The sequence below is a fragment of the Pseudoalteromonas holothuriae genome, from assembly GCF_945859825.1.
Classification (GTDB): Bacteria; Pseudomonadota; Gammaproteobacteria; order Enterobacterales; family Alteromonadaceae; genus Pseudoalteromonas; species Pseudoalteromonas holothuriae.
Genome location: NZ_CAMAPC010000015.1, coordinates 1 through 57,671 on the forward strand (window position 1 = coordinate 1; position 57,671 = coordinate 57,671).

Here is a 57,671-nt window from a genome sequence, read left to right on the forward strand (position 1 = left end):
GTTAACCCTTTGCACGATAAGTCCCTCTGCGATTGTTAAAATAACTCATTGCACCTTGCGCAAATGGAATGTAAGCGCTGCGCGCTTTGTCATTAGACATTTGCACTATATGCACCTTGCGTAAAAAGAGCGTATTCGCGTCGCTCATGTCGCTAACCTTTTACACTTATTCCACCTTGCGCAAATGGAATGTAAGCGCTACGCGCTTTGTCATTAGACATTTGCACGATAAAACACTTCTCGCTTTTCATCGTTTAAATTAATATTCTTAAATTAAATTTTATGTAGGGGATATATATGCCAGAATTAATCCATTGGTTTGATTTATTGGGGGTAATGGTTTTTGCGATTTCAGGAACATTGATTGCGCATAGCAAACACATGGATGGTTTTGGTGTGGTGGTTTTAGCTACGGTGACAGGAATTGGTGGTGGTACATTGCGAGACATTATTTTGGATGTTCCAGTTTTTTGGTTAAATGATACACATTATTTTATGGCAATATTTGGCGCTATTTTTATTTGCGTTCTATTTTTAAATAGTCAAAGAACGATACCAAAGCAAATGCTGCAGGTAGCTGATGCCTTTGGGTTGGCATTTTTTGCTGTTATGGGTGTTAAAAAGGCCTTGGATATGGGTATGCCAGATACGACAGCGATTATTATGGGAGTTTTAACAGGGTGTTTTGGAGGGTTAATACGTGATGTGTTAGCTAGAGAAATTCCACTCCTTTTAAAAGGCGAGCTTTATGCAATTACTTGTATTGCTGGAGGTATTGTTTATACACAAATGATGCATTGGTCATTTTCGTTAGAAGTAACGATGCTGTCTGCTATGGCGGTTACACTATCTCTTCGGCTATTGGCTATGCGTTTTAACTTTGTACTACATATTTTTAAATATTCTGCATAGTTATAGGCGTTCAATTGATAATATGAACTTTGTTAGCACTTTTTGATATGTTTATAGCAAAATTAGTACTTTGTTATAGAGTAGTTTTGCTTTCTTTATAAGGTAGTAATTAACTACGCCAGTTGGTATAAAATTAGGACAGGGATATGTCACTTGCAAAAATATATACACGGGCCCAAGTTGGGATCAGCGCGCCACAGGTATGTGTTGAGGTACACCTTAGCAATGGTTTACCTGCTTTTCATATTGTGGGGTTGCCAGAAACTTCAGTGAAAGAGGCGAAAGAGAGAGTTCGCTCAGCCTTAACCAATTCTCGTTTTTTGTTTCCAGAGCAACGTATAACCGTAAATTTGTCTCCTGCAGACTTACCCAAAGAAGGCGGTCGATATGATTTAGCAATCGCAGTCGGGATCCTTGTAGCATCTGGGCAACTAGTAAGTAAAGAGCTGATGCATTACGAATTCTATGGTGAGTTGGCGCTGAGCGGTGAAATATTAGGAGTTCAGGCCATTTTACCTAGTGTATTGGCTGCACAAAATGTAAAGAGATGCTGTTATCTGCCAATAGAAAATGATGCATTAGCTAGTTTAGCGCCGAATGTTAATAGAAAAGCAGTGGTATCGCTTGAAGCGCTTTGGTTGGATATGCAAGGTCAGCAATCTTTGCCGTTAAACTTACAATATCAACAAGCGACTCCTACAATGTCAAACGATATTGATATGGATGAGGTGAAGGGCCAGGCAAGCGCAAAAAGAGTACTTGAGATTGCAGCAGCTGGCGGTCATAACTTGCTTTTTCTTGGCCCTCCAGGTACTGGGAAATCTATGCTGGCGCAGAGAATGCCTACCATAATGCCAGAGCTTTGTGCCGAAGCTGCGCTAGAGACTGCGTCTGTTTATTCATTAGTGGGCAAGCGAATTGACACTGATAATTGGCGCAAGCGTCCATTTAGAAATCCGCATCATACTTGCTCAGCTGTAGCTTTAGTAGGAGGTTCTTCAAAACCCAAACCGGGAGAAATTTCTTTAGCGCATAATGGTGTATTGTTTTTAGATGAGTTACCTGAATTTGAAAGGAAAGTACTTGATTCGTTAAGAGAGCCTATGGAAACAGGCCTCGTGACTATATCGCGTGCAGCTCAGCAAGTCGACTTTCCTGCACGCTTTCAATTGATAGCGGCACTTAATCCAAGCCCAACTGGGAGCTATGATGATAAACGAGCTACATCAGAACAAATTTTAAGATATTTATCAAAAATATCAGGGCCATTTATAGATCGCATAGATTTACAAATTGAACTACCGCGCTTATCAACGGCACAATTGCAAAGTGAACAGGCTGAAGAAACAAGCGAAGCGATTAGGCTGCGTGTTGAAAAGGCCTGCTCTATTGCATTAAAGCGACAGAATAAAAATAACGCGATGTTGAGTAACCGTGAGCTTGCACACTACTGTCATTTAGCGGAGAAAGAAAAGCAGTACTTGGCCAAAGCGGTTGATAAATTACAATTGTCTCCACGTTCTTATCACCGAATTTTAAAAGTTGCACGTACCATAGCTGATTTAAACAGCGAACCAAATATTACTTTAAACGCATTAAAGGAAGCGTTAAGTTATCGAGCATTTGAGAGGTTACTCAGTCAGCTAACGCGCTATTAGGCTGAAAGCATATAGCCTTTACCACGAACCGTTACAATTCGTTTTTGATCTTTTTCATCACCTAACTTTTTACGGAGCCGGCCAACCAGTACATCTACTGTTCTATCGTTGGGGCTCCAATCTGGTTGGCCAATATCCTCTGATATTTTTTCTCTTGATGTGGCTTTACCTGCGTTCGCTATTAAGCAGATAAGAACTTTATGTTCAGCCTCTGTTAAACGTGACTCTTCACCATGTTGATTTATTAGCGTCCGATTATCTGGGTGTAGTTTAAAATCAGCATATTCAATAAACTCTTCAGATTCATCTTCCTCTTCAGAGTTTTGTGAAATACGTTTGTAGAGTGCGCGTACTCTAAGTTCAAGCTCAAGCAAATCTACAGGTTTACAAACATAATCATCCGCGCCTTGGGCTAGCCCTGCAATGCGATCAGCCTGTGAATCGCGACTAGAAAGCATGATCACACCTATATCTGTTAGTGTATTAATTTCTTTGGCCAGCTCTAATCCATCAGTGGCAGGCAATACAATATCAATGATTGCTAAAGAGATCGGCTTGTCCGTACGGCCAGCTTGATGAATATGCGAGAGTGCATTGGCACCGGTATTATCAACTTTTATTGTAAATTCTGTCTGTGCGAAATGGCTTAAAATACGTTTCGCTAATAGCGCATCGTCTTCCACTAATAATACTTGAATACTCATAATGTCGTTATCTATTCAATAATTACGTTTATATTAGCACTGTAAAATCATGACTGAGAAGCTTAAGGTGATTTTTTTGCAATAAAAAGCGTTAAAAACATGCAATTGAGAAAAATTATAGTTATTTAAGGAATGTTTCAGGGAGCTTTTCCCGAATAAGTATGCGAGCTTTCAAATTGATGAGTTTATAAATATGAAAGTGGCGGTGGCCACTTTCACAATACTTAATTACTTTTGATAAATGTGTTGCCACCATTGAGGTTGATTCTTTAGGTGCATATCAAAATAGGCGAGCATGGTGTCCCACCACTGAAACCTGCGGTCTCGGGCCAAAATTTGATGGTTTGCGCCTTTGTATTCTATTAACTCTACATCCTTACCTAAAAGTTTCAATGCAGTATACATATTATGACTTTCACCTGGTGGTACGTTGGTATCAGCATCGCCATGTATTAGTAGTAGTGGCGTTTGTACCTTGTCTGCGTGAAATACCGGACTATGCTGAGAATACAGAGTTGGGTTATTCCAAGGGAAGCTGTTTTTCGATGCTTCGCCTGAGTAGCTGAAGCCCCACCAACCCTGCCCCCAGTAAGAGGTAATATTTGAAATACCTGCATGGGCGATAGAGGCACTAAATATATCTGTTTTTGTTGCCAATAGCATAGTCATAAAGCCACCATATGATGCCCCTAAATTACCCATACGCTTCGGGTCAACAAATGAATAGGCTTGAGTGAATGCCTTGGTACCATCGATGATATCTTGCGCCGTATATTCTCCCCAAGCATTAACATGCTTTGCCGAAAATGCTTGACCAAAGCCTGTGGCGCCAGTTGGTTGTAACACATATACAACGTAACCATTTGCAGCCCAGAGGTTAAAAGGGTAACGACCAGTAAAAGCCCTAGATACGGGTGATGTACCTCCATAGTAATAAACAAGTGCAGGATATTTTTTAGTTTTGTCTAAGTTGTGCGGCAGATATACTCTGCCTGTTATCTCAACGCCGGAGCGATTAGTAAAGTTGAACTCTTCTAAGCTAGCTATGCTTGTGTGCTGGTATGCTAATTCTTTGGAGTTCCACAATTGCTTGGCATTATTATTTTTTAAAGAAATACGCTTTAGCTGTTGTGGCGCAGAAGCCAGTGTACCTTTTACCAAGATGTCAGCATGATTTGTGTGTGTTATAGCAAAGTCTTCAACAACGTCTAAGTTTGTTTTAATGTGCTTAAAACGAGACTTACTTTCATCAAATAAATATAACTGCTTAGTATCCTTATCAGACACATATAAGATCACGTCATCGCTCTTCAGTACGGTCATGTTACCGATAGCTGGATCGAATGTTTTACTCAATGCCTTAGCATTTTTTCCTTGACGGTCTAACCAATAAAGTTGTCCATCATAGTTGTTGGCAAGTGTGCCTTTAGGCAATACTCTTCCTAGGCCGTTTGCAAAATCTGGTCCTGCTATTACATAGAGTCCATCACTGGTGTATTGTGCTTGATTAAAGGTTCGATAAGCGCCAATGGGTATTTTTTTACCATCGTTGATGTTAATTTCAATGAGCTCTGTGAGCCTATGAGGGGGGGCTTGGTAGTCTTGTGGATTACGACTCACTAAAATAGTGTTTCTTTGCGCATCATGATCTTGAAGATAGTGACTTAAATTACCTTCAGTAAGTCCGTTAATCAGCCCTGAGCGAATATCGAGTAAGTATATTTGACTGTTGGTACGTGCATACGACCACCTATCTTCTAAACCTTGGTAGTGCTTAACAAGTGATTTTGAATCTGATGGCCTTTTAGACCAAGAAAAAATTAACGTATCGTCGTTAAAATATTCAAACCCGCTGGCACCTTCAAGCGCTGATGTAATAGGGTTAGTTGTTAAATTTTCAAGATTGAGTACTTTGAGCTGCTGCTCTTGCATGTAAGCGAGTTGTTTAGAGTCGCTGCGCCATGTAATACTATCAGCAGTAACGCCATCGAAACGATAGATAATCTTGTTATTTCTATCTTTAAGCACCGTCTCTGTTATTGGTGTGTTCCCACTATTATCTGAATAGTGTCGCTCAGTGGTAATATAAAAGCGACCATTAGGTGACAAACCAATAGCGCTTATTGTTGGCGCATCAAATAATTGCTTTGCCGAGAGCGAAAACGGCTTATTGTTATGTAACGCGATACTATCGTGCTCAGAATTGGGCGTGTAGTCAATCTTTACCACATGCCAGTTATCTACTTGTTCAGCCACGATGATTAATTGATGGTCACCTGTAGTGGCATGAATATCATAGCTTTCTTTTCCAGAGAGAAGTTCTCCATTGAGAAATACCTGCGCCTTTTTAATGCCATTGAGACTTAACTTACCTTGTATAAAACGATTCGCTGCGAAGTTAAATTTGAGTACTTGGATACCAGCCATAGTCAACGTATCAACATCAGCCATGCGTTGCCATTTTAAATCATTTCCAAAAATCGTTAGTGCTTTTGTTTGCTTTTGTAAGCTGGGCAATAGCGATTCGATTATTTTACTCTGATATGCGGTATTATTAGGCTTGATACTGTTATAAGTTGGAATTGGACCAATGAACTGGATTTTCTTTTCATCTAAAGGTGCTGCATTCAGTTGCATTGCGAGTGTTGAAAAGAGTAAAGTGGCTGCGGTGCGTGAAATCATGTCTGAGCCTATTGTAGGTAAATATTTTGACCCAATATAGCATATATATTGGTCACGTCAGCAAAGTTGCGATTAGTGTCGATTCATTATTAAGTAAGGAGTTTAGGTTGTTTTTATTGGTTACGTATATGGTGTTAGCCATTGGTATTTCATTTTTATGTTCAGTGATGGAAGCGGTGTTGCTCAGTATTACACCCAGCTATGTTGCTGTTCTAAAAAAAGACAAACCTAAACTAGCTAAACGAGTTCAGCAATTGAAAGGTAGTGTGGATAAACCGTTAGCGGCTATTTTAACATTGAATACAGTCGCACACACTGCTGGTGCAGCGGGTGTAGGCGCGCAAGCCGCAGTGGTATTTTCTGATACAGCGGTAGGAATTGCCTCTGCAATCATGACTCTACTGGTGTTAGTATTATCAGAGATTATCCCAAAAACACTAGGTGCAACCTATTGGAGAGCACTCACTCCTGTCGTAGCTGGCGCTTTAGTATGGTTGGTGAGGATACTGAAACCATTTGTCTTACTCTCTGATATGCTTACGCGTTTAATGGGGAAAAAGGAAAGCGAAGCTCACTATATTCGTCAAGAGATAGAAGCGATGGCTGAGATAGGTTCTGAAGCAGGGGCATTGCAGCAAGAAGAAACGGAAACCATAAGAAGTTTGCTACGCTTTCGTCATGCAAAGCTAGAACACGTTATGACGCCTCGTACAGTGTTATTTAAAGTGCATAAAGATTTAACAGTAAACGCATATTTATCAGAGCATGGATCTGTTGCTTTTTCGAGAATATTAGTTTTCGATAAAAACAGTGATGATATTGTCGGTTTTGTACATAAAAACGATATTATGTTGGCTTATCACAGGCTAGGTGAAGATTATAAAATAGGTAAGCTAGTAAGGTCGTTGTACACCGTACCAGAGACACTTGATGCGCCGTCACTATTTCAAACTTTACTAGAGAAGCGTATTCATATAGCGTTAGTTATTGATGAATATGGAGATATTCAAGGGATCGTAACGCTGGAGGATATGCTTGAGTCGTTGATGGGAATGGATATTATTGATGAACGCGAACAATCAACTAATATGCAGCAGGCGGCCAAGCGAAAATGGCGCGAGCGCGTTGATGCGCATAGCCACCTAATCGAAACAGATAAAGAAGATAACTAGGAATTTGAGTTCATCATACGAAGCCAAGAGTGGATCCAGCGAATGAATTCAGTCTTGGCTTTTGGTTTACTTATCAAAAAGCCTTGCATTAATAAGTTATGTTTATACCTATCTAAGTATTGTAACTCTTCAATGCGCTCAATGCCCTCAGCAACAATGCCAATTTGCTCACTTTGCGCAATGTCTATTAGGCTATCTACAATCACTTGAGAAAAACGATCTGAATCGATATGAGTTATTAATGAGCGGTCTATTTTTATTTCGGTAAATGGCAGTGTTTTTAACTGCTGAATATTGGTAAACCCAGTACCAAAATCGTCTAATGAAATAGAAAAACCACGCATTCTTAGTCGATTGAGTGTTTCAAGTTGCACACTACTGTTCAATGGTGAATGCTCAGTTATTTCTAAAATAACATCTTCTGGTTTTAAGCGACTTAGCTCTAAGATTAATGCTAACTTATTTGGACAATTAATATCATCAAGCTGAACGGGTGAAAGGTTAAACGCGAGAGTTACGTTATTGGGTAGCTCCGTTCTTATCTCTTTAAATTCTTCTGTTGCTTTTTCAAATAGTTGAAAGGTAATTAAATTTATCAGGTCTAAATCTTCGGCTAATGTAATGAATTGCTCAGGCAAGATAGTATGAGTATGCTCAGGGGTTATGATTCTGGCTAACACTTCTACACTGTCGATAGATTTATTTGCACGATTTACTTTTGGTTGATAGTAAGGAGTGACCTGGCGATGGCTGATCGCATGAAGCAACTCAGACTGTGTAATAGGCGCAATATGGCGTTTTTCGGGTGCAATAAAAGACTCTAATTTTTTAAGTAACCTAGCAACTTCTTTTAGTTGTACAGGTTTAGAAATATTCCCAATTAGATGGGCATTTGACTGGCGAGCTAAGTTTGCAGCAAGGTCGATAATCTTGGTATCCATATCAGAGATGATGACAACGCCACCTGGGTATTTCATTTCACCCAGTTGGCGAATAAACTCCATACCATCCATTTCAGGCATATTCAAGTCAGTGAATATTGCGTCATAACGACGTGGGGCTTGCGCTACTTTCTCCATTGCTACTATGGCGCTAGTACACGTGGTAATGTTGTTAATTCCTAACTCAGTTAGCATTGCTTGCATGACCATGAGAATCGCCTGAGAGTCGTCAACGACCATCACTTGCCTTGTTGCTGTAGTCATATCCAAATCCTTTAATTCACACACACTTCATCCAAGTCTAGTACACAGATATAAAATGTGTAGACGACAAAATCGGTAAATGTATCGTTTGTCAGTATGATTATTAGCTGGGATAATATAAAAAAAGCTAACGTTTAAGATCATGACGAGAATTGAGTTTACTGTTTTAAAGCAAACATTTTCCGTGCTGTTGCACGGTGAGCAGCTAGTACAAGTGTTTTGTGAGCAACAGGCCTTGCCCATTGATAAGCAGTCACCAGAAATTGTTCAGTGTGCTTATGAACAGGGTATTTTGCAGTTTGATGTAACACAATTGAAGCAGCAGCAATTAGGCGTGTCAGTCGATGGTGCAACTTGGCAATGGTTAGCACTGCCAGCACCACATAGTGAAAATAAAAAAAGTCTTATTGGACTTGCCGCCTTGGGCTTTAAAGTTTTTAAAAGTGCGAAAGTCATAAAAGCAGCATTGGCAGGAGCATCGGTTGCGGGATATGCCTGGTTATTCTCTTGGCCTTTTGCATTAATGCTAGTGGCATGTTTGGTAATACATGAATATGGTCATGTTCGTGCTATGCAGTATTTTAATATTAAAACGAAAGGTATTTATCTTATTCCGTTTGTGGGTGGCCTTGCTGTTAGTGATGACAAAATCACGACTCGTTGGCAAGACGTTGTGATATCTCTAATGGGCCCTGCGTTTGGCTTGATCACCTCTGTTTTGGGCGTGGTGTTGTATTATGCTACGAATATGGAGATTTTTGCCGGAGTAGCTGTGTTGAGCGCATTGCTTAACTTATTTAACTTATTGCCTATTTTGCCGTTAGATGGCGGACACGTTTTGAAAAGTATTAGTTTTTCGATGAAGTCTTGGGTGGGTTTAACTGTTTGTATGGCAGGTGTTTTATTTGGCTTGTGGATAAGCTACATATTCGGTTTAATGTTGCTGGTATTCTTTTTATTTATTGGTAGCTTTGAAATACTATTTGAATGGCGTGCTCGACATGCTTCCCATTTGTTACCGTTAGATAAGTATGGACAAGTGTTTTCAGCGGTAATGTATATATTGGTTGCTGCTGGGCATATCGCTGTAATGATGCACTTTGCAGACTCAGAAAACGTAATTTTGAGTCTGCCTATGAAATTACTTTCTAGCTAAAGAGCGTGCAGCTATGCCCAAGTGAGCATAGCTGCAATGACAATGCCACTGAAAATTAGCTGAATCAAACAAAATCCCATAATGTCTCTGGCTTTTAAGCCTGCGATAGCAAGCACGGGCAGGGCCCAAAAAGGTTGAACTAGGTTGGTCCACGCATCACCCCAAGCTACCGCCATTGCCACGCGTGCTATATCGGCATCTAACATTTGTGCTGCTGGTATCACAATGGGGGCTTGCACCGCCCATTGACCCCCCCCTGATGGCACAAATATATTAACTAAACCAGCACTAAGAAAGCTCCAAAATGGTAGTGTTTCAGCATTACTTATTGAGACAAATGCAGAGGAAATTTGTTGCGCTAGTCCTGATTCAACCATAACAGCCATAATACCTGCATAAAAAGGAAACTGGATCACAATACCGGCCCCACCGGCAATGGCACTATGTAAACTTGCCAGTAAGCGCGCAGGGGTTTGATGTAGCAAAATAGCTAAAAATAAGAAGATAGTAATCACGCTATTTAAATTCAATGTGCCACTGGCAAACACGAAGTAATGGAATAAGTATGTACAGCCCAAAAGACCTACAAGGACGCCCAACAGTTTACTGTGTTCAAGTTTTTGGGCTGGAGTCAAAGTGCCCTTACTTTTGGATATTTGCCCTGTTTGTTCTGTTAACTTGGTTTTTTCTATGAGCACTTGCTGCTCTTTTGGTGGCAGCAGGAGTGCATTTAAAAGAGGTAACAGTAGTAATAACAAAGCTAAAATGAGCAAATTAAAAGGCGAAAATAATGTACTTTGCGTCGTGATAATACCAATATCTGAGTGTGAGAAATGGCCTTCACTAGCAATAGTTAGAGGTACTGAACCAGATAGGCCACCATGCCAAACAATAAATCCTGAGTAGGCACTGGCAACCAAAACTCTATAATCTACTAAAACATGCTTTGCCAGCGCTTTGGCAAAGAGCGCGCCCACAACTAACCCAAAACCCCAGTTTATCCAGCTTGCGAGCATGGCGACAACGGTGACCATGATGATAGCAATAACCGGGGTTTTGGCTTGTTTGGCTAATTTGTCCAATGCTGCTATACACAAAGGAGCACTGGCAAGCATATATCCGGCAAGTAAAATTAGCAGCATTTGCATGGCAAAGCTAAGTAGTTGCCAAAACCCTTGACCCCAAACTTGTACGGTTTGCATTGGTGATAATGGGGTGACGATACTGGCTAAAGCGAGTACGATAATAGTTAACAACAGTACAAAGATGTATGGATCGGGCAAATAACGCTCTACGAAATTACTGAGTGGGCGAGTAACACGGTATAACATAGGTCATCCTAGTCTTATTTTTGTTCAATGATAACTAACATTTACACCAAAAGTTAGCCTTTTAGGCTAACTTTATAATTAGATAGGAAGGCTGCTTTTTTATTAGTTGTTGATTTTTAATAAAATTAAAATTGGCATAGTAAGTGTATTGAATTAGTCAGAAATATAATTTATAGATTTAGTAAATAACAAGAGAGGATGCCATGGCAGAACAAGGTTCAGGCGGTAACGTAATTGCGGCCATTTGTAATATATTTTTTCCTGGTTTAGGCCAGTTGGTACAAGGGCGCATTTTAGCGGCGTTGATTTTTGCAATCGTTGTGTTTGGTGGCTATGCCTTATGGTTTTTAGTTGTACCTCCAGTCATTGGTGCAGTGGTACATTTGTGGGCAATTATTGATGCGGCTAAATATACTCATTATTCAAGTTACGAGCGCCGTTAACCATGCGGCTAGCGTAAATATACTTAATACGGTTGATAACACAACACTACTTGCCAACACTGCCTGTTGGCATTTTAGTTGGCGAGCGACTAGGTAGGCGTTTACGCCCAATGGTGACGCACTCATTAAGGTCAGCACTGCAACGTGTTTTGGAGGAAGTTGCATTGCCCACTTGGCCATGACAAATACAGTTAATGGTAATAAAACCAATTTAGTTAAACTGATAAATAAGGCACTTTGCCATGCTTGTTTTATTGAATAACTATTTAAACTTGCCCCTAAAACAAATAAAGCCCCAGCGATTGCTGGTTCAGATAGCAAAGTTAGGGCTGTTTGAATGGTATCTGAAATAGGCATACTTAGGTAATTACATACTAAGCCTAAACTAATACTCATAACGATTGGATTCAATAGTAAGGGCTTAATGGTATCTATAAAACGACTTTGAAAGTTGCTCGCAAATATAAAAGTACAGCTAAATAATAAGGCACTATGAAAGGTAATAATCATAAATACCATGGCGCCATATTCGGCACCAAGGCTTGAAATAATGACTGGCAAACCAACTAATATGGTGTTTGAGTAAGTACTTGCTAATGCCATTGCAGCACTATCCGCTAGGCTTTTATTCATAAGTAGTTTTAAGGCGCCACAACTTATTAAATACACCGCGAATACAGGTAGGTAAAAACTCAACATAACCGAACCCGATAATGCTTGGGTAAGATCAGCCTGATACATGTTGATAAAAAGAAACACAGGTATTGCTAAGTTAAATATGAACTGCCTTAATCCATCTAATGCTGAGGCACTAAAGATGTTTAGCTTGATACAGGCATAACCACTAAATACAACGAATATGATTGGAAAAAGAATACTAAAAGCGGTCATTATTTGACTCATTAATAATAAAGAAAGTACATTATCTTAGTTTGCGTAGTATGTCTCAAGGTTAGCAGCGTATAATGAGCAATAAACGAAACTAGGTTGAGTGGTATTTTGGAGTATCAATTTATTCGCGACCCAATCACAGGGTTTAAAGTTAGGGTGAGTGATGAGCATGCGTTGGTCGGACGTTGGCTTAATGAAGAGCTTGCATATGACGATGTATTATCGCTTATCAATTTAGCAAAGGCATTGCCTCAAAATAAACAAACATTAGTGATCGAAGGCACAGAAGTCCGCCTAACGCTCTCTTGTGAAGAGGCGTTATTCGAAGCTCATGCATTGTTTCATCAAGCAGATGATATCAGTCATTATGCCGATGACGCGCTTGAACTTGACGAGCATGGTTTAGTCAGTGGTTGCGGCTTTGAGGATTTTATGGACTTATTACAAGCGTGGTACCAGTTCATCAATCGTATTTAATTTAGGTACCACGATTTTATTTGTTAGCTCGTAGGGGCTCCGTATATTTGTTCAGCTTGGTTGAATAACACCCAAGATGTTAGGATGTACTTATCATTAGAAACCGGTTTATTGCCTCGGTGGGTATGGGTAAAGTAGCCTGGGGCGATAACCATAGAGCCTTTCTTTGGTGCTATTTTTTTCTGTTGATAATAAAACTCGGTTTCACCGCCTTCGCTCACATCGTTAAGATAAAACATAAATAGCAGCACTCGGTGTAGGGCGTTATTGTGATCGTGTTGTGGGTAGACTTCACTGTGCCAATAAGGGTATCCACCTTTGTTTATTTCATACTTTTGCGCTTGAATGTTACCAAGTCGAAACAGCTGCTGAATTAGTACAGGTAATTGCGGCTTACCAACCTCTGCAAAGTTCTCAAAGGTGACATCAACAGGCTGTCCGGTTTTTGGGTGATATACTTTGAGGCCAAATGCACCAATGATCATAAATAAGTGCTCTTCAATGTATTTATACACATGCTCGGCGGTAACTTGTTGTATATGCTGAAGAGGCTGAGCATACTCTTGGTGGGAGTTTAAATACAGATCTTGGCTCACTTTTTTGGTAAGGTCGACACCGCCTGAGGTTGTCCCTTGTTTTAAATGTGGACTTTGTTCAAAAAGGTCTATGAATTGATCGCAAAACTCAGCGCTTAGCGCGTTGTCATAAACGCGTATAAAATCTGTCATTCTTTTACCTACAGTTATTGGAATTATTATGTTGTCTGAAAAATTGATGCCGCGATTTAGCGAAACCGATGTACTTGGTCATATAAACAATACCGTACTCCCCGTGTGGTTTGAAGCGGCAAGAGTGCCTATTTTTAAAATATTCACCCCAGATCTTAATCCACATCAATGGAAATTGATTGTCGCAAAGGTTGAGGTACTCTTCAAAGGCGAATTATTTTATGGCCAAGAAGTGGAAATTAAAACCGCCATTGAGCACATCGGTAATAGCTCTTTTGTGATAGTACAGCAAGCATGGCAACATGGAGAGTGCTGTGCTGAAGGAAAAACCGTTATGGTGCGCTATGATTTTGCAGCTAAGCGCTCTAGGTCTTTGTCAGAGGAGGAGCGCGAGCCGTTATCTGGTTTTATGGTTTCTTCTGAGGCTTAAATTGATGGCCGATAGCGGCTGAGATGCAAGGCTTAACTTGGTAAGTATAGTGTGTATTTTCAGTCGCATTGTGCCTTATAATTTCAAGTATTTCATAGTCATTAAGCTCTATAATTCGACTGCCCTTGGTATGATCACAGCGAGAATATAAATCGGCTTCGTGATCAAAAATAAAATGACTTAAAATGTTGGTAATCTTTTGTTCATAGGCAGTAGCGCGTTGACTCAAAGCATCATTTTTTGCGTCTAATTCAGACAATGTCCTCGCTAGTTCTGGATTTTCTTTCAACGCCGAGGTTTTCTCTTGTGCTTTAGGGTCTTGTATATTAACAATTAAGTCTGTCTCAAGACCATTGGTTATATTAGTTACGGTTTTACTTACTTCCTTTAAAGCACCTGTATAGGTAGATAATAAGGCCAACTGTACAAGTAAAAATAGACCTGCACCAAAGCGAATGAGTCCCGTGATAATTGCAAAGCGATAATTAGGTGCATGCCATATTGTGTGTAAACCAAAAGGACGAAGCAGCAGCAGAATAAAGATGTAGATGGGAATAGTGAATTGAATAATAAGCAATACGACTAAGCTGGTTATAAAAAACCATACTGGTACAGAGAGGAGCACAGCAAAATTATGTGTGTAGGGCAGGTGTTCAGCACTGACACCTGCAATATTGTTAACTTCGCCTGACGCTTGAACTAAAGAGTAATTTGCAACAAAACCGTAAAACAGCAAAATAACAGCCTTACCGGGCAAGCTATCCCAAATCTGTGTGAATTTCGGCCAAAATTCGCTGATCATTGCAACAAGTACCAAAGTCGTTATAGCCGTTATCAAAGTGGTGCTTGGTGTATCACTTTTAAGGTAAAGTATGCTGCAGAGTATAGCGAGAAAGTAGCAGCGTTGAGCTAAGTTGAGCGATGACCAGAATACGATTAATTGCTGATGGTAGTGTTTTAGCTTATCTTTGAGAGAGAAATAATGAGGTAGCTGTAACATAAATTATTGTTATTGTGGAAAAGGAATGTAGTTAAACTACATTCCTTTGCTAATTAAAGTAAAGGTTTTAGGTAAGTTCCTGTATGCGATTGTTCACATAAAGCTACTTCTTCAGGCGTACCCGCAATCAAAATTTGCCCGCCTCCGGCACCACCTTCAGGCCCTAAATCTACAATCCAATCAGCCGTTTTGATCACATCTAAGTTATGCTCAATAACTACGACCGTATTGCCGTGGTCGCGCAGCCTATGCAGTACCACGAGTAGTTGCTGAATATCGTGAAAGTGAAGACCTGTCGTTGGTTCATCTAAAATATAGAGTGTTTTGCCAGTATCTCGTTTCGATAGTTCTCGCGCTAATTTAACACGTTGCGCTTCACCACCAGAGAGTGTGGTCGCAGCTTGCCCTAAACGAATATAAGATAAACCAACATCCATCAACGTTGTTAGCTTGCGATTGATCGCAGGGATTTTATCGAAAAACTGTTGTGCATCTTCCACTGTCATTTCTAACACTTCGTGAATATTTTTGCCTTTATACAGTACCTCTAATGTTTCACGATTATATCGTTTACCGGTACATACATCGCAAGGAACATAAACGTCAGGCAAAAAGTGCATTTCAACCTTGATCACACCGTCACCTTGGCAAGCTTCACAGCGGCCACCTTTTACGTTAAAACTAAAACGACCGACCTTATAGCCGCGAGAACGAGCCTCTTGCGTGCCAGCAAACAGTTCACGAATAGCGGTGAAAATACCGGTGTATGTGGCTGGGTTAGAACGAGGCGTTCGGCCTATTGGGCTTTGATCTATATCGATCACTTTATCAAAATGATCCAGCCCTGAGATTGATTTATGTGCTGCTGGTTCTGCGGTGGTTGCGCCATTGAGTGCAGTATGGGCAAGTTTAAACAGGGTATCGTTGATCAAAGTTGATTTACCAGAACCTGAAACCCCTGTAATACAAGTCATTAGCCCAAATGGAATACGCAAGTCAACATTTTTTAGGTTGTTACCTGACGCGCCAAAAAGCTCTAGCCACTTATCGTTGGTTGGATGGCGCTGCTTTGGTACATCAATCGCTTTAACACCACTGAGATATTGCCCGGTGAGAGAGTCTGGGTTATTTACAATGTCATCTCTGCTACCTTGTGCGACGACATAACCACCATGTACACCTGCTCCAGGGCCAATGTCGATAATATGATCAGCAGCTCGAATGGCATCTTCATCGTGTTCAACCACGATAACGGTGTTACCTAAATCGCGTAAATGCGTTAAAGTGCTTAATAATCTGTCGTTGTCTCGTTGATGTAAGCCTATTGAGGGCTCATCAAGTACGTACATTACCCCTACTAAGCCTGCGCCAATTTGACTGGCTAAACGGATCCGCTGAGCTTCTCCACCAGATAAAGTATCAGCACTGCGATCAAGAGATAGGTAGTTTAAACCGACATTAATCAAAAAAGACAAACGGTCACGTATTTCTTTGAGTATTTTATCAGCAATTTGCGCCTTTTGACCCTCTAATGTGAGTGTTTCAAAGAGGTGCATTGTTTCACCAATACTCATGGTGGTCACTTCAGGTAAAGTTGTTTGACCAATAAATACGTTACGCGCTTCTTCGCGAAGGCGAGAACCATGGCAGCTTGGGCATGCTTGACTGGTTTGGTATTTACTCAGCTCTTCGCGTACTGAACTAGACTCAGTTTCGCGATAGCGGCGATTCATGTTGTTTAACACGCCTTCAAACTCATGATTACGCGTAATAAGATCTCCGCGGTCATTACGATAATTAAAGGCAATTTTAGTGTTGCCTGAGCCTTGTAAAATTACGCTCTTTGCATCTTCACTGAGCGCTTGAAAAGGAACCTCTAAATCGAACTTATAATGTTCTGCAACGGCTTGCAGCATTTGAAAATAATAAAAGCTGCGTTTATCCCAGCCTTTAATTGCACCACCACTTAGGCTAAGTTCTGGATTTTGAACCACTCTGTGTGGATCAAAATATTGGCGGACACCTAAACCATCGCAACTTTGACACGCACCAGCAGGGTTATTAAAAGAAAACAATCGAGGCTCTAATTCGGTCATAGCATAGCCACAGGTTGGGCAGGCAAAATTAGCCGAAAATATCATTTCTTCAGCGCCTGCATCGTCCATATTGGCAACTACAGCGATACCTGAAGACAACTCAAGTGCAGTTTCAAAAGATTCAGCGAGACGTTGTTGTAAACCCTCTTTTACTTTGAAACGATCAACAACCACTTCAATAGTATGCTTTTTATGTAGCTCTAGTGTAGGCGGATCGGATAAATCACATACTTCACCGTCGATGCGAGCACGTATATAACCTTGGCTAGATAGCTGTTCTAACAATTTAACATGTTCACCTTTGCGGTTTTTGACCACCGGTGCTAGCAACATCAGTTTACTACCCTGTGGCTGCTCAAGTACTGAGTCTACCATCTGGCTGACTGTCTGAGCGGCTAAGGGTAAATCATGCGTTGGACAGCGAGGTTCACCCACTCGGGCAAAAAGTAAACGCAAATAATCATAAATTTCGGTAATAGTACCGACCGTTGAACGCGGGTTATGAGATGTTGATTTTTGCTCAATAGATATGGCAGGAGATAGACCTTCAATATGGTCAACGTCTGGCTTCTCCATTAAAGAAAGGAATTGCCGAGCATAGGCAGATAAGGATTCAACATAGCGCCTTTGGCCTTCCGCATAGAGCGTGTCAAATGCCAATGAAGATTTTCCGGACCCAGATAACCCAGTGATAACGATGAGTTTATCTCGCGGAATAGTGAGCGAAATATCTTTTAAATTGTGCGTACGAGCGCCCCTGACTTCTATTTTATCCATTTTGACCTAATTACAGAGTTGAGTGGCAACAATTGTTAGCGCAACAGTATCGCATACTTTGCCAAAAATTAACTTATCTTTACTAAACGAACTAAACTTGGTGTTAGGATCAACTTGAGAGTCGTTACTTTGTTAGTTATAACCCGGCCACTTTTTATTGTGCTGTTATGGTGTTTTTTTAATATGGCAATAGCTAAAGCGCATAATTGTGAGCTTATTGTACGCTTTGAAAATTATTCAGCACAATCTCAACAAGATGCGCAATTACGGTGGCATGGTTTGGACGTGGACTTTGCTAAGGCGTTGTTAGATGATGCCGGGTGTGGTTATCGATTCATAAGTATTCCTTGGGGACGAGCATTAAAAATGCTGGAGTTGGGGGAGATAGATCTTATGCTCAGTGTGTCTAAAACAGCGCAGAGAATGCGATTCGCTTATTTTATAGGCCCCCAACGTCAAGAAAACATTATATTTGCCACGAATGCGAAAACGCCTTATTACGTAAAGTCAATTGAAGCGTTATTTTCTTTGCCAAAACCCGTTGCAATTCAAAGGGGGGCTTATTATGGTGCAAAGTTTGAAGCGCGTATGAAGCAGGAAGTTGACTCTGAAAGTCAGTTTCTTTATGTGCCTGATAATCAACATAAGTTAAATTTATTGCGCCATGGGCGTATTTCTGGCTTCTTAGAAGAAAAGTACAATATTATTTACCAAACACAGCACAATCCTGATTTTGTTGAAATTGAAATAGCGCCGCTGATTGTTAATCAAGAGCCAGTTTACATTGCATTAAGTAAGCAAAGCGTCAGTCAGTCTACTATTGAACAGTTAAAGAATGCTTTTGAGCGTTTAGAACATGCAGGAAAGTTCGATCAAATCTTAAAAAAGTATCAGTTAGACTGAATTTTTTTGATAGACTGTTGCGCGCTTAACTGAGCTGAATAAACGGGTAATATGTCAAATCAATCTTTAAACCTTCTTGAGAAACGTGCTGCGTTATCGCTTGCCAGCGTATTTGCTTTTCGCATGCTTGGGCTTTTTATGCTTATGCCTGTATTGGCCATTTATGGTCAATCACTTGAGCATGTATCGCCAATGTGGATTGGGCTGGCAATTGGGGCTTACGGTTTGACACAGGCCCTACTGCAAATTCCCATGGGGTGGTTATCAGACAAGTTTGGTCGTAAGCCAATCATTGTGGTGGGTTTGCTTATTTTTGCATTTGGTTCAGTGATAGCCGCATTAGCCGATTCTATTTATTGGGTGACGGTTGGTCGAGCATTACAAGGGATGGGTGCCATTGCCAGCGCATTGCTTGCACTGGCTGCTGATTTAAGCCGTGATGAACAGCGGCCCAAAGTAATGGCCGTCATTGGCATGTGTATTGGCTTAAGTTTTGCCTTTGCTATGTTGTTAGGCCCAATGGTTGCGGCCTCATTTGGTATTTCAGGTGTATTTTGGTTGACGGCAATACTTGCACTGTGTGGTATCGGGATCATTCTTTTTGTCGTGCCCAGTGCAGTTAATAAAGCCCCTAAAGGCGATACAATTGCTACGCTTAGCGACATTCGAAAACTGAGCCGCCATCCCCAATTATTACGCTTAGATTTAGGGGTGATGTTATTACATTTGTCGCTAACAACTTTATTTGTGGTATTACCAGGGCAGCTCATTGCCGACGGCTTAAGTGCTGATGTACATTGGAAACTATATATTCCGGTATTATTATTAGCCTTTGTATTGATGGCACCGCTTATGATTATTGCTATTCGTAAGCAAAAAGAGAAACAAACCTTTTTAGCTGCTATCGGCTTACTGATAATAAGTTCATTTAGCTTACTGCTATGGGCTAACTCAGTTATAGGGATTGCGGTTTGTATGCTATTGTATTTTATTGCCTTTAATTTTTTAGAGGCCACTATGCCTGCGTTAGTCTCTCGGATTGCGCCCGCATCACAAAAAGGTTCTGCGATGGGTGTTTTTTCATCGGGGCAATTTTTTGGCGCATTTTTAGGTGGGATATTAGGTGGTTACATTGCACAGTACAGTGAAGTTAATGCAGTGTTTGCGGCGGTGGCCTGTGTTGGGGTAATATGGTTGTTTATTGCATGGCGAATGCAGATCCCACCAAAAAGTAAAATTATTAGTTTAATTACTGAGCTGTCTGACCCACAGCAAGCGGAGGTAGTGGCTGACAAGCTTGTTGCGCTACCGGGTGTGATCGAAGCGATAGTCGTTAGTGAAGAAAATCGCAGCTATCTTAAGATAGATGATAAACAGTTTGATTTAAACCAAGCTAAGCAAGTACTTGGCTTGCATTAATAGTGTGAGGAGAGGGTGCCATGGCACGCGGTGTTAACAAAGTAATTTTAGTAGGTAATCTAGGACAAGATCCTGAAGTGCGCTATATGCCAAATGGCAATGGTGTTGCAAACATCAGTATTGCCACTACAGATAGCTGGAAAGATAAAAACACAGGCCAGTTACAAGAACGCACCGAGTGGCACCGAGTGGTGTTATTTGGCAAATTAGCTGAAGTGGCGGGTGAGTATCTACGTAAAGGCTCACAGGTTTATATTGAAGGCCGTTTGCAGACACGTAAATGGACTGATCAAAGTGGTCAAGAGAAGTATACGACTGAGATTGTTGTCGATATGGGCGGCCAAATGCAAATGCTAGGCGGCCGTGGCGAGCAACAAGGTGGTGGTCAGTATCAAGGTGGTGGTCAGCAACAAAATAACTATGCTCAACAGCAAGGCCAGCAGCAGTACGCAAACCAAGCTCCACAGCAGCAAAGTAGCTCAAACCAAGGTGGTTTTGCACCTAGTCAGCAGCCTGCACAGCAAAGCGCACCACAGCAGCAAGGCAGCTATTCGCCACAGCAGCAGAGTAGTTCAAATCAAGGTGGTTTTGCCCCGCAGCAATCAGGGCAGCAAAGTGCACCTCAACAGCAAGGTGGTTTTGCACCTAAGCCTGCTCAATCGGGTGGCGCGTCAAACCCAATGGAACCGCCAATTGATTTTGATGATGATATTCCGTTCTAGACAAAGACAAAAGTAGAAATGTTGAAAAATAACCTTGAAAGCCGCTAATAAGTGGCTTTTTTTGTGTGGAGGAGCGAGTAATCCTTACAAACTTGCATACTTTGAAAATGCTTAAACCTACCTGAATCAATCCGCCGATACAACCTCGCTTCTGCGCTGTTATCAGCCTTCTTTTACGAATAACCCCAAGTAGAATGATCTTCTATGCTGTTGGCAGTATACATTTCAAGCTTAGTACTTTTCTCTTCAAGTTATTTTAGCAGCTTAATGTCTGAAGTTTCCATATCACTATGCATTGCTTTTAAGTTATAAAGCCATTTGGTTAATTAACTCAAGTTGTAAGTTTTTTGGTATGGTATTTGATTACGCTATAGTGATACCCCGCCGCTTTAATTGCCACACTACATTGCCCTATAACTTGAGTTTTAGCCACACGTGTACAACACTTAAGCAATGTTGTTAGAGCCAAATGGCAAAGGTGTGACTCAAGGTGCAGTTTAAGTTCAAGCCAAACCACTGGTATATGGTCGCAGTGGCGCTGGTTGTGGTGCTCATTTTAAATATGCTGTTGTTGCATTTACTGCATTTACAGATACACCAGCGTGGCGAAGCGGTTGTGCAAAGGGTGGCAAAACTACCGGAGGACTTAAGGACGCAAAAGAATATTACCGCAATTGCACAGCAATACAAATTTGAATATATTCCTAACGGGCAAGCTATGCCTGATGACGCAACGCGTTTTTCATCGACAGGTTTATCTTTAGCCCTATCACACCCACAGCCTTATAAAAAGCATGCTTATATTGTTATATTTTTTAATATTTTATTTGTTGGTTTATTAGCATTTTTTTACCGTTGGTGGCAGGTATATCGAGTCAGGCCAAAACGCTTTTTGCCCGATAATAGTGTTAATATGGAAGAAAGCTCTGCCCTAAGCGCTGTGGACCCCAGATCTGTAGATAATAGTTTGTTTAAGGTTTTTTTGTTGATCCGTTGGACTATGAAGTTAGACAATACACTGGATGAAAAAAACCACTTTGCTGTGGCCATACATAAGCAGCTACCTAATACCATGAAGTGCTCAGTAAAATACCTGAACTCTGGCGCATTAGCGGTCACATTTGAGCAAGTTGCTTGGGGGGATGTCATTGAGCTTGGCAAAAAGCTTCATGAGATTATGTTTCGTATTTTGCGCTCATTACGTGCTGATCTTTCACGTAGTCAAGTTAAAGTAGGGGGGTGCTTCTATCAATATGAAGCTGAGCAAGCAAATGTTTATCAGTTAGCTCGGGCTGCATTAGAGATTGCCAATAATAATGTATGGCAGCATACCCATATGATGCCTCTTGATAAAACACACGCAAATGCAATGCAAAGCAGCGAAGATGACTTTATTCGATGTATTGACAATGGGCAGTTTGTATTATTCTTTCAACCATTATTTGGTTTTGAACAGCAAGATATTATCCAAAGCGAAGTTTTGCTGAGGGTGCGTCATGCTCAGTTAGGGTTAATTGCCGCCAAGCAGTTTATTCCTCAGCTGCATAGTAGAAATAACTTGGAAACTTTAGATAAAAAGATTATTCAACAAGCTATCACTATCTTGACAAAAGAGCCTCAAAAATCGAATGTGAGTATCAATATTCATATTGAGAATTGGTTGGACATTGATTTTATCCATTGGCTTACAGCTGTCGTACGAGAGGCCAGTGAAGATAAAAAACTCATGTTTGAATTGTCAGCAGATGAGTTTTATAAATATCATCAACAAATTAACGCACAACAGCTCTTTTTTACAGGGGTGAATATTGCGTTGATCATTGACCATGTTGAATCACCATTAATGGTCAACACTTTACGTGAAAACCAATTAATATCAGGCATAAAGTTAGGTTACGGCTTGGTCCATAAAGTACAGCACAGTTCGCAACAGCAAAAAACAATAAAGCAAATCGTATATCAAGCAAAGCGTTTAAATATTCCGGTTTATGCTGTCGGTGTAGAAACACAACTTGAACTTGATTGCTTGAAATCACTGGGTGTTCATGGCGCACAAGGGTACTATTTTGCAGAGTTGCTACAGCAGCTTGAGTTAGTTCGTTATTAATTGCCGATAACGTAAGCCATCTAAACCTTGCAACCCTCCTGTATGTATGGCTGTGATATGGCTACCAGGAGCGAAAAAATCTTGTTCTAATAATTGCCATAAAGCATAAAACAGCTTGCCCGTGTAAATAGGCTCTAAAGGGAGTTTACAATCTTTTTTCATCATTTTGCAGAACTGCCAAAGCGCAGTTGAAAATTTGCCATATCCACCATCATGAAAATCACACATGAGTTGCCAGTTTGATTTTTGTTTAGCTTTTGGTGCCAAACGAATAATTTCGTCAATTAAATATTCAGCTTGCTTTAACACTGCAATGCCAATAACAGAGGTCGTTCCTGAGCTGGCATTGATTAAACCTGCAAGCGTCCCGCCGCTGCCTGTCGCGCACATGACGTAGTCACTTTTTGGTAAGCTATTTGCCAATTCTTGAACACCGACTAATGCCTGTTGATTGCTCCCCCCTTCTGGAATTATGTGACAATGTGCAAAGCGTTGTTGTAACTCCATTAGGTAATCATCATTATGTCGCAATCGATAAGTTGCCCTATCAACCATATGTATTTTGACTCCACAGGCACGTGCCATGCGAATTGTTGGATTATGGATATCTAGATGCGGCCCTCTGACTATAGCATGGCCTTCTAATGCAAATAATTTACACGCCATACTGGCTGCATATAAATGATTCGAAAAAGGCCCTGAAAAGGTTACAAATGCTGACTTGTTTTGCTGTTTCATGGCAATGAGGTTGTATTTTAGCTTTCGCCATTTGTTACCTGCAATATGAGGGTGCAATAGGTCATCTCTTTTGACTTTTAGTATCACTTGCTTTTGTGCTAGCAGTGGGTGTTCAATTATCTGTATCGGAGACTCTGGAAAGTCAAATTTTTTAAAACTCATCCTATTTTCTGATTTATGTGAGTATAGAAGATTAATTCTAACAGCTATCTGTGAAAATATGTCTAGATTACTAGCAAGGTTGTAGTTAATAGTTGTAAACTCAGATATTAATGGCACAAAGCTTGTGTTTTGCTTTGTAAGTACATAGCATAAAGAACTAACTATAAAAAACAACAAAGACCAAATAATTGCCGCGTTTTTGGGAATGGAATATATGCGAATAGCTCCTTTATCTTTTTTTGTCTCTGCCACATTAATGGCTGCCTGTGCGACATTCAACGTAACGGCGCAAGACACAGTCACGGTGAATGCCATTGAATCAGAACTTTCGGTTAAACAAACTGAATTAGATAACTACACGCAGATATTAGACAAACACCTTAGTGAAGAAACGCGTTTACAAGCGCAATTAGATTTATTGAGAACACGTTCTTCAGACTTGGATAAAGAGAAAAATCAAGCTCTCGATGCGATGAATGATTTATATCGCCGTTTAATAGATGACCCGTCTCTTGATATTTCTAAAGCGCAAACGCGTTATAAAGAATCAGTTGTTGATCATAAGAAAAACAAAGATGATATTACGATGCAGCTTGCGGCGATAGCTTCACATCGTAAAGATATAGAACAAATTCGTGTTACTAAGCATACTTTGGTTAACACATTAGAAAGTTTAAAAGATCAACTAAGTACTGCGCGCGTGGAGCGTTTGCGTAACGAGTTTACACGAGAGGGTACGTTAGAGGTTGATCATACTATTAACTGTAAACGCACTGAAACCTTGGCTGCATGTGAGCAGCGAGGCCAACAAATGGCATTACAAAAATCCACCAAGCGCTTTGTTGATCAGTTGTTTGCAAATTTAACAGAGCAGCGTCTTGTTGAACCAAAGCGAAACTTAGCTGGTGCTCAAGTACAAGTATTAAACAGCCATGTTGTTAGTAGTGCTTTTAGCGGGCAGGGCAATTACAGTGTTAACCTGAGTGTGAGCATGCGAGGCGATGTGAATAATAGTCGATTATGCAGCTTAATCAGCGTTGATAATCGTTTTTGTGCAGAGTACGGTACACCTATGGCTGGAAGCGTGGGTGCTTATCAAGCCAATTACCCCACGGTGTATAGTGACAGTCAATTAAGTTTTTCTGAACAAGCAGCAACATCAAATAATGTGCAAGTCGGCAGAATTAATCCTCCTGCAGCTATTGAAGTAATACACTCAAGTTCATCGAATCAGCCAGCGAAGAAAACCCCAGTAATGGTTCCCGTAACACTGCGCTCTAATGTGCATGACGACGAAGTTTTTATCAACGGGGTTAGTTATGGTTCAACTAAGTTATCAGTGAACATCCCATCTGGCACATATGATATTGAAGTTCGTAAACTCGGCTACAAGCCATATAAGAAACGTGTGACTATTCGCAAAGCACAAACAATCAATGCTAGGCTTGTAAAAAAGCCTGAGTCGATTGCTGTACCGACACCCAAAAGAGAGCAAAGCAACACAAAAGCATCACCAACTATTGTATCTCAGACCCCAAAAAATCAAATTGTGATTGTACCAGCAGGTACATTTAAAATGGGTGATTTAGTTGGTAACGGGCTAGCAAATGAGCGTCCAGTTATTGAGAAGGTGCTTAGTAACTCCTATGGTATGCAAAGCACAGAAGTCACGGTTGGTGAGTTTCGCCGGTTTATTGAAAATACGAGTTATCAAACTGCAGCTGAAAAAGGTCGTGGCTGCGCATACTATAAAGATGGTGAACCAGTTTGGGATCTAGATTATAGCTGGAAAGCTCCAGGCTATGAGCAAGCTGAAAGCTTCCCTGTTGTTTGTGTGTCTTATGATGATGCCAAAGCTTATGCAAACTGGCTATCCGCAGAACAAGGTGAGCAATTTCGTTTACCCAATGAAGTTGAGTGGGAATACGCGGCACGAGCGGGCACAACGTCTGAATACCCTTGGGGTAATGAAATCGGTAAAAGCCTAGCGAACTGTGGTTGGTGTGGTAGTGCATGGTCAAATAAAAGCGCATCGCCCGTTGGAGAGTTTTCTCCAAACCATTACGGGCTCTATGACACCGTAGGCAATGTTTGGGAATGGACTCAAAAACGTGCTTCTCAAAGCGGTGTAACAGTACGTGGTGGCGCTTGGAATTTTGCACCAAGTTTAGCTCGTGTGTCTACTCGTTTAGAGTTAGCAACCGACTTTCGAGCAAATTATATCGGCTTTCGTTTAGTACGAGAGCGATAGAACAATATAACGATGGGTGATGCATTGCATCACTTAATTTAAGGTATTTCTTTAAGGTTACCCAGCCTCATGTTTAAAAAATTACGCGGATTATTTTCCAACGACCTATCAATTGACTTAGGTACAGCTAACACTCTTATTTATGTGAAAGAAGAGGGCATTGTTTTAAATGAACCTTCGGTTGTTGCTATTAGACAAGAACGAGCAGGCGGTCCTAAAAGTGTCGCTTCTGTAGGTACGGCAGCAAAACAAATGTTGGGTCGTACCCCTGGCAATATTAAAGCAATAAGACCGATGAAAGATGGTGTGATTGCTGACTTTTATGTAACAGAGAAAATGTTACAACACTTTATTAAACAAGTGCATAATAATAACTTTATGCGACCTAGTCCGCGTGTATTAATTTGTGTGCCTTGTGGTGCAACTCAAGTTGAAAAACGTGCAATAAGAGAGTCCGCAATGGGGGCTGGTGCACGCGAAGTTTACTTAATTGAAGAGCCTATGGCTGCTGCGATTGGTGCAGGATTACCTGTTTCTGAAGCAACGGGCTCAATGGTCGTTGATATTGGTGGTGGTACCACTGAAGTCGCTATTATTTCTTTAAATGGTGTAGTTTACTCGTCATCAGTACGTATTGGCGGTGATAAGTTTGACGAAGCAATAATCAATTATGTGCGCCGTAATTTCGGTAGCTTAATTGGAGAAGCGACTGCTGAGCACATTAAACATGAAATTGGATCCGCATTTAAAAGTGATGAGCCCATTTCGATTGAAGTGCGAGGTCGCAACTTGGCCGAAGGTGTTCCACGCTCGTTTACACTTAATTCCCATGAAATACTAGAAGCTTTACAAGAGCCATTAATGGGGATTGTAAGTGCGGTTATGGTTGCATTGGAGCAGTCACCACCTGAACTGGCGTCAGATATTTCTGCTCATGGTATGGTACTAACGGGTGGTGGTGCGCTATTAAAGGATATAGATAGACTGCTTATGGAAGAAACCGGTATTCCAGTCGTGGTTGCAGATGACCCGCTAACTTGTGTTGCTCGTGGTGGCGGTAAAGCGTTAGAGATGATAGACATGCACGGCGGCGATGTATTTAGTTACGATTAATGAACCTTTTATTTGGCCGCACGATCTCTTTGCAGCTGCGACTCACCGTCGCAGTGATGCTGAGTATTATACTTATTGTTGGTGATCGTTTTACACACGGTGGCACTTTGATAAGGACTAGTTTGCACACCGCTGTTAGTCCTTTGTTGTATTTAGCGAGTATGCCTTATGAAGCATTTAATAGTGGCGCGAGAAGTTTGCAAACTCGCGAACAGTTAAGTGAAGAAAATAGTGCACTTAAACATCAACAGTTATTACAAAGTGAGCAGTTACAGCAACTACAGTTTTTGCAAAGTGAAAACCAAAAACTAAGAGCTCTTTTGAGTGCCTCTGCAAGAGAGAAAAAGACTCGAAAAATAGCACAAGTTTTATCTGTTCATTCTAATCCTTATAGTCATCAAGTTGTAGTTAATCGAGGTACGATCGATGGCGTAACCGAAAGTCAACCTGTTATAGATGAAATGGGCTTAGTTGGGCAGTTGACTCAAGTAGGCACAACTACCTCTCGGGTGTTGTTGATGACAGATATAACACATGCGACTCCAGTGAGAATTTTACGTAATGACGTACGAACTGTGGTTGAAGGTATTGGTAAAATTAATAAGCTAAAACTATCACATGTGCCCCATAGCTTGGATGTTCGTATTGGTGATGTGTTGGTGACATCAGGGCTGGGAGGTGTTTTTCCTGAAGGTTACCCAGTTGCTGTGGTTACTGAGTTGCACCGTGATGAAGGCCTGCCCTTTGCACAAGTATATGCAGAGCCAATTGCGCAACTGGATCGTATTCGTTTATTGTTGATCTTAGGGCGAACCGTACAAGAGAGCTTAGACAATGATTAAGCGCTACTATTTTCTCATTGCTTTTAGTGTTTTTTTAGCCTTAGTAATGGCTTTAATGCCATTGCCCATCTCTGCGGAGCCTTTTCGCCCTGACTGGGTGTTGTTGGTACTAATGTATTGGTCTTTGGCCGTACCACATCGAGTCAATATTGGTTGGGCATGGGTTGCTGGTTTATTAATGGACTTAGCAATTGGTGCACCACTTGGCGTTAATTCATTAACCTACTCAATTTGTATTTACATCACGGTAAGTAATTTTCAAAAAATACGAAATTTTTCAATCTGGCAGCAAGCTATTTTGATAGGGTTATTCTTAACTTTATATCATTTACTGTTGTTTTGGTTAAATCACTTTTTACTCGACGTGTATTTTAGCCCTCATTACTTGTGGCCAGCTTTGACTGGTATGTTATGTTGGCCGTGGATCTTTTTATTATTACGTAAATACCGTCGCCAATTTAGGATACGTTAATGGCCCCACATTTGTATTTGGCGTCAGCTTCCCCTCGGCGCAAACAACTCCTCAGTCAACTTGGATATGAGTTTATTCAATTTGCTGTAGATGCAGACGAAACGCAATTGGATAATGAACCACCGCTGGAGTATGTTGAGCGTTTAGCACGGTTGAAAGCGCAATCAGCAGTCGCCAAAGGCTATACTGATAAACCGGTACTGGGCAGTGATACGGTGGTGGTCATTGATGGTATTGCTTTAGGTAAACCAATAGACCAACAAGATTTTATGCGAACTATGGCACGTTTATCTGGACGTACTCATCAAGTTTATACTGCAATAGCGATGGCTGATCCAGCTAAAACTTTAAGCACCGTAGTATGCACCGATGTCACCTTTAAAACGCTGACAGAGCAAGAAATGCAGCAATACTGGCACACTGGTGAGCCATTAGATAAAGCTGGTGGTTATGGTATTCAAGGGGTAGGTGGTAAGTTTGTTACTCAACTATCAGGTAGCTACTTTGCAGTAATGGGTTTACCCTTATATGAAACCGAACAATTAATCCAAAAATTTACCGAAGGCTATTATGAGCAGTGAATTACTAATTAATGTGACACCAAGTGAAAGTCGGGTAGCACTGATTGAAAATGGTGTGCTGCAAGAAGTGCAAGTAGAGCGTATTGGTAATCTTGGTATTGTTGGTAATATTTATTTAGGCAAAGTGAGTCGTGTTTTACCTGGTATGCAGGCAGCTTTTGTTGATATTGGCTTAGATAAGGCCGCATTTTTGCATGCCTCAGATATTGTTAATAGTGCTTCTTTTGAAGAAGGTGTGGACGAGCAACCAGTAAAAAAAGTACAAGATATCAGAGAGCTAGTTAAGCAGGGCCAGTATATTATGGTGCAAGTGGTCAAAGACCCTCTTGGCACTAAAGGTGCGCGCTTAACAACAGATATCACGATTCCTTCTCGTTATTTAGTTTTTATGCCCGATGCTACGCACGTAGGGGTAAGTCAACGGATTGAAACTGAACAGGAACGAGCACGACTTAAAGAAATTGTTTCACAATATAATGATGAAAATGGTGGTTTTATTGTTCGCACTGCAGCGGAAGGTGCCATTGAGGCTGAATTACAGCATGACGCTGAATTTTTAAAAAAATTGTGGCAAAAAATAGTTAGTCGCCGCAAAAAAACCAGTAAAGCAGCTATTTTACATGAGGATCTAACGCTTGCGTTTCGCACACTCAGAGATTATGTCGGTGAAGATATGGAGCGCATTCGAGTCGACTCTAAGCTGACTTATCAAGAGCTGAAATCTTTTACTGAAGAATTTGTGCCTCTACTGGGAAGGACGTTGGAGTATTATCCTGGTGAACGACCTATATTTGATTTGTTTGATGTCGAGACTGAAATACAAAAAGCACTACATAGAAAAGTTGAATTAAAATCAGGTGGTTATTTAATCATAGATCAAACTGAGGCAATGACCACAGTAGATGTTAATACAGGTGCCTTTGTTGGGCATCGTAATCTTGAAGAGACAATTTTTAATACCAATGTAGAGGCAACCTCTGCGATAGCACGACAATTACGGTTACGCAATCTAGGTGGTATCATCATTATTGATTTTATCGACATGATTTCGGATGAACATAAACGCCGCGTGCTACATTCATTAGAAACAGCACTGGCCAAAGACAGGGCTAAAGCTAACATTAATGGCTTATCGGCATTGGGTTTGGTAGAAATGACGCGTAAACGTACAAGAGAAAGCCTAGAGCATATCTTGTGTGGGGTATGTCCTGCTTGTGCAGGAAGAGGCTCATTAAAAACGGTAGAAACCGTTTGCTATGAAATTTTACGAGAGATCGTGAGGGTGAATCGCGCATATGATGCAGATAAGTTCATGGTCTATGCATCACCTGCAGTGAGTGAAGCTTTAATCAATGATGAATATCATAATCTTGCAGAATTGGAACTCTTTATCGGAAAACAGGTCAGTATTCAAACAGAGAGCTTATATAGCCAAGAACAGTTTGACGTCGTAATGATGTAAGGTGACGTAACGTCCAATGCAAGTTAAAACTTTTTGTTTCTTTTGTATTCGTAAAGTGTGGCAGGTGTTCGCAATTACCCTTGTAACACTTGCTGTGCTTGTTTCCGTTGTTAAGTATAGCTTGCCGTATGCAAATGATTATCGTGAAAATATTGAAGATATTATTCATCAACAATTTGGTGTTAGCTTAAGTTTAGGTGCTATTAGTGCTAGCTGGGAAAGTAATGGCCCAGCTTTGGTGCTAGAAAATCTAACCTTTGTTGATAACGAAAGCTCACCTATTGCGCTGTCAATCACCCGCACGAGTTTACAACTCAATGTACTTGAGTCATTTAAAAACTGGCAGATCCGCTCAAATTACTTTGTATTGGATGGCTTTTCTGCACAAGTCGATTTAACAGAGTTTGACCGAGTAAATGATTCTGATAACACTGTCTTTGAACAGCAATCCCTTATTGAAAGCCTATTTTTAGGTGATACTGGTCACTTTTCAATTCAGTCTAGCCAACTAAATTTGCGTACTCAAAGTGGTTTTGTACATACTTTATTATTAAATGATATTACTTGGCAAAATAGTCCAAACAGTCATAAAGGTGAAGGTGAAGTTGCAATTCCAGGGTTACAACAAGGGCGATTCTCTGCGCGCTTGGCGTTAACAGGGAACTCTTTAAGAGACTTAGCTGGACAGGTGTATTTAGAGGCGAAAAATGTTGATATCGCTGAATGGTTAACAGAGCAAGTACCAACTCAGGAAAAACATATAACAACTGAGTTAAATGGCGAACTTTGGCTAATGCTTGATGCTGGAAAAGTACAGGTACTTACGTTGAATACGCTACCTAGCAAAGTGCAATGGTCAGAGGCTGATTCAGCACACGAACTCATACTTGAGCAAGGGCAGTTGCAGCTGCAGCCAGCGAAACAGCAATGGCAGCTGCGCAGTTCAGAGCTGCTATTTAGTTTTGATGGAAAATCTTTTATTCCCGCCAAACTTGAGGGAACATTTGCAGAAAATAATAAACGAATTTGGTTTGAAGATATTAGTGTTGGACTGGTAGCGCAGTTAGCACAATTGATGCAAATTGACGGTATTGAAGCGCTAGCCAATGTTAATGCGACAGGTGTACTAGAGGGACGAGTAAGTTGGCAACCGCAAGCAACTCCTGAAGTTTGGTTAAGTATGAACAATTTAAGCTGGTCTTCGTTCAATGGAATTCCAGGTATAAATGATGCCAGAATTGAATTGATGTGGAGCAATGGTGACGCGACATTAAGCTTTTTTAATGAGCATTCGCAATTAGCCACACCAGATATGTTCAGAAAGCCACTTGCTTATGAGCAGATTAATGCTGAGTTACAAATTTATCAGCATGATGATGTATGGCACATTAGCAGTGATTCTTTATGGTTCAATAGCCCCAACTTAACCGCTGCCGCAGAAATGCACTTAACCTTAAATGAGACTGCGCAATTAGATTTATATGCAGAAGTGTTCGGTGGTGATGCGCAAACTGCAGGTGATTATTACCCCCAGTCTGTTATGTCTGAAAGTTTAATTGAGTATCTTAATCGTGGCATTATTGCCGGTCAGCACATGAGTAGCCAAGTATTATTGTCAGGCTCGTTAGCAGAGTTTCCTTTTGAGCAAGGAAATGGGCACTTTGAGGTGCTTTCACGTATTAACCAAGCAGATTTCTTATTTGCACCTGATTGGCCAGCAATAACCAATGCTGATGTTACACTACACTTTGCTAATGAACGGATGGATATTTTTGCTAACAGCGGCAAACTTATTAATCAGCAATTAACTAGTCCAGTGGTGGTTAGCTTACCAAACCTCAATCATGCCGATAACCTCTACGTGGCAATTGATCACATGACGGACGCACAAACCTTGTTACCATTTTTTGCAGCTACGCCGCTTAAAGAGCCACTGGTGGATATTTTTAAGATAGTTCAGGGGTCAGGAGAGGTAATTGGTAAGGTCAATTTAGATATTGATTTGCATACGCTCGATGTCAATGCTACAGGAGAAGTTGACCTCAATAATGCAGATATCTTTTTAGCGCAGCCAGGAATGACTTTGTCGGGTGTAAGAGGAACATTACGCTTTGATGATGACCGTATTGAGCTTCAGCACAGCTTTGCCAGTTGGTTGGATATGCCAGTGCAGTTTAGTGTCTCAGCTGACGGGGATAATCGTTTGTATGAGGTTCATGTTGATGCAAGCTTATCAGCGCAGGCTGATAAGCTTGTACCTTACTCATTGGGCCTGATGGATGGATTTGTTGAAGGTAATAGCCAATTTAATACCCAAGTTAAATTACAGTTTGCGGAACAAGGTTTTAATTATAATGCTCAGTTTGATACAAACTTACAGGGTGTTATTAGCCATTTTCCAAGTCCTTATCAAAAAAATAGAGAGAAGGAATGGCAGCTAAGTGGTCAAGTGAAAGGTGATGATATTTCTAATTTAATCACTGCTAATTTAGCTGACAGACTCTTTTTTAATGGTATTTTGGATAATTCGACAGGGCGATTAAGTCAGGCGCAATTAAGTGTTGGACGGCAAAATCGGGGGCTTGTTGGCAGTGGTTTTCATGTATCCATTTTACAAGATGATTTAGTATTAGATCCATGGCTAACATTTATTGAGCGCTTAATTGAGCTGCCAAGTAATAATAATGATGAAGGGGAGGGAGTGTTACCTAAGCTTGAGATGATAACGGGTCACTTTGGCTCTGCTCAAATTGCCGATATACCGTTTACTGATCTTGAAATGCGGCTTTTTCCAAGTGCCGATGGCATGACCATGCGTCTAAATGCTAAGGAACTTCGTGCCACTGTTTTGTTACCAGAAAATGACTCTAGTCGCCCAATTCAAATAGATAGTGACTATTTACGTATCAATACACATAAGCAGCAAAGCGAAGCTGAACCAAAGCCAAATACCTCACTTGATTGGCTAACACGTACTCCTGCGATAGAATTTAACTGTAGTGACTGTAAAGTGAATAGTTACCAACTTGATAAAGTCAATATATCACTATTTGGCGATGGTAAGCAGCTTACATTAACAGAGCTAGTGATAGATAAAGATGATCATGTGCTGCGAGGACAAGGTCGTTGGTTTGAGGGGCACAGTTATTTTGATGGTATATTAAATAGTAAAGATATTGGAGAGCTGTTTGATGAATTTGATTTGACTTCCACCATAAAAGACTCGCGTTCTAATATTGCTTATCAGCTAAATTGGCAAGGCGCTCCATACGATTTTGATGTTGCAAGTCTAGCTGGAGAGATAAACTGGGAGCTAGGGGAAGGACATTTAACTGAAGTAAGCGACCAAGGTGCACGTGTATTTTCATTACTTAGTTTGGACTCTTTAATTAGAAAGTTAAAACTAGACTTCAGAGACGTATTTTCAAAAGGTTTTTTTTACAATCAAATGAAAGGCAGTGTTCAGCTCGATAAAGGCATTGCTTATACAAAAGACACTAAGCTTGATGGTGTGCCTGCAGATTTAAGCATACAAGGTTATGCAAACCTCAATACGCAAGAGATCAATTATGACTTAGCCGTTGCGCCACAGGTTACTTCAAGTATTCCTGTGATTGTGGCTTGGATGGTTAACCCCGTATCTGGGCTAGCAGCACTTGCGTTAGATAAAGTCATTCATTCAGCCAGAGTGATTTCTGAAATTAAGTTTAAAGTGACAGGCACTATGAGTGAGCCAATTGTCAAAGAAGTTGATCGTAAAAGTCGAGAAGTAGAGATCCCTCAGGCTGCACAAAATCAGCCTCCTGTATCTGATGAGCCACTTTCCTCTCCCCCTGAAGATAACAATACGAGTGAGACTGCATCAGCTTCTTGAACAGGCTAAATTATAGGTAATATGGAGTTACTACATGTCTATTCCTCATGTGATAGCGGTACAAATGTGCTCAACAATGGATCCAGAACACAACTTTTTGCAGCTGAAACAGTGGTTACAACAATGTGATATTGACCAGCCCACATTGGTCTGTTTGCCTGAAACATGGCTTGCGTTTAACAAAACTGGCGAGCAATCTTTAGCACTGTCAAAAAATCACGAATATTGGTTAGATAAGCTGGCTCAGCTTTGTCAAGATTTTAAAATCTGGCTTGCGGCGGGCACTATGGCTGTGATAGGTGAACAGAAAAAGTATTATGCAGCGAGCTTTTTGTTGGATGATACTGGAGATGTTGTTGCACGTTATAACAAAATTCATTTATTTGATGCTGATGTAGCCGATGGCAGCTCAGGTTACCGAGAGTCAAAGTTTACAGTTGCGGGCAGTGAAGTGGTGGTGATTGATAGTCCATTTGGCAAAATAGGCTTAAGCGTGTGCTATGATTTACGCTTTTGCGGGCTATACCAAGCAATGCGTAAGTTAGGCGCAGAACTTTTGTTGGTACCTAGTGCATTCACAACGGTCACAGGTAAAGCACATTGGATGCCTTTGCTCCAAGCAAGAGCCATAGAAAACCAGTGTTATGTAATTGCAGCGGCACAATCAGGTACACATGAAAATGGCCGCAAAACACATGGACATAGCCTAATATTATCTCCATGGGGTGAAGTAATAGCGGATGCTCAGCAGCGGTTGGGTGTTATTAGCGCCAGAATAGATTTAGCACAGCTGTATAAGTTCCGTACGGATATGCCAGTGCAGGTCCACAACAGATTTAAGAGTGAGTTTTATGAATAATGTCGAGCAGCGTTTATTAACTGACAGTCAGCTCAATAGAGAGCAGCTGGAGCAAACATTACAGTATATACATCAACATAACGTCGATTACGCTGATTTATACTTTCAATCTAGCCATCACGAAACTTGGGTATTGGAAGATGGCTTGGTTAAAGAGGGAAGCTATAACATTGAACGAGGTGTTGGTGTAAGAGCTGTGGCAGGTGAAAAAACGGGTTTTTCATATTCTGATGCGATTAACTTAGAAGCGTTAAACAAAGCGGCTATGGCTGCAAGAAGCATTGCTCAATCAGGTGAAGATAAAAAAGTGCAGGTATTTAGTGAGCAAACTATCACAAGTCAATTTGCTCCTGTACAACCTATTCAAAGTATGACTGATGCAGATAAAGTCAGTTTGTTACGAGAAGTAGAAAATGCTATTCGCGAGCTTGCTCCTGATGCTCAACAAGTCGTTAGTTCTATGTCAGCTGTATATGAGGAAGTATTAATTGCAGCCAGCGATGGTACTTTTGCCACAGATATTCGCCCGTTGATCCGTTTGAACTGTTCAGTATTATTGGAAAAAAATGGCCGTCGGGAACGAGGTAGTGCTGGTGGCGGTGCGCGTTTAGACTATGGTTATTTTAAAGAGTTAGTCAATGGTAAGCCACGTTGGCTTGAGTATGCGCAAGAAGCAGTGCGCCAAGCGAAAGTTAATTTGCAAGCTGTTGATGCTCCTGCAGGCACTATGCCTGTTGTACTGGGTGCTGGTTGGCCGGGCGTGTTGTTACATGAAGCGGTAGGGCATGGTCTGGAGGGAGATTTTAACCGTAAAGGAGCCTCTGCATTTAGTGGTAAAGTCGGCGAGATGGTGGCTTCTAGTTTATGTACTGTAATTGATGATGGCACGATGGCTAATCGCCGAGGTTCGTTAAATGTTGACGATGAAGGGACGCCAGCAGGTTACAATGTATTGATAGAAAAAGGTATTTTAAAAGGTTATATGCAAGATAAGTTGAATGCCCGTTTAATGGGGGTTGCGCCTACAGGCAATGGTCGTCGAGAATCTTACGCACATCTGCCAATGCCACGAATGACGAATACTTATATGTTACCAGGCCCAGATAGTAAAGAGGATATTATTAGCAGTGTAGAAAAAGGAATTTATGCGCCTAGTTTTGCAGGTGGCCAAGTTGACATTACCTCGGGTAAATTTGTATTTTCTGCCTCAGAAGCTTATCTTATTGAAAATGGTAAAATTACACAACCTATCAAAGGTGCCACGCTTATCGGTAATGGCCCTGACGTGATGACTAAGATCTCGATGGTAGGTAATGATCTAGAACTTGACCGTGGTGTTGGTGTTTGTGGTAAAGATGGGCAAAGTGTACCTGTAGGGGTTGGCCAACCAAGTTTAAAAATTGACGAACTGACCGTAGGTGGTACGGCATAAAGCTTGATTTTGATGAAGTTAGAAAGACCAGCTCTTAGCTGGTTTTCTAACTTAAAGATCACTTAAGGCATTATTACGTCTTTTAAATACTGGAATAGCTCTTTATATCCTTTTGCGGGTTTCTCCGCTTTAGCCTCTTTACTGGCTTGTCTAACCAGTTGTCGCATTTTTTGACGTTCAAGTGTTGGGTATTGCGTTAACAATTCATTGATTTTGCTATCACCTTGTTCAATCAACTCATTTCTGACAATTTCAATTTTATTTATGAGCACGTCAGCTTGATTGTTTTTGTTAAGCATTAGACCAATTGCTTCTTCAATTTCAGCTATATTTTCTGTTAGACGGAGCGTTTTAGTGATGTAGTTAATATGGCGTCTATACGCTTCACTCTTTTGACGAATTTTATCTGCAACTACCATAGCCTCTTTTAATTCATCGTTTAATGGTAATTTTTCACGTTGCTTTTTAGCCATACCAGCGAGGTCTTGCGCTAGTTGTTGGTATTGTTGCGCATCGCGTTTAAGTTCGCTTTTTGATACGTAGATGATTTCTTCTTCAATGTCTGGTTTATTTTGCTTCGCCATGGTCTATACAAGATTTGCTGATTTGTACTCAGTATACCAATTTTATGGCATAAATGCTTTGTCAGAATAGGGTGATAATTTAGATGTGTGTTAGCATTAACTTAGAGAGATAAGTTATAAGAGATAAGAGCGATGGCACAACCTCAGCAGCACGCGATTTATAAACAAATAGATGATATAAAACAAGCGGTTTCAGAAGCATTAAGTCATGCTAAGAAACTTGGTGCAACTGCTGCTGAAGCAGCAATGTCGAGTACTTCAGGGTTATCAGTGAGCACTCGAATGGGTGAAGTTGATACTATTGAGTTTAATCAAGATGGTGGATTAGGGATAAGCGTTTACGTAGGCAACCATAAGGGTAATGCGTCAACTGCTGATTTAAGCCCCGCGGCTATTAAAACAGTGGTAGAGAAAGCCATAGATATTGCCAAGTTTACATCAGATGACCCTTGCAATGGGGTTGCAGATAAAAATTTGTTAGAAATGTCACCACCTGATTTGGACTTATTTCACCCTTGGGAAGTAACACCTGAGCAAGGGATTGAGTTTTGTTTAGAAGCAGAAAAAGCAGCATTAAATGCGGATAAACGAATTGTTAACTCAGATGGTGCAAGCTTTGCGAGTCACCAAGGGCTGCGTGTGTATGGCAATAGCCATGGACTGATAGCAGGTTTTCCTCGAACGCGTCATACATTGAGTACGGTGGTAATAGGTAAAGACGGTGAACAAATGCAGCGTGATTCAGCCTATACGATATCTCGTGAGCAACAAGGCTTAAAATCTGCAACTGAAGTGGGCTTAGAGGCTGCCGAGTCTACGTTGGCGCGTTTAAATAGTCAGAAGATATCGACCATGAAAACGCCAGTAATCTTTCGCGCTGATATTGCCAATAGCTTATTTGGCCATTTAGTTTCAGCTATTGGTGGTGGTGCGCTGTACCGTAAGTCTAGTTTCTTGCTCGACATGTTAGGGGAGCAAGTATTTAGTCCATGCGTGAATATATTGGAGCGCCCTCATTTGCCAAAAGGGCTTGCTTCAAGTCCATTCGATAGTGAGGGAGTTAAAACCATTGATAGAGATATTATCCATGCTGGAGAACTGCAAACTTACCTATTAGCGACCTATGCATCTCGTCGTCTTGGCATGACAGCAACAGGGCATGCAGGGGGTATTCACAACTGGTTAGTACAGCAAACTCATGAAGGTTTAGCTGCATTGCTTAATGAAATGGGCACAGGCTTGTTAGTCACTGAGTTGATGGGTCAAGGTGTGAGTACTGTAACGGGTGATTATTCACGAGGTGCTGGTGGCTTTTGGGTCGAAAATGGGCAAATACAATACCCAGTAAGTGAAATTACAATTGCAGGTAACCTAAAAGATATGTTTAAAAGTATTCAAGCGATTGGTGGTGATATCGAATATCGCGGCAGTGTTCAAACTGGCTCTGTATTGGTGGAGTCAATGCAGGTGGCTGGTGCCTAGCCTCAAATATTAATACTAAGTTTATTAAAACATTGACCATTTTAGTGAGCAAAATGATTTATTAACTGAGTTAAAAGTTACTTATGTAGAATAACGACATATCGAAGTTTTCCCTAGTTACTAAGCCATTTATCTTTTGCAATATTTGGCCATTTATTTAATCTAGTATGTATAAATTACACAAAAGGGCCGATATAGGCCCTCTTTATTGGCTAGGTTAACCTCATATAAGGATGGTTCAATTTGCTCACTCTTAGCGTTGCTTTTGAACAAAATATCAGCATTTTGTCGCAAATAATCCCAGCTGAAAGAATATTTTCTATTCTCAAACCCTATCCTAAATTAGGAACCAAGTTGCGGTGCCTAAGAACGCAAAAATACCGACAATATCAGTAACAGTAGTTAATACCACACTGCCTGCCAGCGCAGGGTCAATTTTCATGCGCTTTAATACAATAGGGATACTTGCGCCTGCAATACCTGCTGCAAGTAAATTCATAAACATAGCAAATGCGATGACAGCACCGAGTACAAAATCCCATTGCCACAATGCCACAACACCAGCGATGAGAATTGACCACAATACACCGTTGAGTGCGCCAATCGCTAATTCTTTACCAAGAATAAAACGTTGGTTGGTTTGGTTGATGTGACCCAAAGCAATACCACGGATAACTAAGGTGAGTGTCTGACTACCTGCTACCCCTCCCATACTTGGGACAATGCCGTTTAAAACGGCTAAAAATGGTAAGATATCAAGTGTGTTTTCAAAAAAGCTCGCAACAAATGCAGCGAGTAACGCAGTGAGTAAGTTAATACCTAGCCAGATGGAGCGGCGCTTAGAGCTTTTAAATACTGGTGCAAAGGTGTCTTCTTCATCATCAAGACCGGCCATACTCATCAAGCTATGCTCAGCATCTTCACGAATAACATCAACAATATCATCGATGGTGATACGCCCTAAAAGATGAGCGTTGTCATCAACAACTGCTGCCGAGATCCAGTTATAACGTTCAAATAGCTGTGCTACTTCAGTTTCATCCATGGTAATTGGAATCGACTCTTTGTCTGTATCCATTAGCTCATGTACTAACTTATCTGGTGGGTTAGTCAGTAGGCTATTAAGCGACAGGGCACCGATAAAGCAATTATCTTTATCAACGACATAGAGGTCATCGGTACCATCGGGTAGCGTGCCACGCAGACGCAAGTAACGTAACACTACATCTAATGTCACATCGGGTCGTATGGTAACGGTATCCGTATTCATGAGTGCGCCAGCTGAGCGCTCTTGATAGGATAGTGCTTGCGTTGCACGCTCTCTATCTTGAGCATCCATGGCACCTACTACGTCTTGATAGACTGTATCAGGTAGACTACGAAGTACTTCACCGAGATCATCGTCATCCATGTCCTCGGTTGCTGCGGCGATAAGCTCAGGTTCCATTTGAACAATAATGCTCAAACGGACATCTTCTGATAGCTCTTCGAGTACATCTCCTTGAATATCAGGGTCTACAAGCTGCCATAATTGACGGCGCACTTTGTGTGGAGACGATTCGAGTAGTAAAGCCGTATCACACGGTGCTGTTTCCGCTAAAGTACGCCTGACTTGAACAAATTGTCCACTATTTAATGCCTGCGTTACTTGTTGCAGTTGTTGTAGTGTGTAGTCTTGTTCAAGAGCTTCAGGCATAGGCTTCCTTCAATTATTTTTATGTTTTTAATGTCTGCCTAAAAGAAAAGCTGAAGAGCCAGCTAGGGTATGATTTAGAAATTTAGGCGCAGTGCATGACTAAGAGTTTAACGTAAATACGCGTACCTTACCAAGCTCTGAGAAAATTTTAATTACTGAACTTGATTAGCTAACTTATTCTTGTTCATAAAACTTTTGTGCGATCAGCTCACCAATTGCGTGTAACGCACCTTTGGCATCTGGACCATCACATACTACTTTAACTTCTTTGCCTTGACTGCTTTCTAACAAAAGCAATGCGAGCACACTATTGCCATCTGCTGATTTGTCATCTTGATATAGGGTTATCTGAGCATCAAACTTTATAGCAAGTTGGGCGAGTACAGATGCGGCTCTTGCATGTAAACCACATTTATTTTGAATTAAAAAGGTGTCTTCACAACGCATAAGGTTAATTATCTTGCTCTCTGTGGCGAATTTTAATATTAGGATGAGTTCGCGCAAAGCTTTCACCAATCGTTTGTGCCAAATAAACCGAACGGTGTTGTCCACCTGTGCATCCGATCGCAATGGTTAAATAGCTGCGATTATTTCGCTCTAAGTGGGGTAACCAAGTTTGCACAAAAGTTTGAATTTGCCATGTGAATTTTTGCACGATGCTATGACTAGCCAGATAGTCTTTAACTGGTTGGTCTAAGCCTGTTAAGGGTTTTAGCTCAGGTTCCCAATGTGGGTTGGGTAAAAAGCGCGCGTCAAAGACATAATCAGCTTCTTTGGGTATGCCATGTTTAAACCCAAAAGATTGGAAAGTAACGATTAGTTGCTTATCTTTTTTTCCTAAAATACGCTCACGAATGGTTTCAGCCAACTGGTGTACGCTTAAATCAGTTGTGTCTATGAGTACATCTGCACGTGTAGTCAGTACATCTAGAAGCCGTTTCTCTTCTTGTATTGCCAAATCTAGGGGTAAGTCATTCACTGATAATGGATGCAAACGACGCGTTTCAGAAAAGCGTCGTATGAGTGTATTATCATCACTGTCTAGGTAGAACAGCATTGGATTAGCAAATCCAGGCAAATATTCTAAAATATCATTAAAATCTTGTTGCTCTTTTGGTAGGTTTCTTACATCAATGCTCACAGCGATTTTATCGTAGTTATCAGAGACACTACGTACTAAGGACGGTAATAAATTGACTGGGATATTATCAACACAATAATACCCTAAATCTTCTAATACGCGCAGTGCAACTGATTTTCCTGAACCAGAACGACCGCTGATGATGATTAATTCCATTATGCTTCTCTTAATAACCTAGTCTGCTGAGGCAATAATGGCATAAAGTTCCTCGTCATTGCTAGCGTTCCTTAACTGTTTACAGAATTCTTTATTGTTTAGTTGCTGAGCTATCGATGATAACGTTTTTAAATGTTGTTCGTTATCGCCATCAGGCACAATTAAAGCAAGAAATATATCAACAGGCCGGTTATCAATGGCATCAAACTCAACCCCTTGTTGATTGACTAATAGTAAAGCTGTCACGACTTCAAGACCTATTATCCGACCATGGGGCAGAGCAATCCCTTTACCTATACCTGTACTGCCGAGTTTCTCTCGGGCCATTAATGCGCTAAGGATATCGTGCTGATTTAAATTGGGTAGCTGTTCGTGCGCTAACTCGCTAATGTATTCGAGTATACGCTTTTTGCTATTAAAAAGGACCGCAGCTTTGCTACAGTCCTTATTGATTATCGAGCTTAATTTCATAATTAATGTCGAATTAGCTTCTCTTTGTGCTTAATTACCTGACGATCTAGCTTATTAATTAGGCCGTCGATCGCAGCATACATGTCCTGATGTTCTGTCGAGGCAAAAAGCTCTCCGCCATTAACGTGCAATGTCGCCTCTGCTTTTTGTACTAGCTTTTCAACATCTAAGATCACATGTACATTGTTTATATGATCAAAATGCCTTTCTAACTTTGCAAACTTGTTGTTGACATAGTCTCTTAATGCATCGGTTATTTCTACATGACGACCAGTTAAATTTAGTTGCATAAGCATTTTCCTTCTTAGGTAATACGCCTAAATCAAGCTTTTACGCTGATTTGACGGTGGAATGGCTAACGACTCCCGATATTTTGCTATGGTGCGTCGGGCCACCTTAATTCCTTGCTCCGCTAATATATCTGCTATTTTACTGTCGCTTAATGGCTTAGCAGTATTTTCTGCAGCAATTAGCTTTTTGATTAGTGCTCTGATTGCTGTGGACGAGCACTCACCTCCATTTTCAGTACTAACATGACTTGAGAAGAAATACTTCAACTCAAAAATGCCTCTAGGTGTGTGCATATATTTTTGTGTGGTCACACGTGAAATGGTGGACTCGTGCATTTCAACCATTTCTGCAACATCATTTAACACCATGGGTCTCATTGCCTCAGGGCCATGTTCAAAGAATGCCTGTTGTTGTTGGACAATGCAATTAGTAACTTTCATTAATGTTTCATTTCTGCTTTCTAAGCTTTTAATAAACCACTTTGCTTCTTGTAAATGAGAGCGAATGAATTGACTATCTGTGCTGGATTTCACTGAACGAGACATTGCAGCATATTGATTGTTAACACGAATTTTAGGCATGCACTCCGGATTTAGCTCAACTACCCAGCGGCCTTTTACCTTCTTAACTGATACATCAGGAATGACATATTCAGACTCTTCACGAATAATGCTTGCCGCAGGTTTTGGGTTAAGAGTGTGAATTAATGTTACGATCTCCTTGAGCTCAATCTCTTTGAGCTTGGTTTTTTTCATCAAGGTCCGATAGTCGCGACTTGCAAGTAGCTCAATGTGCTCATTGAGGATCATTTTAGTTTCGCTCAACCAAGGAGTTGTATGCGGGTCAAATTGATTGAGCTGAATACACAAGCACTCTTGTAGTGAGCGAGCGCCAATACCAATAGGATCAAAAAGTTGAATTCGTTTTAATACGGCTTCTACTTCATCTAATTCAATATGTTCGCCACTGTTGCCATCATTCAAGCTCTCTAAGAGATCTTCGGTACTTAAGGTGAATGTACCGTTTTCGTCTATGGCTTCTACAATAGCGACTGCGATGCCGCGATCTGTTGGGCTAAAAGGCGTTAATTCGAGCTGCCACATTAAATATTCATGAAGCGTTTCCGTCGTCTCACCTTGATAAATAGTCTCGTCTTCAGGCATTGGTCCACTACTGGCAGCAGGAGCTGCACTCATGTACTCATCCCATGTCACATCCATAGCAAGGTCGTCGCTCACGGTCTCTTTACTTAGTGCGGCATCCGAATCTATTTCGTAGTCACTTACAGGCTCGATATCTTGACTGTCTAAATGCGTGTCCTCTTGGTTTTCATCTTTACCATTTTTATCTTGGGCACTGTTTTGCGCATCAGATTCTGGCTCTGACTCATCTACTTCAAGAAGCGGGTTGCTATCAAGAGCTTCTTGGATCTCTTGCTGTAGATCCAACGTGCTTAGTTGCAGCAAGCGAATAGCCTGCTGTAACTGTGGTGTCATGGTAAGTTGCTGCCCCATGCGCAGCTGTAACGATTGCCTCATCTACCTTTAACAATCCTTCTGGTTTTCTATTATTATTGTGACTAAACGTACATTAACTATAGCTTGAATTGTTCACCTAGGTAGACATCTCTGACAGTTTGATCTGCTAAAACATGTTCAGGAGTACCAGAGGCGATTAATTCACCATGTGAGACAATATAAGCTTTTTCACATACATCAAGAGTTTCGCGAACATTGTGATCGGTGATTAACACACCAATACCTCTATTTTTTAAATGTTCGATAATTTTCTTTATATCTAACACTGAAATGGGATCAACACCAGCAAAAGGCTCATCTAAAAGGATAAATTTAGGATTTGCGGCTAAAGCGCGAGCAATTTCTACTCTTCTGCGTTCTCCGCCTGACAGTGCCATACCTAAGCTATCGCGAATGTGTTGAATGTTAAACTCATCCAGTAGTTCATTTAAAATTTGCTCACGGGCTATCTTATTCAGTGAGTTGCGAGTTTCCAAAATAGCCATTAAATTTTGATATACCGTGAGCTTTCTAAAAATTGATGATTCTTGAGGTAAATAGCCAATGCCTAAACGTGCTCGGTTATGCATTGGCAATAGTGTAATGTCATGGTCGTTGATGCACACGGTGCCATTATCGCTTGGCACGAGACCTACTATCATGTAAAAACTGGTGGTTTTTCCTGCTCCATTGGGACCAAGAAGGCCAACAATACTGCCAGCTTCAACACTGAGGCTGACGTTTTTAACAACTTGTCGGTCTTTGTAACTTTTTGCCAGAGCAGTTGCTGTTAATACACTCATGTTTAATTACCTTGGCCCGCTTCTTTAGGTTGTTTTTCTGGTACGAGTATAGTGTGTACGCGTGCGTTATCTTGCTCACCTCTTTCGGCACTTATTAACTGCTTATCCATATCGTAAGTGATAGATTGGGCTTGAATAATTTGCCCAGCCTGATTAATAGAGGCATTACCTTTGATCACTAAAGTACGATTGGCAACATCATAGCGAATTTCTTGTGCACTGGCAGTTAGCTTGGTGCCGTCTGATTGTTGTTCAGAAAACTGAGCTGGAGAGCCTGTCGCAACTAACAGTTGTTTGTTATCTCCCAGCTCTTCGCGCCGGTGAACTTCAAGCCTATCGGCATTAATTTTACGTTTGCCGTGAATGATCTCTACATTTTTTTCAAATATACCAATATTGGTCTTAAGTTGAGCTTGTTGCTTGCCTGCTTTGATAGAAACTTCATTTGCAAAGTCACTTTGTTTTGCGATACTTGGTTGGCAAAATAACAATCCAACAAGCATAGCGGTAATACTTAGTTTATTGGTCATAATAAATAGTTCGAGTATGGTTTATAAGTTCAATGATATCTGTGTTTAAATCAGCATAAAGCCCTTTGCCGTTAATTTTTAAACTAGGGCCTGTAATCTCTACAGGCCGTTCAGATTGCATCAGTCGTTCGTCTATTTCAACGCGTATATTGTCTGCTTTAATTAAAGTGATCATTGCGCCTGTAGTTAAGTTTTTGGCTTCAACATCACCTTCTAACATCAATGTATTGTTTTCATATAAAGTTGCTTCTTGTGATGAAATTAACCAATTTTGAGGGCCGTTATACAATGTAAATACAGGCATCGTAAAATGGCTAAAGCCTAACTCTTGATAAAGTTCCATTTTATCTGCAGTTACTGTGTAGCTGCGCACACCAGTCTCATTATAAGACGTTTGTTCTAGCGCAGTTGCAATATAATCAGGTTTGGCAATAACATCACTTTGAGTGTTTGTTTTTGGTGTTGTTTGCGTCAAATAGGGGTACCACAGCCATGCCATTACTGTGATAAAAACTAAAAATAGCACAACACGGTTACCACTCATTTTATATTTCTCAGTATTGAGTGAATATTATTGGCACCGTTCGTTACGTTAGTAATTTTATCACTTACCAAAATAGGGGGAGTTGAATGAATCACCCATGAATGGGTTTGCTGTTCATTTTTGATATATACCACAGCGGTCATTTACAGTACTCCGGCTCTTAATAAGTCTTGAGTATTAAGTGCACCAATAGGGTGTCTATTACTATCTATGACAATTAAGCCATTGATTCGTTTCGTTTCCATTATATTCAACGCTTCTGCGGCTAACATGTCTTTGTTTGCTGTAGTGCAGTTTACAGTCATAGCTTTGTGGATTGGTGTTATATGTAAGTCTACACGTTGTTCAATATTACGTCGTAAGTCACCATCAGTAAAAATACCGACAAGTTGCCCGTTTTCATCAACAATTGTTGTCATGCCTAAGCCTTTCGCTGACATTTCAAATAATGCGTCTTTGATTGTACTTTGATGAGAAACAATAGGAACTTGCTCGCCCTGATGCATAATGTCACTTAGCGTGAGTAGTAAACGTTTGCCCAGAGCACCACCTGGGTGTGATAATGCAAAATCATCTGCAGTAAAACCTTTCGCTTCCAATAATGCAACCGCCAATGCATCACCCATTACCAGCGTTGCAGTTGTGCTTGCTGTTGGTGCAAGCCCTAAGGGACAGGCTTCTTGCGAAACGGCAATACACAGATGCACATCAGATAACTGTGCCATAGAAGAGTTTTTATTGCCTGTCATGGCAATCGTTTTTGCTCCGATACGCTTGATGACGGGTATGATGTTTAATACTTCGCTGGTTTCACCCGAATTTGAAATAAGTAGTACGACGTCATGTTTTGTGATCATGCCTAAATCACCGTGACTCGCTTCCCCTGGGTGGACAAAAAAAGCGGGTGTTCCCGTGCTTGCAAGTGTGGCGGCGATTTTGTTGCCTATATGGCCTGATTTGCCCATTCCTACCACTATCGTTCTGCCTTGACAGTCAAAAATAGTTTGGCAAGCGAGTACAAAGTGTTGATCTATATACTGACCAATTTCTGTGATTGCTTGTTGTTCTATTTTAATAACTCGTTGTGCGGTATCAGTAAACTGCTTTGATAACATGAGTCAAACCTCTAGATGATGTAATACATATAGCCAACAAATGCCGCTAATAAAGCTCCGCCTTCAATACGATTTATACGGCGATTCCCTGTAAAGCTTAGACTCATTAATATCAGTGCTAAGGTTGCTCCAAGCATAATAAAGATATCTCGCTGTGCAATATTACTGTCGATATTAGCAGGATTCATAATGCCAGCGATAGAAAGCACAGCTAAGATATTGAATATATTAGAGCCAATAATGTTACCAAGTGCAAGGTCGTCTTCCTTTTTTAGTACGCTTGCTATACAGGCTGCAAGCTCAGGTAAACTGGTGCCAATAGCAATAATTGTTAGGCCGATAAGTAAATCGCTCATACCAAAGAATTTGGCTATATCTACGGCCGCGTCAATTAAGTAGCTAGAGCTGACAGGCAATAACACCATGCCTACTGATAACCAAAGTAACGCTTTACCTGTTGGTACATTATTTGGCACTTCCTCACAGGCTTCGCTGACTAAAGGATCGGCATCTGGACCACTTCTTTTGGATATGATGATGAGTGTAAACAAAAATAATATAAAACCAATGAGTAAAGCCAAACCTTCTAACAAGCTAAAATGGCTGTCACTGACGATAAACCAAGCGCCAAGTGAGACTATAATGAGAAGTGGCATTTCGCGTTTTAATATACCTGAACTTACTGACAGGGGTTTTAGTAGTGCTGTGATGCCAAGTACCAGTAAAATATTAGCGATATTTGAACCAATGGCATTACCAACTGCCGTATCTGTTTTATCAGCTAGTGCAGCCTGTGCTGCGACCATCATCTCTGGTGCGGATGAGCCCATAGCGACAATGGTCAAGCCAACAATGAGCGTAGGTACGCCAAAGTTACGAGCCAGCGCTGCAGCACCAAAAACGAAGCGATCAGCGCTCCATACTAGTGCAGCAAATCCTATGATCAAGATGACAAAAGATAAAAGCATAAAAAGCGAAGCCAATTGATAAAATTACAATGGCGCAAATAGTAACAAATGCGTCTACAAAAGTATAAGTAAAAGAGGGCACTTAGTTATTCTGTTCTACAGTATTTAGTCTCTATTGTGACATCATATATTACAAAATTTTACGAAAACTTTTTTCCTTCATAAGCTAAAAAAACGTATTATGTCAGAATTAGTAAATGTAGATGTGGAGAGCGACTTGTCGCAAGCAATTGTAGAGATCAAGGATGTGACTTTTTCACGGGGCGAAAGGACCATCTATAAAAATATGAGCTTTTGTGTTCCAAAAGGAAAGATCACAGCCATTATGGGCCCAAGTGGCATCGGTAAAACTACGATGCTGCGTCTGATTGGTGGTCAACTCAAACCTGATAGTGGGGATATTTTGTTTGAAGGACAAAGTATTCCTAGTATGTCTCGTAAAGCACTTTATGATATTCGCACCAAAATGAGTATGCTGTTTCAAAGTGGCGCACTTTTTACCGATATGTCGGTATTTGATAATATCGCATTCCCATTACGTGAACACACTCAACTTAGTGAAGAGTTGATTCGTCTTGTGGTATTAATGAAACTACAAGCTGTTGGGCTTCGTGGTGCTAAAGATCTAATGCCTTCAGAGCTTTCTGGCGGTATGGCTAGACGAGCGGCATTAGCACGTTCTATTGCACTTGACCCTGAATTGATAATGTATGATGAACCGTTTGCAGGACAAGACCCGATTTCTATGGGGGTTTTAGTCAAACTAATTAAGTCACTTAATGAAGTTTTAGGGATCTCTTCATTAATCGTGACTCATGATGTCAATGAAGTTTTAAGCATTGCCGACCATGTAGTGATTATTGCTGAACAAGGTGTCATAGGTAGTGGTACTCCTGAGCAAATGCAACAGCATGACTCGGCGCTGGTGCAACAGTTTCTAAAAGGCTTATCTGATGGCCCTGTGCCATTTCATTATAAAGCGCAAAATTACCAAGAAGAACTGCTATCAGGGAGTCAACAGTGATAGATTTTTTTCAATCAATTGGTCATAACGTTCTCAGTCGTTTTGCCTCATTAGGCAGGGCAACACGTATGCTCTTAGGTGCGCTTATAAGTGTGCCAGATTTTCGTAAAGGACCTGGCCTTCTTATTCGACAGCTTTATATGGTTGGGCATCAATCGTTGCTGATCATCATGGTATCAGGCTTGTTTATTGGTATGGTCTTGGCTTTACAAGGCTACACTGTATTAGTTGGATATGGCGCAGAAGATAGTTTGGGGCCGCTTGTTGCGCTGAGTTTACTCAGAGAGTTGGGGCCAGTCGTGACAGCTTTGCTTTTTGCTGGGCGTGCAGGCAGTGCATTAACGGCTGAGATAGGTTTAATGAAAGCAACTGAACAGCTTTCTAGTTTAGAGATGATGGCGATAGACCCGCTTCGACGTATTATTTCACCGCGTTTTTGGGCTGGTTTTATTAGCATGCCATTGCTGGCGTTGATATTCTCAGCGGTAGCGATAATTGGCGCACACCTTGTTGGTGTGGATTGGCTTGGAGTAGATTCAGGTAGTTTCTGGTCTATTATGCAATCGCAAGTTTCTTTTGAGAAAGACATACTAAACGGTATGATCAAAAGCTTTGTATTTGCCTTGGTAGTGACATGGATAGCGCTATATAAAGGCTACGACTGCGTGCCCACTTCAGAGGGGATCAGTAAAGCAACGACCGAGACAGTGGTCCATTCTTCATTAGCAGTTTTAGGTTTCGACTTTTTATTAACTGCTGTGATGTTTTCAGGTTAAAGGGTTTTAAAACAAATGAATACACGGAAAATTGAAATATTAGTTGGCTTATTTGTAGCATTTGGTGTTGCTGCATTTGCAGTACTTGCTTTAAAAGTTGCCAATTCAGGTATCTCTGGAAGTGGTGAGACATATACACTCAATGCTAAATTTGAAAATATTGGCTCGTTAAAAACACGCGCGCCCATTAAAGTGGGTGGAGTGGTAGTGGGTCGTGTAGATGGGATCAGCATTCATCCGCAAGAGTTTGTACCCGTTGTGGCAATGAGTATAGATGCGGATTACGAATGCCAGTTTTCCGATACAACATCGGTATCTATTCTTACTTCTGGGGTATTAGGTGAGCAATATCTTGGCATTTCTCCTGTCATTGCCTCTGAGTCTGCAAAACAAACATGTTTAGGTAATGAAGTGACTGACACCAGCTCAGATCTTGACGACTTATTTGGTGTTCAAAGTAAAGCACTAAAAGATGGAGATTTAGTGACTGATACTAAATCGGCATTAGTATTAGAAGAGTTGATTGGACAATTTTTATTTAATCAAGGTAGTGAGTAAATATGTTGGTAAGATTTTTAATCGTCGCTACCACACTGCTTTTAAGTTGTGTGGTGCATGCAGATGAGCCTGTTGATTTAACAGACCCTTATAAAATGGTACAGCAGGTAGCAGATAATACATTTAAGCGTATTACTAGAGATCAAGCGTTGATAGAAGTTGACAAAGAACACTTGAGAGTAATCGTACAGCAAGAATTGTTGCCTTATATCGATTATAAATATGCTTCTTATAGAGTATTGGGAAGTTATATTCAAAGAGTAAGAAACATACAAGATAAAGAGGAAAAAGCACAAGCTGTTGAACACATAAAGCAGTTTATAGATGTATTTAAGAACTACTTAGTTGCTACATATGCTGGTGTTTTTACGCAATATACAAATCAAAAAGTTGAGTTCTCACCTGCTAGAGATTTTGAGGATGATCAAATTGCGATAGTTAAGACTAAGATAGTGGAGCCCGGTAAGCCTGATATTAGAATTGATTTTAAAGTGCGCCGTGATTCAAATAACGAATGGCGAGCTTATGATATGATGGCCGAAGGTATCAGTTTATTAGATGCTAAACAAACGGAGTTGCATGGTATTTTGCGCCAGCAAGGGATTGAACATGTTATAGGGTTGCTTGATAAAAAAAGCCGTTTACCTGTCCAGTTTAGGGGGGATGATGGCAGCAACTAAAGTTCAATTTACCAAGTTAGATGACGACCTTGTTCAAGTTAGTGGAGAGTTAACCAGAAATAGCTTGGTGAATGAACGGCTTCTTAATCATCAGATAGAAAATGTTCAGTCAGTACGTTATTTTGACCTTTCTGAGGTATCTAGGGTTGACACAGCGGGCTTAGCTTGGTTAATTCATTCTTTAGGTAAATTACAGCAGCAAGGCAAACGCCTTGAGCTTAAAAATGTGCCAGAGCAGCTTCATAATTTAATGGCGCTGGGTCAGGTATCAAACTTATTTGAGTGAGTCTAATGGAAACAAACCAAGTCGAAACTTTATTACGAGAAGCCCTGTCTTTAGAAGAAGCTATAGTTAAAGCTAACGGTAGTCACTATGAAGTGATAGCGGTCGGGGAGTGTTTTGACGGTTTAAGCCGGGTGAAAAAACAGCAGCTTGTATATGGGCCGTTAATGAATACCATCTCTGATGGCACTATTCATGCTGTCAGTATCAAGGCATTTACGCCAACTGAGTGGCAAAGAGAACGCAAATTTATTCTACCGCAATAACGGAGTCACAATGGATCAATTTGTTATCCAAGGTGGCACCACTTTAGCGGGTGAGGTCACGATATCTGGTGCGAAAAATGCTGCACTACCGATTTTATTCGCCGCTTTGCTTGCTGATGGTGAAAGCCACTTTTCCAATGTGCCGCAGCTTAGGGATATAGGCACAACTGAAGCATTATTGAAAACGCTAGGTGCGGGGATTAAGTGGCGCTCTGATGTGCTGCATGTAGATGGTAGTACGGTAGATAAAGTGCTAGCGCCTTACGAGTTAGTCAAGCAAATGCGAGCGTCTGTATTAGCGCTTGGCCCGCTGCTTGCGCGTTTTGGTGAAGCACAAGTATCTTTACCAGGTGGGTGTGCAATTGGTGCCCGCCCTGTTGATATTCATATTAGTGGCCTAGAGCGTATGGGAGCAACAATAAGCGTTGATAATGGTTATATCAATGCCAAAGTTGAGGGTCGCTTAAAAGGCGCAGAAATTTACATGGAAATGGTGAGTGTTGGTGCCACAGAAAATTTACTGATGGCAGCGACATTGGCAGATGGCACTACGATACTTGAAAATGCTGCGCGTGAGCCTGAAATTGTGAATCTCGCTGACTGTTTAACCGCTATGGGTGCCAATATAAAAGGGGCTGGGACGAGTCGCATTGAAGTTCAAGGTGTTGAAAAGCTATCAGGATGTGAGCATAAAATTCTGCCTGATAGAATTGAAACGGGAACTTTTCTTGTTGCCGCTGCAATGGCTAAAGGGGAAGTGCTCTGTAACAATACTGATCATGTGAGCTTAGAGCCTGTTTTGGAAAAGTTACGTGCTGCTAATGCTCATGTTGAGGTAAGTGGAAGCAGTATATACCTTGATATGCGTGGCAGAAACTTGCAAGCTGTAAATATTAAAACGATGCCACACCCAGGCTTTCCTACTGACATGCAAGCACAATTTACCGCCTTAAACGTTGTTGCTCAAGGGAACGCAACTATTACTGAAACGATTTTTGAAAACCGTTTCATGCATGTACCTGAGCTACAGCGTATGGGTGCCAACATTCGCCTAGAAGGTAATACGGCAATTTGCGGTGAGACTGATAAACTCAGTGGTGCTCAAGTTATGGCAACGGACTTGAGAGCATCAGCAAGCTTAATATTGACGGGCATTGTAGCTGGTGGCGAAACTATTGTGGACCGTATCTACCACGTAGATAGAGGGTATCAACGTATCGAGAATAAATTGAGTAAGTTGGGCGCAAAAATAAAGCGTCGACATAATTAATCATCTATCACAGCTAAACTGAAAAAGCGAGTATTAGGTACATACCATTACTCGCTTTTTATATACAGATTAAAGGTACTAGTTAGCGCGCGTTTCCAGTTCTGCAACTATTAACGTAAAGGTGCGCAGTTCATCGCCTCTGTAAACTTCAAACTCAAGGCGAGTGCCAGGGCGTGTATTACCAATGAACTTGAGAGTTCGTTGTGGATTGGTTACTGGTTCACCTGCTACTTTGACGATGATATCATGCTCTTGCATACCAGCTTGCCAAGCAGGACCCAATGGGTCTAAGTCACTCACTCTTAAACCAACAATTCGGGTATATAAGTCGGTCACTTCTTTACCTGTGCTATCTACTGCAGCACCACGAAAGCCTAAATAGCCGCGCACTACTCGACCATCGAGAATAAGCTTTTGCATTACTTCTTTGGCTAGCTTATAAGGAACTGCAAAAGAAATTCCCTGAATATCAATATTATAGCGTGTGCGAAATTGTGCTGACGTTATACCGACTAAAACGCCATTAGAGTTCACTAAGGCGCCACCTGAGTTACCAACATTGACCGCAGCATCCATTTGCAACAGGTTATTGTATGGGCTGTCGGTCAGAGTTTGCTTTCCTGTAGCACTGACAACGCCTTGGGTAATGGTTTGACCTAAATTTAGTGGATTACCAATAGCGAGCACTATATCGCCTACTCGGGGGCTAAAATTGTCATCAATGGGGATGACTGGTAAGTGTTGTGCATTAATCTTAAGCAATGCTAAGTCTGTTATAGTATCAAAGCCTATGACTTGGACATCATTAAAACGGCGTCCATCTGTGAGAATGACCATGATCTGATCGGCATCATTAACGACGTGATAGTTAGTTAAAATATAGCCATCATGAGACATCAAAACACCCGAACCCAATTCTTGGGTTGTATTGGTACGCATATAGCGTGGAACTGATGAAATACTCTCGGAAAAGATAGTAACAACAGCCGGTGCGGCTTGCTCTACGGCATCTGCGAAGCTCATATGATTGCTGGTATAATGACTTGTTACGTCAAATTTAGGCAATATCGTACTTTTTAAGTTTGGCGAAAACCAAATAATGAGAAAAGCGATACACAATCCCGCAAATAGCGGTGGGAGTAAAAAACGGATCAGTTTTAGCACGAGCGCAGTCTTAATAGTTCTTAAAGGTTTATCATGCACAAAGAAAAACACAGCGGCAAGTGCCACTGTGTTTTTAATACAAACTTATATTATTGAATAAGTAAAAATACAGAGTCTCGGCCACGTTTAATGCCTAAGACAATGTTGCCTTGAATGTCATCTATGAGGTTACTCATATCACGTATACTGTCGATACGTTGACGGTTAACCTGCATGATAACATCACCTTCTTCAAGGCCAACTCTTGCTGCAGGGGAGCGAGGTTCAACGGATGTGACTACCACACCTTTATTGCCATTTCTTTGGCCACTCTCAAGGACTGCACCGCGTAGCATAGGGTGAACTTTGTCCGCAGGAGCCTGTGCTTCACCTTGACCTTTAAGAGTAACTTCAATGGAGCGATTGCGGCCTTCTCTATAAACACCTAGCTCGACAGTTCGGCCTTCACCAATGGTCGCTATTTTACTGGCTAGTTCGGCAAAGCTGTGAATAGCATCGCCATTAACACTAGTAATAACATCATTAGCTAATATTCCAGCTTCGGCGGCGGCAGACTCTGTAATGACGCGTGCAACATAAGCACCTTGTTTGACATCAAAACCTTGTGCTTTAGCAATACCAGCATCAAGTGTACGCCCTTCAATACCTAAAGAGCCTCGACGAACTTGACCAAACTCGACGATTTGGTCAACTAGGTTTTTCATCATGTTAGATGGAATGGCAAAGCCAATACCAACATTTCCACCAGAAGCACCTAAGATTGCTGTATTGATACCAATTAGTTCACCTCGTAAGTTGACCAGCGCACCACCGGAGTTACCTTGGTTAATTGCAGCATCCGTCTGAATGAAATCTTCATAACCCTCTATATTTAAGCCGCTACGACCAAGGGCGCTTATGATCCCAGAGGTGACGGTATGGCTTAAACCAAATGGATTGCCGATTGCAACAGCAAAGTCACCAACACGTAATTTGTCAGAGTTTGCTAGGCTGACTTGTGTTAAGTCATCACCATCAATTTCTAATAACGCGATATCTGATTCTTTATCTGTGCCGACTAGTTCGGCTTCAAACTCGCGGCCATCTTCAAGCGTAACAATAATTTTTTCTGCATCAGCGATCACGTGGTTATTGGTAACCACATAGCCTTCACCTGCATCAATGATTACCCCAGAGCCTAATCCACTGAAGGGGCGTTTTTGACTACGAGGCTGCGGTTTGCCAAAAAAGTAATCAAATGGGTCAACACGGCGGCGAACTTCTTTTGCGCCTGAAACTTGAATGCTTACAACGCCTGGTGTAACACGCTCAAGCATGGGGGCGAGTGTTGGCATGGTTTGTCCATCTACCGCCATGGGTAATTTGGCCAAGGCAGTATTGGGGCTAACAAGAAGGGAAGTTGATAAAAGTGCTGCTGTTAATAACGATAATTTCAATTTCATAGTCAGAAAATACTCCGCAATAAGCATTAATGCATTGAAAAGGCAAACGCTTTAAAGATGCTTGTTTGCCATTTCGCTATTGTAAAAACTATACTTACTGACTATGGGGTCAAAAAAAAGTTCATCAAGAGGCTTTTGACTGCTCAACTTCTAACCGCTCTCCTGAAAATAACCCACTTTCGCCATCTACATAATCGCTTGGCTGGGCCACTCCTGTATTAGCTCTATCATTGCGACGACGTTCAGGACGACTTTTCAATGAAGCGTGCAGTTGTTCGGTTGTTTCTTTAGAAAAAAATGGGTCGCTTGGATGATTTGGTTTTTCCGTTAAAAGCACTTGGTTAGTCTCTTCAACATGTTGGATTAGCTGACTATAGCTATCTTGCATTTTGCCCATTAACTTTTTGGTATTTGCTAGGTGATCGGCTACTTCTTGGCGATATTGTTCAAGTTCATGTTTAGCTTGCTGAGTTTGTTGTTCAAGATCGTCGTGTTTAAATTGCTTTTTAGTCCATACAGAGCCGAGGAAAAATGCGGCAATAGCAATAACTATGATAAGTCCCATCCAGGCAAATGAGGTCATATATCTCTCCTAATAAAATCGCGAAGCACGTAAGTTGTAAAAACTGGGTGAGTTTGCGATGAATGATAAAATCTAATGATAAGCTAAATATACGCTTAGAATCGATGCGTGTTAATATAATATGCAAATAAAAACGCAGAACTGTGTAAATAATTATGACACCTTGGGAAAAATATCAGCAAGATTTGCAGCGTGATGACTTTCAATACGATAGTGCGCAAGAAAATGCCGTAAAGCACTTACAGCGGTTATACGATGATTTAACGTCAGCGCCAAAACAGCCGACAGGGTTATTTGCTAAGTTATTTAGTAAATCAAAACCGCAAGCTGTGAAAGGGTTGTATTTTTGGGGGGGGGTTGGGCGAGGGAAAACGTATTTAGTCGATACGTTTTATGAAGCACTGCCGAGTACACGCAAAATGCGTGTACACTTTCACCGTTTTATGCATCGAGTTCATGATGAACTTAAGCTACTTAATGATGTAAAAAACCCTTTAGAAGCGGTCGCTGACAAGTTTAAGCAAGAAACTGACATTATTTGCTTTGATGAATTTTTTGTACAAGACATAACCGACGCGATGTTGCTTGGTGGCTTGATGCAAGCCTTGTTTGCAAGAGATATTGTGCTAGTTGCAACCTCTAATATTGTGCCAGATGAACTTTATCGCAATGGTTTACAGCGTGCACGTTTTTTACCGGCGATTGAATTAGTCAATGCCAACACTGAAGTTGTGAATGTAGATTCAGGTATTGACTATCGCTTGCGCACGTTAGAGCAAGCGGAAATTTTTCATAGCCCTTTAGATGCCCAAGCAGATAAAAATCTATTTGAATACTTTGATAAGCTGTCTCCAGAGCCTGGTCAATTGGATGAAAAAATAGAGATTGAAGGGCGCTTAATTCAAACTCGCAAAGTGTCTGATTGTATCGTTATGTTTGACTTTGCCCAGCTATGCGAAACAGCTCGCTCGCAAGTAGACTATATGGAAATTAGCCGCCTTTATAATACGGTGATCTTATCCAACGTAAAGCAATTGGGCCAGCATAATGATGACGCGGCAAGGCGCTTTATCGCATTGGTAGATGAGTTTTACGAACGCAATGTAACATTGATTATCTCTGCGGCAGCTCCTATCACTGAACTTTACACACAGGGTACATTGAACTTTGAATTTAAACGTTGCATTAGTCGATTGCAAGAAATGCAATCATTAGAGTACTTAGCTCGCGAACATCTTGCATAACGAGAAAATAGTTTAAATGACTACTGAACAGAAAACAGGGTAAAGTTTTTTGTAGAAAAAACAATCTCACGCTAGTCAAGGCTAGTTAGAGTTGCTATAATCCGCGGCCTGCCACGTTGCGTTCTATTGCCCTCGTCGGCTTAGCCACTGACTTGAGCGGCAAAAAAGTCTTAAACTCGAAGGGGTTAAAGCACTCATATAGTAAGCGGTAATCTTGTTGATTACTTGTGGTTTTAAATTGAAAACATTGGATTTTTTAGATGAAAACGTTTGTTGCTAAACCAGAAACTGTAAAACGTGACTGGTACGTAGTTGACGCTGAAGGTAAAACTTTAGGTCGCATCGCTACTGAAATCGCTTCTCGCCTTCGCGGTAAGCATAAAGCTGAGTATACTCCTCATGTAGATACTGGTGATTATATCATCGTTATCAACGCTGAAAAAGTTACTGTAACTGGTAACAAAGCAAAGGATAAAATATACTA

At 41.0% G+C, this 57,671-nt stretch carries 55 protein-coding genes (1 of these 55 running past the window's edge); 30 read left to right on the top strand and 25 right to left on the bottom strand.

Going from position 1 to position 57,671, the window contains the following annotated elements; all coding sequences use genetic code 11:
- Nucleotide 1: 1 nt before the first annotated feature.
- The gene (locus OCI93_RS15710) at nucleotides 2–148 is read right to left on the bottom strand and encodes a hypothetical protein (RefSeq protein WP_261594998.1); all 147 of its coding nucleotides are present in this window, start codon (nucleotides 146–148) and stop codon (nucleotides 2–4) included.
- Between the two features lie 149 nt (nucleotides 149–297).
- On the opposite strand from OCI93_RS15710, the gene OCI93_RS15715 reads away from it, so the two are divergent.
- Complete coding sequence (locus OCI93_RS15715) at nucleotides 298–912, top strand: trimeric intracellular cation channel family protein (RefSeq protein ID WP_261594604.1); 615 nt, start codon at nucleotides 298–300, stop codon at nucleotides 910–912.
- 146 nt (nucleotides 913–1,058) lie between these two features.
- Nucleotides 1,059–2,570 carry a YifB family Mg chelatase-like AAA ATPase gene (locus tag OCI93_RS15720; protein ID WP_261626803.1) on the top strand — a complete coding sequence of 504 codons (1,512 nt, stop codon included), beginning with the start codon at nucleotides 1,059–1,061 and terminating at the stop codon, nucleotides 2,568–2,570.
- Here OCI93_RS15720 and OCI93_RS15725 read toward each other — a convergent pair.
- Nucleotides 2,567–3,274, bottom strand: coding sequence for a response regulator transcription factor (locus OCI93_RS15725; RefSeq protein WP_261594602.1), 708 nt, complete (start codon nucleotides 3,272–3,274; stop codon nucleotides 2,567–2,569). The genes OCI93_RS15720 and OCI93_RS15725 overlap by 4 nt on opposite strands.
- 228 nt (nucleotides 3,275–3,502) lie before the next feature.
- Nucleotides 3,503–5,956 (bottom strand): alpha/beta hydrolase family protein, encoded by a 2,454-nt coding sequence (locus OCI93_RS15730; protein WP_261626804.1) that lies wholly within the window; start codon nucleotides 5,954–5,956, stop codon nucleotides 3,503–3,505.
- A gap of 107 nt (nucleotides 5,957–6,063) precedes the next feature.
- Here OCI93_RS15730 and OCI93_RS15735 point away from each other — a divergent pair, with 107 nt between their 5' ends.
- The gene (locus OCI93_RS15735; RefSeq protein ID WP_261594609.1) at nucleotides 6,064–7,128 is read left to right on the top strand and encodes a CNNM domain-containing protein; all 1,065 of its coding nucleotides are present in this window, start codon (nucleotides 6,064–6,066) and stop codon (nucleotides 7,126–7,128) included.
- Here the strand turns inward: OCI93_RS15735 and OCI93_RS15740 are convergent.
- The gene (locus OCI93_RS15740) at nucleotides 7,125–8,333 is read right to left on the bottom strand and encodes an EAL domain-containing response regulator (protein ID WP_261594600.1); all 1,209 of its coding nucleotides are present in this window, start codon (nucleotides 8,331–8,333) and stop codon (nucleotides 7,125–7,127) included. The genes OCI93_RS15735 and OCI93_RS15740 overlap by 4 nt on opposite strands.
- A gap of 142 nt (nucleotides 8,334–8,475) precedes the next feature.
- Here OCI93_RS15740 and OCI93_RS15745 point away from each other — a divergent pair, with 142 nt between their 5' ends.
- The gene (locus tag OCI93_RS15745; RefSeq protein WP_261626805.1) at nucleotides 8,476–9,489 is read left to right on the top strand and encodes a site-2 protease family protein; all 1,014 of its coding nucleotides are present in this window, start codon (nucleotides 8,476–8,478) and stop codon (nucleotides 9,487–9,489) included.
- An 11-nt stretch (nucleotides 9,490–9,500) separates the two neighbouring features.
- Here OCI93_RS15745 and OCI93_RS15750 read toward each other — a convergent pair whose 3' ends face one another.
- A complete protein-coding gene (locus OCI93_RS15750) occupies nucleotides 9,501–10,820 on the bottom strand; it encodes a short-chain fatty acid transporter (RefSeq protein ID WP_261594598.1) in 1,320 nt (439 codons plus the stop codon).
- 203 nt (nucleotides 10,821–11,023) lie between these two features.
- Here OCI93_RS15750 and OCI93_RS15755 point away from each other — a divergent pair, with 203 nt between their 5' ends.
- Complete coding sequence (locus OCI93_RS15755; RefSeq protein ID WP_261594597.1) at nucleotides 11,024–11,263, top strand: hypothetical protein; 240 nt, start codon at nucleotides 11,024–11,026, stop codon at nucleotides 11,261–11,263.
- Here the strand turns inward: OCI93_RS15755 and OCI93_RS15760 are convergent.
- Nucleotides 11,243–12,154 carry an AEC family transporter gene (locus OCI93_RS15760; protein WP_261594596.1) on the bottom strand — a complete coding sequence of 304 codons (912 nt, stop codon included), beginning with the start codon at nucleotides 12,152–12,154 and terminating at the stop codon, nucleotides 11,243–11,245. The two genes, OCI93_RS15755 and OCI93_RS15760, sit on opposite strands and share 21 nt — an antisense overlap.
- Nucleotides 12,155–12,262: 108 nt before the next feature.
- Here OCI93_RS15760 and OCI93_RS15765 point away from each other — a divergent pair, with 108 nt between their 5' ends.
- Complete coding sequence (locus tag OCI93_RS15765) at nucleotides 12,263–12,631, top strand: YacL family protein (protein ID WP_261626828.1); 369 nt, start codon at nucleotides 12,263–12,265, stop codon at nucleotides 12,629–12,631.
- Nucleotides 12,632–12,654: 23 nt separating this feature from the next.
- Here OCI93_RS15765 and OCI93_RS15770 read toward each other — a convergent pair whose 3' ends face one another.
- Entirely contained in the window at nucleotides 12,655–13,359 is a 705-nt protein-coding gene (locus OCI93_RS15770; protein ID WP_261594595.1) for a 2OG-Fe(II) oxygenase, read from the bottom strand.
- A 28-nt stretch (nucleotides 13,360–13,387) separates the two neighbouring features.
- On the opposite strand from OCI93_RS15770, the gene OCI93_RS15775 reads away from it, so the two are divergent.
- Entirely contained in the window at nucleotides 13,388–13,789 is a 402-nt protein-coding gene (locus OCI93_RS15775; protein WP_261594594.1) for an acyl-CoA thioesterase, read from the top strand.
- Here OCI93_RS15775 and OCI93_RS15780 read toward each other — a convergent pair.
- Nucleotides 13,767–14,789 carry a hypothetical protein gene (locus OCI93_RS15780; RefSeq protein WP_261626806.1) on the bottom strand — a complete coding sequence of 341 codons (1,023 nt, stop codon included), beginning with the start codon at nucleotides 14,787–14,789 and terminating at the stop codon, nucleotides 13,767–13,769. The two genes, OCI93_RS15775 and OCI93_RS15780, sit on opposite strands and share 23 nt — an antisense overlap.
- 53 nt (nucleotides 14,790–14,842) lie before the next feature.
- Nucleotides 14,843–17,662, bottom strand: a complete 2,820-nt coding sequence (gene uvrA, locus OCI93_RS15785; RefSeq protein ID WP_261594592.1) for an excinuclease ABC subunit UvrA — start codon at nucleotides 17,660–17,662, stop codon at nucleotides 14,843–14,845.
- Nucleotides 17,663–17,845: 183 nt separating this feature from the next.
- Between uvrA and OCI93_RS15790 the strand changes: the two genes are divergently transcribed.
- The 4 genes from OCI93_RS15790 to OCI93_RS15805 all read left to right on the top strand — a co-directional run bounded on the left by OCI93_RS15790 (nucleotide 17,846) and on the right by OCI93_RS15805 (nucleotide 22,813).
- Nucleotides 17,846–18,565: a substrate-binding periplasmic protein gene (locus tag OCI93_RS15790; protein WP_261594591.1), complete on the top strand. Its 720-nt coding sequence runs from the start codon at nucleotides 17,846–17,848 to the stop codon at nucleotides 18,563–18,565.
- Between the two features lie 51 nt (nucleotides 18,566–18,616).
- A complete protein-coding gene (locus OCI93_RS15795; RefSeq protein ID WP_261594590.1) occupies nucleotides 18,617–19,984 on the top strand; it encodes an MFS transporter in 1,368 nt (455 codons plus the stop codon).
- A gap of 20 nt (nucleotides 19,985–20,004) precedes the next feature.
- On the top strand, nucleotides 20,005–20,706 hold the full coding sequence (gene ssb / locus OCI93_RS15800) for a single-stranded DNA-binding protein (RefSeq protein WP_261594589.1): 702 nt from the start codon (nucleotides 20,005–20,007) through the stop codon (nucleotides 20,704–20,706).
- A gap of 490 nt (nucleotides 20,707–21,196) precedes the next feature.
- Complete coding sequence (locus OCI93_RS15805; protein ID WP_261594588.1) at nucleotides 21,197–22,813, top strand: EAL domain-containing protein; 1,617 nt, start codon at nucleotides 21,197–21,199, stop codon at nucleotides 22,811–22,813.
- On the opposite strand, the gene OCI93_RS15810 is transcribed toward OCI93_RS15805, so the two are convergent.
- Nucleotides 22,799–23,713: a 1-aminocyclopropane-1-carboxylate deaminase/D-cysteine desulfhydrase gene (locus tag OCI93_RS15810; protein WP_261626807.1), complete on the bottom strand. Its 915-nt coding sequence runs from the start codon at nucleotides 23,711–23,713 to the stop codon at nucleotides 22,799–22,801. The genes OCI93_RS15805 and OCI93_RS15810 overlap by 15 nt on opposite strands.
- A 214-nt stretch (nucleotides 23,714–23,927) precedes the next feature.
- Between OCI93_RS15810 and OCI93_RS15815 the strand changes: the two genes are divergently transcribed.
- The 9 genes from OCI93_RS15815 to tldD all read left to right on the top strand — a co-directional run bounded on the left by OCI93_RS15815 (nucleotide 23,928) and on the right by tldD (nucleotide 36,599).
- Nucleotides 23,928–25,964, top strand: a complete 2,037-nt coding sequence (locus OCI93_RS15815) for an SUMF1/EgtB/PvdO family nonheme iron enzyme (RefSeq protein WP_261626808.1) — start codon at nucleotides 23,928–23,930, stop codon at nucleotides 25,962–25,964.
- Nucleotides 25,965–26,033: 69 nt separating this feature from the next.
- On the top strand, nucleotides 26,034–27,077 hold the full coding sequence (locus tag OCI93_RS15820) for a rod shape-determining protein (protein ID WP_261594585.1): 1,044 nt from the start codon (nucleotides 26,034–26,036) through the stop codon (nucleotides 27,075–27,077).
- A complete protein-coding gene (gene mreC, locus OCI93_RS15825) occupies nucleotides 27,077–27,919 on the top strand; it encodes a rod shape-determining protein MreC (RefSeq protein ID WP_261594584.1) in 843 nt (280 codons plus the stop codon). Before OCI93_RS15820 ends, mreC begins: the two co-directional genes overlap by 1 nt.
- On the top strand, nucleotides 27,912–28,391 hold the full coding sequence (gene mreD / locus OCI93_RS15830) for a rod shape-determining protein MreD (RefSeq protein ID WP_261594583.1): 480 nt from the start codon (nucleotides 27,912–27,914) through the stop codon (nucleotides 28,389–28,391). The genes mreC and mreD overlap by 8 nt, the downstream gene beginning before the upstream one ends.
- Entirely contained in the window at nucleotides 28,391–28,972 is a 582-nt protein-coding gene (locus tag OCI93_RS15835; protein WP_261626809.1) for a Maf family protein, read from the top strand. Before mreD ends, OCI93_RS15835 begins: the two co-directional genes overlap by 1 nt.
- A complete protein-coding gene (rng, locus tag OCI93_RS15840) occupies nucleotides 28,962–30,434 on the top strand; it encodes a ribonuclease G (protein WP_261594581.1) in 1,473 nt (490 codons plus the stop codon). Before OCI93_RS15835 ends, rng begins: the two co-directional genes overlap by 11 nt.
- Nucleotides 30,435–30,450: 16 nt before the next feature.
- Entirely contained in the window at nucleotides 30,451–34,308 is a 3,858-nt protein-coding gene (locus OCI93_RS15845; RefSeq protein ID WP_261626810.1) for a YhdP family protein, read from the top strand.
- A 34-nt stretch (nucleotides 34,309–34,342) separates the two neighbouring features.
- Entirely contained in the window at nucleotides 34,343–35,167 is an 825-nt protein-coding gene (locus tag OCI93_RS15850; RefSeq protein ID WP_261626811.1) for a carbon-nitrogen hydrolase family protein, read from the top strand.
- On the top strand, nucleotides 35,160–36,599 hold the full coding sequence (gene tldD / locus OCI93_RS15855) for a metalloprotease TldD (protein ID WP_261594578.1): 1,440 nt from the start codon (nucleotides 35,160–35,162) through the stop codon (nucleotides 36,597–36,599). Before OCI93_RS15850 ends, tldD begins: the two co-directional genes overlap by 8 nt.
- 62 nt (nucleotides 36,600–36,661) lie before the next feature.
- On the opposite strand, the gene yjgA is transcribed toward tldD, so the two are convergent.
- The gene (gene yjgA, locus OCI93_RS15860; RefSeq protein ID WP_261594577.1) at nucleotides 36,662–37,183 is read right to left on the bottom strand and encodes a ribosome biogenesis factor YjgA; all 522 of its coding nucleotides are present in this window, start codon (nucleotides 37,181–37,183) and stop codon (nucleotides 36,662–36,664) included.
- A 132-nt stretch (nucleotides 37,184–37,315) separates the two neighbouring features.
- On the opposite strand from yjgA, the gene pmbA reads away from it, so the two are divergent.
- Nucleotides 37,316–38,665, top strand: a complete 1,350-nt coding sequence (pmbA, locus tag OCI93_RS15865; protein ID WP_261626812.1) for a metalloprotease PmbA — start codon at nucleotides 37,316–37,318, stop codon at nucleotides 38,663–38,665.
- Between the two features lie 337 nt (nucleotides 38,666–39,002).
- Here pmbA and mgtE read toward each other — a convergent pair whose 3' ends face one another.
- From mgtE to OCI93_RS15920, 11 genes are all read right to left on the bottom strand, one after another.
- Complete coding sequence (mgtE, locus tag OCI93_RS15870) at nucleotides 39,003–40,361, bottom strand: magnesium transporter (RefSeq protein ID WP_261594575.1); 1,359 nt, start codon at nucleotides 40,359–40,361, stop codon at nucleotides 39,003–39,005.
- 174 nt (nucleotides 40,362–40,535) lie between these two features.
- Nucleotides 40,536–40,808, bottom strand: a complete 273-nt coding sequence (locus OCI93_RS15875) for an HPr family phosphocarrier protein (RefSeq protein WP_261594574.1) — start codon at nucleotides 40,806–40,808, stop codon at nucleotides 40,536–40,538.
- 4 nt (nucleotides 40,809–40,812) lie between these two features.
- Entirely contained in the window at nucleotides 40,813–41,658 is an 846-nt protein-coding gene (rapZ, locus tag OCI93_RS15880) for an RNase adapter RapZ (protein ID WP_261594573.1), read from the bottom strand.
- An 18-nt stretch (nucleotides 41,659–41,676) separates the two neighbouring features.
- Nucleotides 41,677–42,129, bottom strand: coding sequence for a PTS IIA-like nitrogen regulatory protein PtsN (gene ptsN, locus OCI93_RS15885; RefSeq protein WP_261594572.1), 453 nt, complete (start codon nucleotides 42,127–42,129; stop codon nucleotides 41,677–41,679).
- Nucleotides 42,130–42,131: 2 nt separating this feature from the next.
- The gene (gene hpf / locus OCI93_RS15890) at nucleotides 42,132–42,419 is read right to left on the bottom strand and encodes a ribosome hibernation promoting factor (RefSeq protein ID WP_261594571.1); all 288 of its coding nucleotides are present in this window, start codon (nucleotides 42,417–42,419) and stop codon (nucleotides 42,132–42,134) included.
- 27 nt (nucleotides 42,420–42,446) lie between these two features.
- The gene (locus OCI93_RS15895; RefSeq protein ID WP_261594570.1) at nucleotides 42,447–43,958 is read right to left on the bottom strand and encodes an RNA polymerase factor sigma-54; all 1,512 of its coding nucleotides are present in this window, start codon (nucleotides 43,956–43,958) and stop codon (nucleotides 42,447–42,449) included.
- A gap of 56 nt (nucleotides 43,959–44,014) precedes the next feature.
- Nucleotides 44,015–44,740, bottom strand: a complete 726-nt coding sequence (lptB, locus tag OCI93_RS15900) for an LPS export ABC transporter ATP-binding protein (protein WP_261594569.1) — start codon at nucleotides 44,738–44,740, stop codon at nucleotides 44,015–44,017.
- 2 nt (nucleotides 44,741–44,742) lie between these two features.
- The gene (gene lptA / locus OCI93_RS15905) at nucleotides 44,743–45,270 is read right to left on the bottom strand and encodes a lipopolysaccharide transport periplasmic protein LptA (RefSeq protein WP_261594568.1); all 528 of its coding nucleotides are present in this window, start codon (nucleotides 45,268–45,270) and stop codon (nucleotides 44,743–44,745) included.
- Entirely contained in the window at nucleotides 45,260–45,814 is a 555-nt protein-coding gene (gene lptC / locus OCI93_RS15910; protein ID WP_261594567.1) for an LPS export ABC transporter periplasmic protein LptC, read from the bottom strand. The genes lptA and lptC overlap by 11 nt, the downstream gene beginning before the upstream one ends.
- 143 nt (nucleotides 45,815–45,957) lie before the next feature.
- A complete protein-coding gene (locus OCI93_RS15915) occupies nucleotides 45,958–46,929 on the bottom strand; it encodes a KpsF/GutQ family sugar-phosphate isomerase (protein ID WP_261594566.1) in 972 nt (323 codons plus the stop codon).
- Between the two features lie 11 nt (nucleotides 46,930–46,940).
- Nucleotides 46,941–47,897, bottom strand: a complete 957-nt coding sequence (locus tag OCI93_RS15920) for a calcium/sodium antiporter (protein WP_261594565.1) — start codon at nucleotides 47,895–47,897, stop codon at nucleotides 46,941–46,943.
- 181 nt (nucleotides 47,898–48,078) lie between these two features.
- Between OCI93_RS15920 and OCI93_RS15925 the strand changes: the two genes are divergently transcribed.
- The 7 genes from OCI93_RS15925 to murA are packed head-to-tail and all read left to right on the top strand — an operon-like array spanning nucleotide 48,079 to nucleotide 52,754.
- A complete protein-coding gene (locus OCI93_RS15925; protein ID WP_261594564.1) occupies nucleotides 48,079–48,921 on the top strand; it encodes an ATP-binding cassette domain-containing protein in 843 nt (280 codons plus the stop codon).
- Nucleotides 48,921–49,697, top strand: a complete 777-nt coding sequence (gene mlaE, locus OCI93_RS15930; protein ID WP_410007639.1) for a lipid asymmetry maintenance ABC transporter permease subunit MlaE — start codon at nucleotides 48,921–48,923, stop codon at nucleotides 49,695–49,697. Before OCI93_RS15925 ends, mlaE begins: the two co-directional genes overlap by 1 nt.
- Before the next feature lie 15 nt (nucleotides 49,698–49,712).
- Nucleotides 49,713–50,255, top strand: coding sequence for an outer membrane lipid asymmetry maintenance protein MlaD (gene mlaD / locus OCI93_RS15935; protein WP_261594562.1), 543 nt, complete (start codon nucleotides 49,713–49,715; stop codon nucleotides 50,253–50,255).
- A 2-nt stretch (nucleotides 50,256–50,257) separates the two neighbouring features.
- Nucleotides 50,258–50,935, top strand: a complete 678-nt coding sequence (locus OCI93_RS15940) for an MlaC/ttg2D family ABC transporter substrate-binding protein (protein WP_261594561.1) — start codon at nucleotides 50,258–50,260, stop codon at nucleotides 50,933–50,935.
- Nucleotides 50,922–51,221, top strand: a complete 300-nt coding sequence (locus OCI93_RS15945) for an STAS domain-containing protein (RefSeq protein WP_261594560.1) — start codon at nucleotides 50,922–50,924, stop codon at nucleotides 51,219–51,221. The genes OCI93_RS15940 and OCI93_RS15945 overlap by 14 nt, the downstream gene beginning before the upstream one ends.
- A gap of 5 nt (nucleotides 51,222–51,226) precedes the next feature.
- Nucleotides 51,227–51,484, top strand: a complete 258-nt coding sequence (ibaG, locus tag OCI93_RS15950) for a BolA family iron metabolism protein IbaG (RefSeq protein WP_261594559.1) — start codon at nucleotides 51,227–51,229, stop codon at nucleotides 51,482–51,484.
- Nucleotides 51,485–51,494: 10 nt separating this feature from the next.
- On the top strand, nucleotides 51,495–52,754 hold the full coding sequence (murA, locus tag OCI93_RS15955) for a UDP-N-acetylglucosamine 1-carboxyvinyltransferase (protein ID WP_261594558.1): 1,260 nt from the start codon (nucleotides 51,495–51,497) through the stop codon (nucleotides 52,752–52,754).
- A gap of 78 nt (nucleotides 52,755–52,832) precedes the next feature.
- Here the strand turns inward: murA and OCI93_RS15960 are convergent, their stop codons facing one another.
- The 3 genes from OCI93_RS15960 to OCI93_RS15970 all read right to left on the bottom strand — a co-directional run bounded on the left by OCI93_RS15960 (nucleotide 52,833) and on the right by OCI93_RS15970 (nucleotide 55,943).
- Complete coding sequence (locus OCI93_RS15960; RefSeq protein ID WP_261594557.1) at nucleotides 52,833–53,918, bottom strand: trypsin-like peptidase domain-containing protein; 1,086 nt, start codon at nucleotides 53,916–53,918, stop codon at nucleotides 52,833–52,835.
- 89 nt (nucleotides 53,919–54,007) lie between these two features.
- Entirely contained in the window at nucleotides 54,008–55,360 is a 1,353-nt protein-coding gene (locus tag OCI93_RS15965) for a DegQ family serine endoprotease (RefSeq protein ID WP_261594556.1), read from the bottom strand.
- Nucleotides 55,361–55,484: 124 nt separating this feature from the next.
- Nucleotides 55,485–55,943: a Z-ring associated ZapG family protein gene (locus OCI93_RS15970; protein WP_261594555.1), complete on the bottom strand. Its 459-nt coding sequence runs from the start codon at nucleotides 55,941–55,943 to the stop codon at nucleotides 55,485–55,487.
- Nucleotides 55,944–56,098: 155 nt separating this feature from the next.
- On the opposite strand from OCI93_RS15970, the gene zapE reads away from it, so the two are divergent.
- Together zapE and rplM are read left to right on the top strand one after the other, a co-directional pair.
- Nucleotides 56,099–57,187 (top strand): cell division protein ZapE, encoded by a 1,089-nt coding sequence (gene zapE, locus OCI93_RS15975; RefSeq protein WP_261626813.1) that lies wholly within the window; start codon nucleotides 56,099–56,101, stop codon nucleotides 57,185–57,187.
- Nucleotides 57,188–57,447: 260 nt separating this feature from the next.
- A protein-coding gene (gene rplM, locus OCI93_RS15980) for a 50S ribosomal protein L13 (protein ID WP_261594553.1) crosses the window boundary here: on the top strand, nucleotides 57,448–57,671 show its 5' portion. 205 nt of this gene lie beyond the right edge of the window; only the first 224 of its 429 coding nucleotides appear in the window; the start codon lies at nucleotides 57,448–57,450; its stop codon lies beyond the right edge, outside the window.

Excerpts from the sequence above, each read along its gene's own strand:
- OCI93_RS15815 (WP_261626808.1), top strand. The coding sequence starts at position 23,928 with ATGCGAATAGCTCCTTTATCTTTTTTTGTCTCTGCCACATTAATGGCT.
- OCI93_RS15730 (WP_261626804.1), bottom strand. The coding sequence starts at position 5,956 with ATGATTTCACGCACCGCAGCCACTTTACTCTTTTCAACACTCGCAATG.
- OCI93_RS15790 (WP_261594591.1), top strand. The coding sequence starts at position 17,846 with ATGGCAATAGCTAAAGCGCATAATTGTGAGCTTATTGTACGCTTTGAA.
- lptB (WP_261594569.1), bottom strand. The coding sequence starts at position 44,740 with ATGAGTGTATTAACAGCAACTGCTCTGGCAAAAAGTTACAAAGACCGA.
- OCI93_RS15810 (WP_261626807.1), bottom strand. The coding sequence starts at position 23,713 with ATGAGTTTTAAAAAATTTGACTTTCCAGAGTCTCCGATACAGATAATT.
- OCI93_RS15820 (WP_261594585.1), top strand. The coding sequence starts at position 26,034 with ATGTTTAAAAAATTACGCGGATTATTTTCCAACGACCTATCAATTGAC.
- mreD (WP_261594583.1), top strand. The coding sequence starts at position 27,912 with ATGATTAAGCGCTACTATTTTCTCATTGCTTTTAGTGTTTTTTTAGCC.
- OCI93_RS15770 (WP_261594595.1), bottom strand. The coding sequence starts at position 13,359 with ATGACAGATTTTATACGCGTTTATGACAACGCGCTAAGCGCTGAGTTT.
- OCI93_RS15875 (WP_261594574.1), bottom strand. The coding sequence starts at position 40,808 with ATGCGTTGTGAAGACACCTTTTTAATTCAAAATAAATGTGGTTTACAT.
- mgtE (WP_261594575.1), bottom strand. The coding sequence starts at position 40,361 with ATGCCTGAAGCTCTTGAACAAGACTACACACTACAACAACTGCAACAA.
- OCI93_RS15725 (WP_261594602.1), bottom strand. The coding sequence starts at position 3,274 with ATGAGTATTCAAGTATTATTAGTGGAAGACGATGCGCTATTAGCGAAA.
- OCI93_RS15715 (WP_261594604.1), top strand. The coding sequence starts at position 298 with ATGCCAGAATTAATCCATTGGTTTGATTTATTGGGGGTAATGGTTTTT.
- OCI93_RS15940 (WP_261594561.1), top strand. The coding sequence starts at position 50,258 with ATGTTGGTAAGATTTTTAATCGTCGCTACCACACTGCTTTTAAGTTGT.
- rng (WP_261594581.1), top strand. The coding sequence starts at position 28,962 with ATGAGCAGTGAATTACTAATTAATGTGACACCAAGTGAAAGTCGGGTA.
- mlaD (WP_261594562.1), top strand. The coding sequence starts at position 49,713 with ATGAATACACGGAAAATTGAAATATTAGTTGGCTTATTTGTAGCATTT.
- OCI93_RS15710 (WP_261594998.1), bottom strand. The coding sequence starts at position 148 with ATGAGCGACGCGAATACGCTCTTTTTACGCAAGGTGCATATAGTGCAA.
- OCI93_RS15775 (WP_261594594.1), top strand. The coding sequence starts at position 13,388 with ATGTTGTCTGAAAAATTGATGCCGCGATTTAGCGAAACCGATGTACTT.
- ssb (WP_261594589.1), top strand. The coding sequence starts at position 20,005 with ATGGCACGCGGTGTTAACAAAGTAATTTTAGTAGGTAATCTAGGACAA.
- mreC (WP_261594584.1), top strand. The coding sequence starts at position 27,077 with ATGAACCTTTTATTTGGCCGCACGATCTCTTTGCAGCTGCGACTCACC.
- OCI93_RS15795 (WP_261594590.1), top strand. The coding sequence starts at position 18,617 with ATGTCAAATCAATCTTTAAACCTTCTTGAGAAACGTGCTGCGTTATCG.
- OCI93_RS15945 (WP_261594560.1), top strand. The coding sequence starts at position 50,922 with ATGGCAGCAACTAAAGTTCAATTTACCAAGTTAGATGACGACCTTGTT.
- ibaG (WP_261594559.1), top strand. The coding sequence starts at position 51,227 with ATGGAAACAAACCAAGTCGAAACTTTATTACGAGAAGCCCTGTCTTTA.
- murA (WP_261594558.1), top strand. The coding sequence starts at position 51,495 with ATGGATCAATTTGTTATCCAAGGTGGCACCACTTTAGCGGGTGAGGTC.
- lptA (WP_261594568.1), bottom strand. The coding sequence starts at position 45,270 with ATGACCAATAAACTAAGTATTACCGCTATGCTTGTTGGATTGTTATTT.
- OCI93_RS15850 (WP_261626811.1), top strand. The coding sequence starts at position 34,343 with ATGTCTATTCCTCATGTGATAGCGGTACAAATGTGCTCAACAATGGAT.
- OCI93_RS15740 (WP_261594600.1), bottom strand. The coding sequence starts at position 8,333 with ATGACTACAGCAACAAGGCAAGTGATGGTCGTTGACGACTCTCAGGCG.
- OCI93_RS15780 (WP_261626806.1), bottom strand. The coding sequence starts at position 14,789 with ATGTTACAGCTACCTCATTATTTCTCTCTCAAAGATAAGCTAAAACAC.
- OCI93_RS15755 (WP_261594597.1), top strand. The coding sequence starts at position 11,024 with ATGGCAGAACAAGGTTCAGGCGGTAACGTAATTGCGGCCATTTGTAAT.
- OCI93_RS15970 (WP_261594555.1), bottom strand. The coding sequence starts at position 55,943 with ATGACCTCATTTGCCTGGATGGGACTTATCATAGTTATTGCTATTGCC.
- OCI93_RS15720 (WP_261626803.1), top strand. The coding sequence starts at position 1,059 with ATGTCACTTGCAAAAATATATACACGGGCCCAAGTTGGGATCAGCGCG.
- OCI93_RS15750 (WP_261594598.1), bottom strand. The coding sequence starts at position 10,820 with ATGTTATACCGTGTTACTCGCCCACTCAGTAATTTCGTAGAGCGTTAT.
- OCI93_RS15760 (WP_261594596.1), bottom strand. The coding sequence starts at position 12,154 with ATGACCGCTTTTAGTATTCTTTTTCCAATCATATTCGTTGTATTTAGT.
- lptC (WP_261594567.1), bottom strand. The coding sequence starts at position 45,814 with ATGAGTGGTAACCGTGTTGTGCTATTTTTAGTTTTTATCACAGTAATG.
- yjgA (WP_261594577.1), bottom strand. The coding sequence starts at position 37,183 with ATGGCGAAGCAAAATAAACCAGACATTGAAGAAGAAATCATCTACGTA.
- OCI93_RS15920 (WP_261594565.1), bottom strand. The coding sequence starts at position 47,897 with ATGCTTTTATCTTTTGTCATCTTGATCATAGGATTTGCTGCACTAGTA.
- rapZ (WP_261594573.1), bottom strand. The coding sequence starts at position 41,658 with ATGGAATTAATCATCATCAGCGGTCGTTCTGGTTCAGGAAAATCAGTT.
- OCI93_RS15925 (WP_261594564.1), top strand. The coding sequence starts at position 48,079 with ATGTCAGAATTAGTAAATGTAGATGTGGAGAGCGACTTGTCGCAAGCA.
- tldD (WP_261594578.1), top strand. The coding sequence starts at position 35,160 with ATGAATAATGTCGAGCAGCGTTTATTAACTGACAGTCAGCTCAATAGA.
- pmbA (WP_261626812.1), top strand. The coding sequence starts at position 37,316 with ATGGCACAACCTCAGCAGCACGCGATTTATAAACAAATAGATGATATA.
- uvrA (WP_261594592.1), bottom strand. The coding sequence starts at position 17,662 with ATGGATAAAATAGAAGTCAGGGGCGCTCGTACGCACAATTTAAAAGAT.
- OCI93_RS15845 (WP_261626810.1), top strand. The coding sequence starts at position 30,451 with ATGCAAGTTAAAACTTTTTGTTTCTTTTGTATTCGTAAAGTGTGGCAG.
- ptsN (WP_261594572.1), bottom strand. The coding sequence starts at position 42,129 with ATGAAATTAAGCTCGATAATCAATAAGGACTGTAGCAAAGCTGCGGTC.
- OCI93_RS15965 (WP_261594556.1), bottom strand. The coding sequence starts at position 55,360 with ATGAAATTGAAATTATCGTTATTAACAGCAGCACTTTTATCAACTTCC.
- OCI93_RS15895 (WP_261594570.1), bottom strand. The coding sequence starts at position 43,958 with ATGAGGCAATCGTTACAGCTGCGCATGGGGCAGCAACTTACCATGACA.
- OCI93_RS15915 (WP_261594566.1), bottom strand. The coding sequence starts at position 46,929 with ATGTTATCAAAGCAGTTTACTGATACCGCACAACGAGTTATTAAAATA.
- OCI93_RS15835 (WP_261626809.1), top strand. The coding sequence starts at position 28,391 with ATGGCCCCACATTTGTATTTGGCGTCAGCTTCCCCTCGGCGCAAACAA.
- OCI93_RS15745 (WP_261626805.1), top strand. The coding sequence starts at position 8,476 with ATGACGAGAATTGAGTTTACTGTTTTAAAGCAAACATTTTCCGTGCTG.
- zapE (WP_261626813.1), top strand. The coding sequence starts at position 56,099 with ATGACACCTTGGGAAAAATATCAGCAAGATTTGCAGCGTGATGACTTT.
- hpf (WP_261594571.1), bottom strand. The coding sequence starts at position 42,419 with ATGCAACTAAATTTAACTGGTCGTCATGTAGAAATAACCGATGCATTA.